Genomic DNA, 57,671 nt, shown 5'->3' with positions numbered 1-57,671 from the left:
TGGACCACCACCCCCGCGGAGTGGAGCGAGGGCTTCTTCAAGAACCTCTTCGAGTTCGAGTACGAGCTCACCAAGAGCCCGGCCGGCGCCAACCAGTGGGTCGCCAAGGACGCCGAGGAGATCATCCCCGACGCCCACGTCCCCGGCAAGAAGCACAAGCCGACCATGCTCACCACCGACCTGTCGCTGCGCGTCGACCCGGTCTACGAGCAGATCTCGCGCCGCTTCTACGAGGACCACCAGGCCTTCAAGGACGCCTTCGCCCGCGCCTGGTTCAAGCTGACCCACCGCGACATGGGCCCGAAGGTCCGCTACCTCGGCTCCGAGGTCCCGGCCGAGGACCTCATCTGGCAGGACCCGCTGCCCGCCCGGGAGGGCGAGGTCATCGGTGACGCGGAGATCGCCGCCCTGAAGGCGCGGATCGCCGGGTCCGACCTGTCCGTCGCCCAGTTGGTGTCCACCGCCTGGGCCTCGGCCTCGACCTACCGCGACAGCGACAAGCGCGGCGGCGCCAACGGTGCGCGCATCCGCCTCGCCCCGCAGATCGACTGGGAGGTCAACAACCCGGCCGAGCTGCGCGGCGTGCTCGCCGAGCTGGAGGGCATCGCCAAGGAGTTCAACGCCTCCTCGGAGAAGAAGGTCTCCCTCGCCGACCTGATCGTCCTCGCCGGCGGTGTCGGTGTGGAGCAGGCGGCCAAGGCCGCCGGCCAGGACGTCACCGTCCCGTTCACCCCGGGCCGCGTGGACGCCACCGAGGAGCACACCGACGTCGACCAGTTCGCCTACCTGGAGCCGGTCGCCGACGGTTTCCGCAACTACTACGGCAAGGCCAACCGCCTTCCCGCCGAGTACCTGCTGCTGGACCGCGCGAACCTGATCGGCCTCAGCGCCCCGGAGACCACCGTCCTGGTGGGCGGCCTGCGCGTGCTGGGCGCCAACTTCGACAACTCGGACCTGGGCGTCTTCACCGACAAGCCGGGCGCGCTGACGAACGACTTCTTCGTCAACCTGCTCGACCTGGGCACCAACTGGTTCCCGACCGGTGAGACCTCCGAGACCTCGGAGACCTTCGTGGCCAAGGACGACTCCGGCGCGGTCAAGTGGACCGGCAGCCGCGTCGACCTGGTGTTCGGCTCCAACTCCGAGCTGCGCGCCGTGGCCGAGGTGTACGCCTCCGACGACGCCAAGGAGAAGTTCGTCCAGGACTTCGTCGCCGCGTGGAACAAGGTCATGAACGCCGACCGGTTCGACCTGGTCTAGTTCACGGACCGGGTTCCGCCCCGGGCTCCCGGAGCTCCCAGGGCGTCGACCCCCGGTTTCCCGTCACCCGGAACCGGCCCGACCTGCACAGGTCGGGCCGGTTCTGTTGTGTCCGGTGCCGCGGACGCCAGTCGACACGCACCCACCGCTCCGGTCCGGTGAGCTGTGCGCGCAGACTCTCCACGGTGGCTTCGGGCAGGTTGACCAGGACGGCGGTGCGGGCCAGGTCCAGCATCGGGCCGTCGGAGGCGCTGTCGCTGTAGGCTGCGGCGATCTCACCGCCCACACCGGACCGGAGGAGCATCTCGACCTTGCGGGCGCCGTAGCAGTGGCGGTCCGCGACCAGGCCGCCCCCGCGCCGCTTCAGGGTGGAGGCGACCACCCGGATCCGCGGGTCGATCGCGCGGCACAGCGGAACAGCGAGCTGTTCTGCGCAGGCGGTCACGACCGCGACGCCGTCTTCCGCCGCGAAGTGTCGGGCCAAGGCCGCCTCGCCGTCCGGTACGAGTCGTCCGCGTACGTCGAGCCGGCGCAGGTAGTCCCGGACGATCCGGTCCAGCCGGGTGTCGCTCACCCCGACCGTGCCCAGCCACAGCAGAACCGACCCCGCGTGCACACGCCAGGCGCGGCGGGTGAACACGGCTGCGACCAGGGGCGAGAGCAGCACGGCCGCCGTGGCCCGAACGGGGTTGCGTTGCAGCAGGTGAAGGGTGAACCGCGCGAACGAGTCGTGGTCGAGCAGGGTGTCGTCGAGGTCGAACAGCGCCCAGGACACGGTCGTCCCCTCGTCAGGACGGGGCGGTCGGGCCCGGGCGGTCTCAGGACTGGTCGGTCGGGAGCGCGAACCCGGTGGCGGTCTCCAGGTCCCCGTCCAGGAGGGTGAGCGAGTCCGGTCCCCCTCCGGCGAGCGGGTGCGCCGCGACCAGGACGCCCCCGCCGGAGGGCGGTGCCTGTGCGGCCCGGTACTGGACCGTGTCGGTCCACTGCTCGTCCAGCGTCTCCCCGTTCCGGTCCCACCTGTGCAGGAAACCGTGGAACCTGCTGACGTGGCCCGCGGCGACGATCGTGTCGCCGTCGTCGGCGACGGACAGCGACGTGATCCAGGGGTTGGCCTCCGGGTCCAGCTCGGGGTGGCCCCCGGAGTCGTCGAACGTCACCTCGAAGCTCTCCGGTCCCGCCTGGGACCAGGGGTCCCACAGCAGGAGGTGCTCGTAGGAGGCGGTGGCGACGAGACCGTCGGTGATCGCCATCGGGCCGGAGAGGCTGCCCGACCACTCCCGTAGTTCGGGGACGCCGGGCACGGGCTCCCCCGTCGCCGCGTTCCACACCGCGAGCCCGGAGGTCAGCGCCGCGATCAGCAACTCCCCGTCCGGGGATGTGCCCAGGTCCTGCACGCTGTCCTGGAGGCCCTCCCCGTCCTCCGGAATCTCCCTGCTGTAGAGCTGCTCCCCGGTGTGTGTCTCGTAGGCGGTCACCCGGTTCCTCCCCGGCCCGGACACCAGGCCGCTCCCCACGAACAGCGTCTCCGCGTCGGGGGAGAGAGCCAGGGGCGCACCGCTGCGGAACGCCTCGGGAAGCCTGACGTGGTGCTCCTCGTCCTCCTCGAGGTCCCAGACCACGACCGTGGACTCGGCGCCGGAGGAGTGGCCTCCGTCCTGGACGGCCAGCGCGGTTCCGTCCCGGTCCGTCACGAGCTTCGAACGGCCCAGAGAACGGGAGTCCGCGTCGACCAACTGCTCGGTCGGTCCGGACCCGTCCGTCTCGTACAGGTGCACGCCCACGCTGGACAGGACGGCGAAGCGGTCCCCGTCCAGGAAGGCGACCTCCTGGATCTCGGCGGGCTCGGCCAGTTCGGGGGCCGTTGAGGTGTCCGGGTCGCGGGCGGGTGCCGGTGAACCCTCCTCGGCGGCCCGCCCGTCGGCTCCGGTGGCGCCGGGTGCGTCCTCGGCGTCCCCCAGGTTCAGGACGACGACCAGAGCCACCAGCAGGGACAGTACGGAGACCGCGGCGCCCCAGGCCGCCCCGGCGGAGGAACGGCGCGGTTCCGGGGCCCGTTTGACGACACGGTGGGCGTCGGGCACCGCCCAGGGGGCGTTACGGGCCGGAGACGGGGCGCCCCGCCCTTCGGGCGCCGACGGGACCGACCGTTCGGCCGCCTGCGGGCCGTCGGTTCCCCGCCGGTCGCGGGGCCTTCCGCCCGCGCCTGACCGTTCGGGTTCCGGGTCTCCCGCGGACGGCTTCGCGGTCTCCCCGGAAGAGCGGTGCCCTCCCGCCTCCTCGGCTCCGTCAGGCCTCCGGGAGCCGCCGCGTCCTCCGGTCCGCCTGGCCCAGGCGGGGAGCTCGGACCGTTCGCCGCCCTCGCCTCCCCGGGCCCCTGTGGGTTTCGCGGCTGCGGGGGACTCCTCGCTTCCCCGGATCTCCTCGGCTCCGGGACTCCCCTCGTCCCTCCTGGACTCCTCATCTTCCCGGGGGCTCTCAGACCCGCGCGACCCCTCAGGGCCCTCGGTCCCGGGTCCGGCCGGTTTCCCGTTCCGAGCGGGTTCTTCCGCAGCTCCGGGAGCCCGGGACTCCGGCTCCTCTCCGGTGTCCTCCTCCGCGAGGGCCCGCGTGGGCAGCATCCGGGTCGCCGCGACCGTGTCCAGGACCCTGGTGGCGACGGCCTCGGGCAGCCACTCGGTGGGGTCGTCGTCGCCTCGCGGCAGTGCGGTACCGGCCAGTTCGGCCAGTACCGCTCCCAGTTCGGGGCGGTCCCCGGGGTCCTTGGCCAGGCAGGCGGTGACCAGGGGGCGGATCTCCTCCGGTACCCCGTCCAGGTCGGGTTCCTCGTTGACCACCCGGTAGAGCAGCGCCGCGGGGTCGCCGGTGCCGAAGGGCTGGCGGCCGGTTGCGGCGAACAGCAGCACGCCGCCGAAGGCGAACAGGTCGCTGCGCGGGCCCACGACCGATCCCACGGCCTGTTCGGGCGACATGTAGGCGGGGGTGCCCAGGGTCTGCCCGGTGCGGGTCAGGGCGGTGGCGTCGGTGGCGCGGGCGATGCCGAAGTCGATGACCTGGGGCCCGCGCGGGGAGAGCAGGACGTTGGCGGGTTTGAGGTCGCGGTGGACCAGCCCGACCGAGTGGATGGCCGCCAGCGCCTCGGCCAGGCCGGCGGCCAGGGCGCGCAGCGAGTCCTCGGGGAAGGGTCCGCTCTCGCGTACCGCCTCGTGCAGGGCCGGTCCGGCGATGTACTCGGTGGCCAGCCACGGGCGCGGGCCGTCGGTGTCGGCGGCCAGGACCCGGGCGGTGTAGGGGCCCCGCACCCGTCGGGCGAGGTCGACCTCACCGGTGAACCGGGCGCGGAACTCCCGGTCCTCGGCGTACTCGGTCCGGATGGCCTTGACCGCGGCCAGGTCGTCCCCGTCGGCGCCGTCGACGGCGACCGCGAGGAAGACGACGCCCATACCGCCCGAACCGATCCGGCGCAGCAGCCGGTAGGGCCCGAGTTCTCGGGGATCGTCAGGGCGCAGGGGTTTCATGGGCCGTTTCCGCTTACGAAGGGATCAAAGGGGAGGGTAGCGGATGTGCCGCTTCCGGTGTCTGTCGGCCTCGCCCCGAGCGCGGCCGACAGGGCGCGCGGGTAACGGATGACGTCCACCTCGGGGTTGGCACCCGGCGGCAGATGAACTTAGTATCTGCGTATGAGTGCAGGTACGCATGAATGCAGTCTTGATGAGAACAGCCCCTACGTCGAGTACGCCGTGGAGATCCTCACCCTGCTGGCCGACGCCACCCGGGTGCGGATCATCCTGGCCCTGCGCGGGGGCGAGCTGTCGGTGAACGAGCTGGCCGAACGCCTGGACAGGCCCGGCCCGGCGATCTCCCAGCACCTGGCCAAGCTCCGCATGGGCCGCGTCGTGGCCTACCGCCGCGAGGGCAACCGGATGTACTACAGCCTGGCCAACGAACACGCCCGCAAGCTGGTCGCCGACGCCGTCTTCCAGGCCGAACACGCCCTGGAGGTCGAGCCCGCCCACCACCGCGCCCGGACCGCGAACCCGGAGCGCACAGACCGTGACCACACCGGCCGGACACAGGGCGGCCGCCCGTGACCACAGTCCCGACCGCGCCCACCGCCCGAACCCGGGACCACCTGGTCCGACCGCCCTCGCTGCTGGCCACCGGCGTCCGGCTCGCCGAGGTGCGCTGGGCCGCCGCCGCACTGGCCCTGTTCCTGGCCGGCTGGGCCGCCCAACTCCTGGACGCCCCCGCCTGGCTGTGGTGGAGCCTGTACCTGACCTGCTACGCCACCGGCGGCTGGGAGTCGGCCCTGTCCGGGCTGCGCGCACTCAGGGAGCGCACCCTGGACGTGGACCTGCTGATGATCGTGGCCGCCGTCGCCGCCGCCTCCATCGGCCAGGTCTTCGACGGGGCCCTGCTCATCGTCATCTTCGCCACCTCCGGCGCCCTGGAGGCCGTGGTCACCCAACGCACGGCCGACTCCGTGAACGCCCTGCTGAACCTGGCACCCGAGCGCGCCGTACGACTCCACCGGACCCCGGACGGCGAACACGAGGAGGTCGTGGAGACCTCCCGGCTCCGGGTGGGCGACACCGTCCTGGTCCGCCCGGGCGAACGCGTGGGCGCCGACGGCACCGTCACCGAGGGCTTCAGCGAGGTCGACCAGCAGGCGATCACCGGTGAGTCGGTGCCCGTTCCGCGCCGGGTCGGGGAGGGGGTGCTCTCGGGCACGATCAACGGCACCGGAGCCCTGCGCGTGCGTGTGGACAGGCCGGCGGGGGAGTCGGTCATCGCACGGATCGTGACCCTGGTCGAGGAGGCCTCGGCCACCAAGGCCCGCACCCAGCTGTTCATCGAGAGGATCGAGCAGCGCTACTCAGCCCTGGTGGTGGCGGCCACCCTGCTGGTGCTCGGTATCCCCCTGCTCTTCCTGGGGCACGACTTCGAGGCCGCGCTGCTCCGCGCGATCGTGTTCATGATCGTGGCCTCCCCGTGCGCGGTGGTGCTGTCCACGATGCCGCCGCTGCTGGCCTCGATCGCCAATGCCGGACGCCACGGCGTCCTGGTCAAGTCCGCCACCGTGATGGAACAGATCGGCCGCGTCGACCTGGTGGCCTTCGACAAGACCGGTACGCTCACCCGGGGCGAACCCCGGGTCACCGGGGTGGAGCCCGAACCGGGGCACACCGCCGACCAGGTCCTGGCCCCGGCCGCGGCGGCCGAGTGCAACAGCGAACACCCCCTGGCACGCGCCATCCGGGCCCACGCCGAACACCAGGGGGTGGCCGCGCCGTCCCGGGTGGAGGACTTCGAGTCCCAGCCGGGCACCGGGGTGAGTGCGACGGTGGACGGCTCCCGGGTCCGGGTCGAACGCGCCCCCGCCGACGCCGAGGGCCCGGCGAGCACCCGGGTCCTGGTCTCCGTCGACGGGCGGGTACGGGGCCGGATCACCCTGGCCGACGCCCTGCGCCCCGAGACCGCCCGGACGGTGGCCGAGGTGGGCGCGCTCACCGCCCAGCCGGTACACCTGCTCACCGGGGACAACGCCGCCACCGCCGCACACGTGGCCCGGGCCGCCGGTGTCGACCGCGTGCACGCCGGCCTCCTCCCCCAGGACAAGGCCGCGCTGGTCAAGGAGAAGGAGGACGCGGGCACCCGGGTGCTCCTGGTGGGCGACGGCGTCAACGACGCCCCCGCGATGGCCGCGGCCACCACCGGTGTGGCCATGGGGCGGCGCGGCTCCGACCTGGCGCTGGACACCGCCGACGCCGTCGTGGTGCGCGACGACCTGTCGACCCTGCCCCGGCTGATCACCCTGTCCCGCCGGGCCCGCCGGTTCGTGGTCGCGAACCTGTGCATCGCGGGCACCTTCATCGTGGTTCTGGTGACCTGGGACCTGGTGGGAACACTGCCGCTCGCGCTGGCCGTGGCCGGACACGAGGGGTCCACCGTCGTCGTCGCCCTCAACGGCCTACGGCTGCTACGCGAACGCGCCTGGACAAGGTGAACCGGGGCGGTGGTCCCGGAGCCGGACCGGTGCCGGGGCCGCCGCCGTCGGGAAACCGGTAACGCTGGAGGTCGTCCGTGCCGCTGGAGACCGGCCCCGGTCGGAGCGGACGCCGGGCGTCAGAGCTCGCCCGGGGGCACGTCCAGCCCGGCGCCCAGTTCGAGTGCGGCCAGGGTCAGCTCGACCAGTTCCTCCTCCAACGGCTCCAGGGAGACGGCGTCCACGAAGACGCGCAGCGCCCCGGGGACGTGGGTGTACAGGGCCCGCCGCACCAGGGGCAGACCCGCCCGGTCCCGGAGGGTGGCGACGCTGCCCGGGTCGGTGTGCTCCTGCACCGCGCCCAGGGCCACCGCCGTGTTCCACGCGTCCAGCAGCAGGTCGGGGCGCACGGTTCCGGCCAGGGCTGCCGCGCCGGAGGTGGCGGCCAGGGCCCGCCGGGAGGTGTCCTGGCCCAGACCCCAGCCGGTCAGGACCTCTTCGGTGGGCCGGTGCGCGGCGGGCACGTCCTCGGCGGTGTCGATGACGACCGCGTCGCCGGTGTTCCAGGCGTAGAAGGGCAGCAGGCGGGGCAGGTCGAGCACGGAGGCGTCGAAGGGCACCCCCGGCTCGGCGGTGAAGCAGGCCGAGCGCCGTACCCCCTGGCCGGTGTTGCCGGTCAGGCTCGGCAGGTCGTCGTGTTCGACCAGGTTGGGGACCATCGTCAGGGTGCGCACACCGCGTTCGCGCAGCAGGCGCAGCAGCGCCCGGTCGTCGGGCTCACCGTCGTCGGCTCCGCCGTCGCTTCCCCGGCCCATCCGCTCGGCGATCCCGGTGGTCAGGGCGCTGGGCATCGCCAGGGCCAGTGAGGGCATGTAGGGGTTGATCACCGGTACCGCGCTGATTCCGGAGAAGACCGCCATCCGGGCGAGAACGGCGGTGCGTGAGCCCCATTCGACGAAGAAGGACAGGGCCGCGTCCGGGTGCAGGCGGCAGCACTCCAGCACGGAGGCGGGCAGGTCCTCGGCCGGGAGGACGTCGTCCTGGAGGAGGAGGTGGTGGGTGCTTTTTTCGGGGGTGGCGCGGGAGAGCGCGGCGGCCGCGGTCCGCAGCGAACCCGGCGGCGCGTCGGGGCGGGGGTCGAAGACCGCCTCGGCGCCGGGGAGGGAGAGCTCGGCCAGGACGCGTTCGGCCCCGAAGGAACGGGAGGGGTGCGCCATGACCGTGGCGCTGAGGGAGAGGGGTAGTTTTTCCGAGCCGGATTCTTCGGAATTCTGCTCAAAATCCATTACCTGATTTTATCGGGCTGGACCGCCGGAGGGACAGCGGTTCCGCCGGACCGGACCGGGCCGTTCAGACACCACGATCGCCCCGCCCCGGCGGAACCGGGCTCGGCGGAAGGAAATACCCGACCGGCGAGAAACACCTTTACCACCTGCGTTCAGAACGGCCGCTTCCGTTTTCCCGAACCACCCTTGGAACGGAGGGCGGGCCCGGGGCGCTCACCTCGGCCCGCCTCCGGGCGCCTGCGGACGTTCCCCGGTCAGCTGCGGGGCGCGCGTACCACCACGACCGGGCACGGGCTGTGCGAGATCACGTTTCGGCTCACCGAACCCAGCAGCATTCCGGCGAAACCGCCCCGCCCGTGGGACCCCACGACCATCAGGTCGCAGTCCCGGGCCTCGGCGCACAGGACCTCCACCGGATGGCCGACCCTCACCACCTCCTCCACCCGTACCTGCGGGTGCCGGGCGCGCGCGTCCGCGACCGACTCCGCCAGCGCCTGGCGGGCGGAGCCCTCGGCCGCGGACTCCTCTGTCTCCCCGTCATCGTCGGGCCTGGTCCAGGTCGGCTCCTCGAGTGCTCCGAAACGCCACCAGGGGGCCTCCCTGCGCACCGTCACCGCGCGCAGCGCCGCTCCGCGCAGTTCGGCCTCGGAGAACGCCCACTCGGCGGCGGTCCTCGCGGTAGCCGACCCGTCGGCACCGACGATGACCCGGCCGGTGGCGGGGCCCGGTTCCCGGTCGGGAACGACGACCACGGGACACGAGGCCGAGACGAGCAGTTCCAGGGCCGTGGAATCCGGAAGGACCGCGTCCATCGCGGTCATGCGGTGGGCACCGAGGACCAGGGTGTGCGCCTTCTGGCTCTCGCTCAGCAGAACCGGTTCGGGGTCCGCCGTGACGTGCACCGCTTCGACTGACAGCCCCGGAACCTGTTCCAGCGCCCGTTCGCGCGCCTCGTCCACCACGCGCCGCGCGAATTCGTGCACGTCGAACCCGGGCAGGCCGCGCGGGACGGAGTGGTAGTTCGGCCAGTCGAAGGCGTACACGACGCGCAGCCGCAGCCCCCGCCTCCGAGCGTCCTCCGCAGCCCAGTCGAGAGCCCGTCCGCTCTCCGGTGATCCGTTGACCGCCACCACGACTGGTGCGGTCGACTTCTGGTCCATGGTTTCTCCCCACCGGTTGTTCTCACCCGTGTGTCACCTGTGTAAGGGCCCGGGTACGTGCTCCGGGAGCGGACGCCACGGGTGCGCGGTACCGGCCCCGGCAGACCTCCACTGGACCGGGCCCCTTCCGTGCTCATACCCGCTGACGGTCCGCCACGCGCCACCGGCGCAGGAACTCTGACCTGCGACCACGCGCCCGTCACCCGGTCACCCGGAGGTCCGGCCGCTCACCTCGCGCCCGCTGACCCTGTCCGGGGTGACCCGTACGAAGAGGTCGCGGTCGCCTCCCGCCCACGGCCGGACACGGGCGCCGGCGCGGAGCGCGGCCGCCTCGGCCTCGTCGGTGACCGCTGCGGCACGACCGACCAGAAGGACGCTCCACCCCTCACTCGTCGCACCGTCGACCCGGTCGACCTCGAAGGCGGCGTCCCCCGGTAGGTACTCGGCGATCACCCCGTGGTCCCCGGTGCGAAACACCACGGCGCCGTCACGGACGAGGTAGTTCACCGGGAGGATGGTCGGCGCCGATTCGCCCTCGGGGACGAAGCCGATCCGCCCTACACCTCCCGGGCCGATGAGTTCCATGCACCTGTCGGGGGAGAGCGCGTGCGTCTCCGGGAGCGGCGCCGCCGTGGTCGCCGCACCCGGAGGCAGATCGGTGTCCGTGCCCAGCAGGTAGTCCTGGCTGGTGTTCAGCGCACGGGCGAGCCGGTACAGCGACTCCCTGGGCATCCGTGGCGCGTGCTCCTCCAGATAGGCCACGTATCCCGGATCCATGCCGGCCGAATCCGCGACCTCCTCCCGGGTCAGCCCGAGTTCCTCCCTGCGCGCCGCGGCCCTGCGTCCGAGGTCGCTTCCTCCGTGCCCGACACCGCTCTCGCGTCCCACGGAACGCCTCCCTTCCTGGTCAGGAGGGGTTTCCGCCCCCCGTACTGTCCGTATCCGAACCCCTACCCGTATCCGTGCGCGGTGGCACGGGCCGTCGGGGGAGGAGAGGAGGCCGCCCGCATGGCGCCCTCGTCTCCTTCCACCCGGTAACGGCTCCTCGGCCGGGGCCCGCCCGTTCTCAGGAGGCGACGGGAGCCCCGCGGGGGCGCCTGTCGCGGTGGACGAGGGCGCGCAGCAGCCGTTCCGCTGGGCCGGGCCTGCCCGCGTGGTCCAGGACTGCCGCGAGGACCAGGGTGAACAGCCATACGGCCACCGCCACGAGTACGGCCTGCCACTGCGCCAGGACACCGCCGAGTCCGAGTCCCCACGCGCACAGCAGCGGCGCGAAGAGCACCGACTGCAGCAGGTAGCCGGACAGGGACCGCCTGCCCAGGGCGCTGAGGGCCCGCACGGGGCCCCGGTGGGCCCGCGCCGCCGACAGGCGCGCCGCGAGGAGGGCGATCAGCGCCACGTAGCCGAACGCCGCGAACAGCCCGGTGAGGCCGTTGAACATGAGCGGCGTCCACACCGGGACGTCCCACGATCCCTGCTGCACGAGCACGGAGGGGACCGCGCCGAGCCACCCCGCGGTGACGCCGGCGACCGCCACGGCCGACAGCAACGGCCGGTGCCGCTCGGGGGACTCCAGGATCCGGTGCCGGGCGCAGAGGATCGCGGTGAGGACGGCCACCGGCACGACGAGTCCGAGCACGCCCTGGCCGACCGTCAGGAGCGGCCACATACGGAGCCGGACCAGGATCGAGTCGGCGTACGGGGTGACGGCGGCGAACTGCGGTACCGCCCCCTCGGACACCGCGGCCCCGGTCGCCGGGGCGGCCGCCCCGGCGACCAGTGTGAGCACGGAGAGGAGCCCGAGCAGACCGCCGAGCACCAGGGCCCACACGGCCAGGGTCCGGTTCGACCGGCGCAGGAACAGCCCGGTCACGATGAGGCCGATCAGCCCGTAGGCGCCGAGTACGTCCCCCTGCCACAGCAGCGCGGCGTGCACCGCGCCGAAGGCGAGCAGCCACAGGTGCCGCGACTGGAGGGACCGGCGTGCGTCCGCCTCGTCCTGGCCGGCCGTGCGCCGTCTGGTGTAGGCCTGCCAGATGCCGTAGCCGAAGAGGAAGGCGAACAGGGGGTAGCTCCGCCCGTCCACGGCGACGATCGAGACGCTCTGCCAGAGGGCGTCGGGCCCCGTGGCGTCGGCACGGTGGGCGGAGGCCGCTGAGGTGGGTGCGCCGTAGAGGTACCAGGACACGTTGGCCAGCGCGATGAACAGGAGCATGATCCCGCGGGCGAGGTCGGGCGCGAGGGCGCGTTCCCCCGGGCGGGGGGAGTGGTCGTGGCCGGTCATGGTCCGGTCGCTCCCCGCTCCGCTTCGGCGGCGTGGGCCAGGGCACTGGGGGAGCGGCGGCCGACGATCGCCGGCGCCTCGTGCACGAGTGTGTCGTCGGTGAGCGCCTCGACCATGAACAGCGCGAAGTCCACCCGCCGGGTCAGGTTGCTGGCCAGGACCGGGTCCCCGACGTGGCGGCTCCACACGGGCAGCCCCTGGCTGTCGCCCTCCTCGAGGTCGCTGCCCCGGACGACGGTCCACCGCCGGTCGCTGGCGAAGATCCGTCGGCACGCCTCCACCTGGTCGTTCACGTCGACGGCGCGCACCAGACGGGCCAGCGGGGTGATGATCCGCATCGCCAGCCTGAGCTTCCAGGAGTACCGGTCCCCGCCGTCCCGGCTGATGTGCCAGCCGCAGGAGAAGACCAGGCGCGCGTCGGGTTCGGCGTGGTCGAGTACCGCCTGGGCGGTACCGGACGAGTACTGCTGCACCCCCCAGGGCACGAGCACGGTCAGCACCCCGTCGCATCCGGCCACGGCCCGCCGGATCACCTCCGGATCGTTGGTGGCGCCGGGGACGACGGTGATCCGGTCGGCGAACTCGGAGAGTTTGGGGACGCTGCGTTCGCGGCAGACGCCGACGACCTCCAGACCCCGGTCGAGCGCGTGGCGCACCATGTACCGCCCGAGTTTGCCCGAGGCCCCGATGACGCAGATCCTTCGCACCGGTGTCGTACCCATGTTCCGGCCCTCCCTCTCACCCTGCTGAACTTACGGTGTAAGTAACGATAGACTTACCTTGTAAGTAAGGCAAGTGCCAGAGGAGGACGCATCATGGGCGGGCGCGGCACCGGACGGCGCACGCGGGCGGGGCGGGAGCCCCTGAGCAGGGCACGCGTGATTCGCGCCGCGATGGAACTGGCGGACGAGAAAGGGGGACCGGGGGTCACGATGCGGGCGGTCGCCGCCCGGTTGGGCGTCGAGGCGATGTCGCTCTACAACCACGTGGCCGACCGGGGGGACCTCCTGGACGGGATGGTCGACGCGGTGTTCGCCGAGATCGACCTGCCGGTGCCGGGGGCGGACTGGAGGCAGGACATGCGCGACCGCGCCGCCTCGGCGCGCACGGCCCTTCGCCGCCACCCCTGGGCGGTCGGCCTGATGGACTCCCGGAAGCAACCCGGCCCGGCGACCCTGCGCCACCACGACGCCGTCCTGGGAGCCCTGAGGTCCGGGGGATTCTCCGCCACCGCGGCGGCCCGGGCCGTCTCGGTGATCGACAGCTACCTCTACGGGTTCGTCCTGCAGGAGCTGAGCCTGCCCTTCACCGAGCAGGAGGGGCCGAACGAGCTCGCGGACGGCATCCTGGGCGGCCTGCCCGCCGACACCTATCCGCACCTGGCGGCGGTCATCAGCGAGCACGCCTTCGGCCAGGGCTACGACTACGACGGGGAGTTCGGGTTCGGGCTCGCTCTGATCCTCGACGCGCTGCACCCCGACGGGGGACGGGCGCACTCCCGGCCCGGAGCGCAGGGCAGCCGGCCGTCATAGTCGCCGGACGCGGGCTGGGCGCCCCCCCGGGTGCCCCGCCCGCCCTCCGGGGCGCGGTGCCGGGAGGGCGGGGGGATCACCGCTGGTCAGCCGTGCTGTCCCCAGTCCAGAAGGTCGGCCAGGCCAGCTGCGGTGAAGGCGGCGGTCAGTTCCCCGGCGCCCTCGGTGAAGTGGGTCCAGCTGTCGTGGTGGACGGGGACCACGCGGCGGGCTCCCAGAATCCGGGCGGCCTCGGCGGCCTGGGCGCTGTCGAGGACGAGGGGCCGACCTCCGAAGAGGACGGAGAACCGCGGGGCTCCCGCGAACAACAGGGCCGTGTCCACCGGGGCGAAGCGCTCGGCGATCTGTTCGACCAGTTCGAGCGAGGCGTTGTCGCCGCTGACGTAGACCGTGGGAAGGCCCTCGCCGGTCAGGACGAAGCCCACGACCTGGCCGGTGAACGGTTCGACGTCCTCACGCGCGCCGGGCCCGTGCAGGGCCGGGACCGCGGTGACGGTGACCGTGCCACCGTCGGGCCGCTCCAACTCGGCGGCCTCCCAGTCGGCCAGTCCTCTGGCGCCGTCGCCGAGGCGCCGCCCGCCGCCGGTGGTCGTCAGGGTGAGGGGGACCTCGGCGAGCAGGGCGCGTCCTGCGTTGTCGAGGTTGTCGGCGTGCTCGTCGTGGGAGAGCAGGACCGCGTCGACGCGGCCGAGGTCGGCGGGGGCGCCGGCGGAGGGCGCGGTCTTGGTCAGTGTCGGGCCGCCGGGCGTCTCGTAGTCTCCCGGGCCGTCGAAGGTCGGGTCGGTCAGGAAACGCAGCCCGCCGTACTCGAAGAGGGCGGTGGGGCCGCCGAAGACGCGGACGGGGAACTGCTCGGTTGCGACGGACATGCATACACCTCACGGATGGAAGTAAATCAACCGTGATGAACGGTAGCCGCCTCTCACGGATGGCGCAAGTTGTACCATGAGATGCATGGACGAGACCGTGACCGAAGAACTAGACCTGCCGCCTGCGCCGGGCGCGGAGCAGTACCACTCCCTCGCCCTCGCCAACAGCGTCGTCGCACTGCCCGGCGGACGTCTCGTGGACCTCCTCGCGACCCCCGCCGAGACCAACCGGTGGATGACCGAGCGCGGTCTGGCCCCGGTGGACGCCGGAATGCAGGAGATGTGCGCCGCACAACTGCACGTGCTGCGCGAACACCTCAGATCCCTGTTCGCCTCACACGTCGCCGGACTCCCCGCCCGCCCCACCGCCCTGACGGCCGTCAACGACGCGCTCACCAAGGTGCCCACCGCCCCCCTGCTGCAGTGGGACGAGCGGAACGGCCCCTACCGGGCGACGCCGCACCCCACCGGTGAGATCGTCGACCACGCCCTGGCAAGCCTCGCCGCCGACGCCGCCGACCTGTTGGCCGGTTCCGACGCCGTGCGCCTGACCGCCTGCGGCTCCGCCCCCTGCAACCGCTACCTGCTGCGCCACGGCCGCCGTCACTGGTGTTCCACCCGCTGCGGAGACCGGGCCCGTGCCGCGCGCGCCTACGCCCGTCGCGCCCGTACCGACGAGGCCTGACCGGCCCCGTGGCACTGCCCGCGCGTTCACCCGAGGGAGACCAGCATGGCCACCCCGGCCGCGTAGAAGCCGAGCAGGGCGATGCCCTCGAAGCCGATGCCGGACTCCTGCCGGCGTATCAGCCCCGCCGCGACCAGCAGGTTGAGAACGATGCCCAGGCCGATGAGCAGCACCACCCGGGCGTCCATCGCGCTGTAGAGGGATCCCTCCCGGTAGGCGACGTCGGAGGCGGACAGGAAGAGCATGTCGAAGCCGTTGCCGCCGATGATGTCCCCGAGCGCCAGGTGCAGCGCGCGGATGCGGATGGCGTACAGCACCGTCACCAGCTCGGGCAGGGAGGTGACCACGCTGGTGATCAGCGCGCCGACCAGGCCGCTCGACATCCCCGTCCGCTCGGCCAACGACAGTCCGGCCTCACCCACGACGTAGCCGGTGACGGCCACCAGGCAGGCGAGCGCCGCGAACTTCACCCACATCCCCCCGAGCGACTCGTCGCTGTCGAGGGAGGCCGGGTCCGGTTCGTCGGCCTGGGTGTAACGGGTGTGCTCCACCTGCCACATGGGTTTGGAGCGGACCTTCTGGGAGAGCCACAGCCAGTACAGGTAACAGGCCACGAGGACCAGCGAGGCGGGGTGGATGCCCAGGAGGCTGAACTGCGGCCCCATCCCGGCCACCAGCACCACGCCGAACATGATGGAGAGCCCGATCGGGGCGAGCAGGTTGGGCAGGGAGGCGGCGGCGTGCTCCAGGTTCGCGCGCCGGTAGAACATGTCCGCCAACGCGATGAACACCGTCTGTGCGGCGATTCCGCCCAGGGCGTTGTTCATGGCGAAGGAGGCGTCACCGTGGGCCGCCCCGACGAGGCTGGTGATCAGTCCTGGCAGTGAGGTCACCGCGCCGACCAGGACGATGCCCGCCAGGGTCTCGCCCATGCCGGTGCGGTCGGCGAGCCGGTCGACCAGCCGGGTGAACGGGCCGCCGCCGATGACGAGGATCAGCGCCGCGGCCGAGATCGCTGCCACGTCCCACAACAACGGTCGCCCTCCTGGCTTCGCCGGTCCGGACCACGCCCTCGCAGGGCCCTGCCTCCGGCCACCCTATGCACACCGCGCCCGCCCGGTTCTTCGACGCACCAGGGGAAGTGGGCACCCCGGGAGGGTCGCACGCCCGGTTCGGGGGAGTGGAGCCCACGGGCCCGGGGCCTTCCTGGAGGGAGGCGGGGAAGACGGTCCACCCCACCGCGCGCGGCCCGGAACCGCTGCAGCCGGGCCGCGCCGGGGCTGAGCAGGCAGGGGCGTCTCGACGAGGCCGGTGAGTACCCGGCGCACCATCCGCTCGAACAGGGTGTGCGTGTCCTGGGGTGCACCGTCGACGCGCAGATACGCGCGCTCGCGGACGACGCCACGGATTCGGCCGAGCGGTGACACTTGGGCCGTGCCCGTCAACGGTCAGCCGGTACGGCCGGGGTCAGTGGGCCCGGCCCGTGAAGGTGACGGTGCGGGAGCCGACACCGCCTGTTTCGTCCTCCAGGGTGAGGGTGTAGACCCACCACGAGCCCGACCTCGGTGACGGACAGGAGTCCGCGACGTCCGTGGCCAGCCCCGCCGACAGTGAGACCTCCTCCCCGTTCCGCTCGGCCAGGTCGGAGGGGCCGGACTCGAGGGGCGGTACGGCGTGACGGCAGGTCGAGGACAGGCTCAGGTCCAGCGGCCCGTCTGTCCCGTTGATGACCTCCACCCCCCACGTGACCCTCTCCTGTCCGTCGACGTCCTCGTGGGAGATGCTCAGGAGTTGGAGCCTGATCCCGTCGCCGTACTCGAAGGACCGGTTCGCCGGTACGAGCAGGTGTCTGGCGGCCAGGACGAGGACGACGAAGAGGATCACGAGCGTGAGCGCGATCCTCGGCGCGAATCTTCGCACGGTGGTGCCCTCCATGGGGTCGGGAGAAGGGTGTGCCGGGGGAAGGCGGAGCGTGCCGGATGCGATTACCGGAAGCCGACTACGCCTCGGTCCGGGCGGACAGCGGGATCTCCAACTTCTGGCAGGCGCGGACGTACTCGTATTCCGAGCTCAACTCCCACTGGACCCATGCCGAGGACTCCGGGACGGTCGTTCCGGCCAGTCGCAGGGCACGGGCCGCGAGCTCCTTCTCGTCCGCGAAGTAGAGCGCTGAGCCGAACTCGTGCGCGGTCTCCTGTCTGGTGGGGTGGTCGTTGTCCCCGGACAGCCACAGGTCCGCGGCGTCGGCGATCTCCGACCGTACCCCGGGGTCGGTGAGGTACTCCCGGCGCAGGGAGTTGAAGTCGCCGACGGTCACCACGTCGTCCTCCCGTTCCCGCTACAGCATTATGAACCGTTCCACGTGCGCCCGCGGTACCAGTTCCAGCAATGGGTCGCCCTTGCGGGCGAGTGCGGCTGCCTGCCGGGCGAAGGCGAACATCTCCTCGTGGGATCCCTCCCATTTCTGGCACAGGACCTGGAGGCGGGACTGGTGGCTCATGGGGTGCCACGGATCGCGCTCGATGATCCGGTCCCACAGGAAGTCGAGGTCCTCCCGGGACATCCCCGCTCCCAGGCCGAACCACTGCAGGTGGTTCAACGCGTCCGGCCGGTCCGGGGCCGCGTTGGCCGCGTGGACCAGGTGCTCGTATGCCGGGGGAAGCATGGCGTGGAACTCCTCGAAGCGTTCCCGGCTCACGTCCTTGGCCCACGCGCTCCGCAACTTCCGCGCTGACGCGACCGCTGACCGCCGTCCTCTGGCCCCGTGCGCTCTTCGCACCCGAGGTGCTCGACAGCTACCGTTCCTTCGTCGAACAGCGGTGACTTCGGAGAACCCGGCTTCAGGACTGTCACCCGCACGGCCGGGCACCCTCAGGCGGCGGTCTCGCACCTGATGACCCATTCGAGGTACCAGTCCGCGAATCCGACTCTCTCGTGCGGCGTGCCGAGGGGGCGGAAGCCGCCCTCGGCCGAGAAGCCGTCGACCCACATACTGCCGCGTTCGGGGCCCGTCACGACGAGCCAGAGGAAGTGGCCGCAGCCCTCGTGGCTCAGGCACACCGCTCCGTCGGAAGAGGTCTCGAAGAGTTCGTCGTCGGCGTCCCGCCACACGCGGTACGCGGCCTCGAACGCCTCCCGGGTCGCGAAGCCGGACCGCCTCGGCTCCCGGTCCTCGTGCTCGGCCAGGCGCCGCGCTCGTTCCTCGGAGGTGGGAAAGGCGACCGTCAGGGCTTCGTGCCGCGTCTCGCCGCCCACGTCGGTCCACTCCCACCCCGTGCCTGTTCGGTGCAGGGTGCTGAGCCCGTATCCCGGCCCGGCGCCGCCGGCGCCGACATCGAGGAGGAAGCCGCGGTAGTCCTCGGGCAGCGAGACGCCCCACTGCGTCTCCGCCTCGGTGACCTCCGGTTCCGACAGCGGAGCGGCGAGCCGGAAGTGGTGGCCCGTCCCCCCGTACCGGTCCCAGGCCCCGAGGACATCCCACGTCCGGTCCCTGTGGGCCAGGGCCTCGACCCGTTCACGGACACCGCTCCAGATAGTTGCTTTCACGAGCCGAAGCGTAGGCCAGGGGACGGCCCCGGTCGAAGTCCGGGCTCCGCACGGTTCCGAACGCGGTGCCGGCCCCGGCACACTCAGCCGGACGCGTTCCAGTGCCCCGTCAGGTCCCGGTAGAGCGGGGAGTCGCGCAGCAGGGACTCGTGCGTGCCGAACGCCGTACCCGTGCCGTCCAGGACGAGGATCCGGTCGGCCCGCAGAGCCGAGGACAGCCGGTGAGCGATGACGAACAGCGTCGTGCCCGGACGGTTCGCCAGCACGTTCTCCGCGTGCGCCTCGGCGGCCGGGTCCAGGTGGCAGGTCGACTCGTCCAGGATGAGCAGCGGCGCCGGGGACACATAGGCCCGGCCCAGGCAGAGCGCCTGCCGCTCCCCGGCGGAGAGCGCCCCGGGGTCCACGTCGGCCCCCAGCCCGCCGAGGCGGTCCACCAGCGGCCCGAGGCGCAACGCCGACACCGCCCGGGAGAGGCGGTCGTCCCCGGCACCGGGCTCCAACTGGGCGAGGTTCTCCCGGACCGACCCGGCGAAGACGTAGCCCTCCTGGGGGAGGAGAACCCGCATCCGGGCCAGCTCCCGAGGGGAGCGCCCGGCGATCGGCTCGCCCGCCAACCGTACGGAGCCCTCGTCCGGGGTGTGCAGCCCGGACAGCACATGCGCCAGCGTGGACTTGCCGATTCCGCTCGGGCCGACGATCGCGATGCGCTCCCCGGCCTCGACCGAGAGTCCGAAGTCCTCCACCAGGGGCCGTGTGCCCGCGCCGTAGGACACCCGCAACCCCCGACACCACACCGCTGGCGCCGTTCCCGGAACCGGGGAGGCGAACGCCCCCTGGTCACCGCTCTCCGTTTCCCGGGGCTCTCCCGTGTCGGTGCCGTCCGCCTCTGCGGACACGAATCGGTCGAGGACCACCACGAGGCGGCTGCCCGCAGCGCCCACGGCGGTCATCATCGCCTGTAGCGCCGGCAGCAGGGACTGCACGAGGTAGGCCAGGGCGCCCATGAGCGCCCCCGTGGTGACACCCTGGTCGCGAAGCCACGGTGTGGCGGCGAGCAGCAGGAGGACGGGGAGCTGCCCGGCCGTGCCGAGTGCGAGCGTTCGCACAGCCGTCCACCGGGCCAGGGAACGCGTCGACGCGGCGGCCTCGTCGATCAGGCCCCCGGTCCTGTCGGCCGCCGTGCCCGTGGCTCCGCAGGCCACCAGGTCACGCAGCTGGCCCCGCAGACCTCCCGCACGGTTGGTGAAAACCTCGTCGGCGTCGAGGAACCGGCCTTGTGCCGCGGCCATGGGAGCGAGCGTCAGGAGGAAGAGCAGCAGCCCGAGCAGCATGGGCGGCACCACGACCAGCAGCAGCTCGGGGGCGAGGGTGAGCATCCCCACGAGCGCTCCCACGGCGGTGAACAGGAAGGAACGCACCGTCAGGACCAGTCCGGCGAAGCTGTCCCGTGCGATCTCCGTCTGCTGGGTGAGCCGCGAGACCGCAGCTCGCTCAGCCCCCGCCGCCCGCGCCGGATCGGCCACGGCCCGGCGCAGGGCCTCCCTGACCGCGCGCCGCACCAGCCCGTCCCGCAACGGTTCCACCAGTCCCGAGAGCTGACCGAACACACCGCGCAGTACGGGCCCGGCCAGGAGGATCGAGACCGCGGCCACGGCCAGCCACGCCAGGCCTACGGTGGGCTGTCCCACCAGGAACCCCTGGTCCAGGGCGCGCGCCAGACAGATCCCGACGAGGAAGGTCTGCGCGGACTCCATCAGCGACCAGGCGCCCAGGCGCAGCAGCACCCGCCTGTGACGCCACAGGAAAGGCCGGGCGTGCGGCATCAGCCCGCGCAGCGTGCCACGGCGGCGGCCGGGCCGAGTCGGGCGCCGGGCAGTCGACGCGGCCTCCTCCACCACCGTCCCGGACCTCACCGGTCCCCCCGGGCGCCGGAGGTGTCGCCGTGGCCGAAGACCGCACGGTAGCCGGGGTCCCGCCACAGCTCGGCGTGTGTGCGGACGGCCCGGACACGGCCGCCTTCCAGCCACACCACCAGGTCCGCGCGCGCCGCGGTGGAGAGCCGGTGCGCGATGACGACGCGGGTGCCGGCACGGACCTCGTGCGCCAGAGCCCGGTCCACCCTCCGTTCGGTGGCCGTGTCGAGGCTGGAGGTGGCGTCGTCCAGGATCATCAGGCGTCCAGCGTGGGCGAACGCCCGAGCCAGACCCAGCCGTTGCAGCTCCCCACCGGAGAACGGCGCCTCCTCCAGCGGTGTGGCGTACCCCAGGGGAAGCGCCCGGACGAAGTCGTCGGCTCCGGCCGCCCGTGCTGCCGCCCGTACGCTTTCGGCCGGAGCGGTCTCGGCCCCCGACGCGATCGCGTCCCCGACGGTGGCGCCCTGGAGATGCGGCCGCTCGAACGCGTACCCGACCTCCCGGCGCAGCACGTCGGCCGCCACGGTGCCGAGGGGCACGCCGTCCAGGCGGACCTCGCCCTCGTCGGGGTCGGTGAGCCGTCCGGCGACGGCCCCCAGAGTCGACTTGCCGGAGCCGGAACGTCCCACGACGGCCACCGTTTGGCCGCCTGGCACGCACAGGTCGACGCCGCGCAGCACCCACGCCCCGTCGATCGCCACCCCGACACCGCGCAGTTCCAGTGCTCCGGGGCCGTCGGGAGGCAGTTCCGCCCGCCCGTGGGTCAGCGGAGGGACCGTGAGGAGCGCGTTCACGCGTCGGGCCGCCGTTCGGCCGCGGACCAGTGCTCCGAGCGGACCGGCCACCGATCCCAGCCCCGCGGCCAGCGCGGCGTACCGGGACACCGCCAGCAGGTCGCCGACACTGATCCTCCCGTCCGCCAGGCCGAACCCGCCGACCGCGAGCACGGCGGTGATGAGCAGGGGCATCAGTACTCCGCTGCGCGCCATCGCGGAGCCGTGCACCGACCACATGCGCCGCCCCTCGGTGCCGAGTTCGCCCAGGGGCAGCAGGACACGGGCGCGTTCCTCGTCCACCGTTCCGGCGGCGGCGATGGAGCGTGCGCCGCCCAGGGCGTCCGTCAGCCGCGTCGCGAGCAGGGACTGCACCCTCTGGTAGCGGGAGACACTGTCCGAGGAGTGGCGGGCGAAGGACCGCAGCAGCAGGCCCAGGGCAGGTAGTCCCAGGACGAAGGCCAGCCCGGTCCACGGGTCGATCACGAACAGTGCGACCAGGGCCCCGACGGGAGCGAGGACCGCCGCGATGATCTGGGCGGCACCGGCCGGCGCCGCCCCGGCCTCGGTTGCGTGCACCGAGAGGCGGGTCGCCACGTCGCCGGGGGAGAACCGGCTCACGTCTCGGGGCGCGGCGGCCAGCAACCGCCGGACCGTCCGCAGCCGCAGCCAGGCGGTGGAACGTGCACCGACCGTTCCCGACAGCAGGGCGACGGCCGCGCCCAGTGCGACCTCGGCAGCGGTCAGGGCCACGGTCACCGCCAGTGCGCGTCCTGCGTCAGGGTGGCTTTCCAGGAGCAGGTCGAGGGTGCGGCCGAGCATGGCGGGCAGGGCGAGCGAGGCGGCCGCCGCGGCGGCGGCGCACAGCAGGATTCCCGCGGTGCGTCCGGCGCTCGCCCGGGTGACACGGACGAGCAGGGCGTCCGCGGACCGTGCGACGCTTTCGTCGGTCGTACCGTCCGGCGGGCGGGTGGACACCATCCGGTCGCCTTCCTGCATGGCTCGTGGCGGAGCCCGGCAGCGCACGCGGGCGCCGCCGGGCCGGAGGGAGGGCCCGTTCACCGGACCCGACGCCGTGGGGCCGACGATCCGGCCCCACGGCTCGGTCACGCCGCGTCATCCGCGGCGCGCCCCTAGCAGGTGGTGACGCTCAGGCTGCTGTCGCCGCACAGCAGGAGGCTGGCGGTGCTGGTGCCCGCGACCTCGCCGTGGGCCTCGTTCGTGGCGGTCTCCAGGGACTGCAGGTCGAGCAGGGTCATAACTGATATCCTTCCGTTCGGTAATTTCTTCTCTTCTATTCATTTGTTCCGGACCATGGCAGTGGCCGGTTCTGGGTCCGCCGCAGCGGAGGAAGGAAGGGCAGCCGGGCGGGCTGTTCGCTCTGCGCTGCGGCGAGCGCGAGGAGACATCCCGCGGTGCCCGTGGAAAGGTCCATGGAGAGCCGCATCAACTGCTCTCCGGGAAAGGCCAGGTGGCCCTGGTAACGCATGGCGTACCGGGACAGGGCGTCGATCTGGCGGCGCACTTCCGCGGGTCCGGTGCCGGGCCCGGGGGCGGTCGTCCGGCTCAGGTACAGCACCATGCCGGCCAGTCCGCGGAAGAGGCCGGGCTGGGCGTAGAACCCGGATCGCGCGGCCCCGACGATCTCCGGGCGGACCCGCTCGAACACATCGTCGGAACGGTGCTCAAGGTAGTCGTCGAGCACGATCCCCACGCCGACGCTGCCCGCACCGAGGTAGGGCATGGTCCGCCACCCCTCGTCCACCTGAAGCGTGCCGAAGGCGCTGGTGACGCAGCGGTCGAGGTCGGCCCGGAGTGTCCGCTCCGCCAGGTCGAGCAGCGCTGTGTCGCCGGTCCGCTCATACAGGCGCAGGCAGAGCAGGGCGACGCCCGCGCCCCCGTGCAGCAGCCCGGTGCGGCGCCGCTCGGGCGGGGCGTTCAGGAAGCCGTGCGCGGCCAGCTCCGCGCAGCGAAGCGCGCCCGAGCGCAGCTCCGCCTCTCCGGTGTCGGCGGCCAGGGAGTCCAGGGCCAGGCCGATGCCGGCCGTCCCACCGTGCAGTCCGGGGCCGAGACCCTCCCACGGCTGAGCCAGGACCAGTTCGGCCAGTGCCTGGGAAGGCTCCTCGTACCCGAGCCGGTGCAGGGTCCAGGACAGGCCCGAGAGTCCGTCGAAGAAACCCAGCGGGGTCCCTGACACGGGCTCCTTGCTGTGCCGCACCAGCCATTCCTCGGCCTCGGGGCTCCGTGCGGCACCGCTCTCGGCAAGGGCGTAGAGCACCCCGGCGGCGCCGTAGCCGAAGGAGAGCCCGCCGCCCGCCGTCGTGAACTGGGCGATGTCGCCGGGAAAGTAGCGGTCGTCCCGGTCGGGGGTGGCCGAAGCGAGGATGGCGCGGACCATCGAGTCCCGGCTGTGCGGCCAGTCTCCCGGCTCGGCCGGCGGGTAGGGGCCGTGCGTGCCGGTGAACGCGGGGCCCGCCCCCTCCGGGGATGTGCCCGCGACCGTTCCACCGTCCGGGTCGCGCAGGATCTCCGCCACGCCGAGCTCCAGGAACTCCCGGGCCTCGGGGAAGACACGCGCGGCCTCCTCGGCCAGGTGCCGGACCTTGCTCCGGTCCACGGCCAGCACACTGGTCAGGGGCAGGAACAGGGCGATGCGCAGGCAGGCCAGCGCGTACAGGTCCACGTCGAAGCCCCGGCGACTCCGCGGGGCGACGAACCCCGGGTTGGCGACCGTCTGGCGACCGCCCTCCTCGACGTCTCGGGCGACCTCGAAGTCGAGCAGCACCACCGAGGACTCGTCCTCGGAAACCATGATGTTGAACAGGTGCAGGTCGTTGAAGACGATGCCGCGCTCGTGCACCGCCTCGATGGCCTCCTCCACCAGGCCGTGCAGGCGCATCGCCCACCGGCCGTACTCCCTCAGCCTCTCCGGTTCGGGGGCGGCCTCGACCAGAGGGTGGCGGTGGGCGAAGTAGGAGTTCAACGGCTTGCCCTGGATGTACTCCATCACCAGGAAGCGGTGGTCGCCGAGGTCGAAGGCGTCCTTGACCTCGGGGGTGCAGCCCAGCCCCGAGAGGCGTTCCAGGGCGGTGCGCTCCTGCTCCAGGCGGCGCACCGCGTCGGCGCCGTCGGCGGCCAGTCCGGCGTGCGGACGGGCCTCCTTGAGCACTACGGGCTCACCGGTGCGCCGGTCCCGCCCGGCGTAGACACCGCCGCCGTTGGAGAAGTGCAGGGCCCGCTCGATGTCGTACGGAAGTCCGGTGACGTCGACGGCGCTGCGCGCCTCCAGGTGCGGACGGAGGAAGTCGGGGACGGTCACCCACTCAGGAGTTCGGAAGACCGGACCGCGCTGGTCGGGTACGAGCACGCCGTCGGCGTTCTCCAGGGCGGGCACCGGCTCGCCGTGCTCGTCGTAGCAGTGCCGTCTGGTGAAGCTTCCGTAGCGCAGGTGGACCGGTCCCGCGTTCCAGCGCACGTCACTGAGGATGTACGGGCCGGGTTCGCCGCCCACGAGTGCGTCCAGACCGGCGGCGACCGAGGCGCACTCGTCCTCGTCGGCCGGGTAGACGGTGATGAACTTCCCGCTGCCCCCGCGATCGGCGTACTTGGCGTTCCGGTTGTGCAGCAGGTACCTGGTGGGAACGAACTTGAAGGAGACGCCCCGCGGCACGCAGTAGTCCCAGACCCGGGCCAGGATCGCTTCCGCGTTGTCCAGGCAGGCGGAGACGTGGATCTTCCATCCCTGGTCCGGCAGATGGTGCTCCACGGGGCGTAGCGCCAGCCAGTCGCCGGCGCGGTGGCTCTGCCACCCTTCGGGTACCGGACGCTCGGCCGTTCCGAAAACCCGGTCGCGTTCGCCGACCGTCCCGGAGGCGCCGGATCCCGACCAGAGGCGGTGGGGCGTGTCGTAGAAGTAGTGGTCGGCGTCGCAGAACACACCGTACCCCTTGATCATACGAACTCCCTCACGGTCGTCTCGGTCAGTGGCATTCCAGATAGTGGCATGGGGTTTATCCCTGTGTCTATACCTTTCAATGTGATTTTTCAGGTCATTGCTTACTCGCGATTAACTTATGTGGCTGGCGTGGGAGTGTCCTTCTCGGTCTTATCTGCGCGGATTTACCGCTCCTGCCAGCGGATTCGTTGGAGGTTCGTCCCCTGGTGGCGCCTGAACGGTCCTCCTCGCCGCATCTCGGGTTGGCGAGTTTCAATATTCGGAAGAAACGAATAACGGCAGGTTGGAGAGGTGTGTGCGCTGTCTGGCGTGGTTTTTCGGTTACTGAAGTTTTGTCGGAAATCTATGGATTTAAGAAGATTTGAGAGGTCTGTAACGGTTGCGTTTGGGGAGGTCAGAGTGGATCAAGGGTGTTCGGTGTCCTGGTCATGGGGTTCTCGGGTGGGCAGTGGTGACGAACTGGGTGTCTCAAAAACCATCGCGCTCCTGGGCGTCACCGGCGCGGCGGGATTCGGTCGTAGATGTGCGCACAACAGATCAACAGAGGAAGGAGTGCTCTTCCAAAGAGGTGGCCGGTTCTGTTATGGGCACGGATGGCAGGATCCCCTTGCCCGGTGCGAGGCGAGCCGTTCGTGCGAGGTGAACTGTTCGCGCTGAGTCCTGGTCCGTGCTTTCCGAACTCACTGGAGAGACCGCTGGGGGCGGCTTGACAAACTTCTCATCCGTTGCTGACCCTCGCAGGGGGACTTCTTCGCCTCCGTGAGGGATTGTCCGTGAGGACTTCAGCCTGACCCTGCGCGGAGCCCCGGGCGTTGTACCGGGCGTTCACGCCCGGGAGGAAGCACTGGCCCGGGGCCGTTTGCGGGGCCGGGGTGGTCACCCCCGGGTGAGTACCGAACGTGTACGTACGGGCTGTTCCCGTGCCCTCGTCCGGCCATGCGTCCGTGATCGTTCCGCCTTCCGGGGCGCTCTCGATCGGCGGCGCAGGCGTACGCGCCCCGGACGACGTCGGACCTTGGAATTCCACAAGGACGAAGGAGCCCCGTTCCACCAGTCACCACGTGAAACGGGGCCCCTGTCCGCGGGCGGCCGGAAGTCAGCTGGGAAGGACTTCTGACCGTCCGGCGGATCCCCGCGTCGCTGGGAAAACTAGCAGTGCCTGGTTATGGTGTGGACGGATTCGCCTGCCCCCTTGGAGAACAGCTTGCTGCTCTTCCCCGTGGGCACACGCCAGCAGACAGTGCGCTCTCCACCGTTGACCTGGTGAATTTGAACGGTGACGTACCGAACGTCGCTGCAGTGGTTGTTGTAGTAAATCCGGGTACTGGTGATTCCGTTGTCCCAGGAAAAGTTGAGGTTGCCCGACTCCCATTCGCAGGAGAAGGACCTTCTCTCCACTGCGGCCGTCTCCACCGAGGTCGTCCCGCTTGTCGCCGAGGAGGTGCTGGCGAATGCGGTTCCTGATCCGAAGAACCCGGACAGCACCAGCGCCCCGGCAGCCCCGGCGACCGACAATCCCTTGATGATCTTCATTTTCTCTCCGCCGGTCCGTGCGTCCCCTGTGGCGAGCCCTGCCGACACATCCCCTGGAAACGAACCAGTGACGGCAATGCCTGGGAGGCTTCGTGTCCGCCCCCACGCTTTTGGACCTGTCGGCAGGCAACCACATTGATCAATTCGATTCAATGGTTAATCATTGGCGGGGCGATGGAGTTCAGCGAGTGTTTGCTGTCAGGAAAGATGCAAGCCATTGTCGATTGTGTCATCAAAGCGGATCAGGGTTGCGGATCTTGGGTGCTTCCATAAACTTGATTCGTAGCAGGCCATAATGCGCGGCATCACCGAGTGGTCCGGCGCAGCCGAACGCATGCCCTGCTCCCACCCTGTTTCGTGGCGGGTTCGGCGCGAGCTCCGGAGTGTGCCGGAATCGCCTCCCCGCACCCGGCTCCGGCCCCCGGCCCGGTCCTCGAGAAGCGGCGGTTCGCCTCCGTGGCGCGCCCTCGCGGGTCGATCCAGGCGGAGCGGACGGCCCCCACCACGGACGCCCGGCCCTGCCCGCCGACCTCCGCCCCGGAAACCCCTGCACGGACCCTGTGTCCCACTACCTCGACGGACGACGGGCCGTGCCCGGTACCGGACGGCGAGACCCCGGCGGCCCGCCTCGTACACCGCTCCCTCACGGCACCGGAACGGCGTTGCCCCGCCGCGTGACCAGGGGCGACACGCCACGCCGCCGCGCGCGGGTTACGGGCCCCGTGACGGACGGTCGGTGAAGATGGCGCCGTGGACTACCCGAGTCCCATGGTTCGCTTCCCGCCGGCCTCACGGCGCCGGGACGGCACCTAGGCGGGCGCCGGACGGGGCTGTGCGGTCCGCGCCGAGGCCGCGTGCTCCCGAGCGCGGTGCCCGGCCGCGGTCGCGGAAGGCCCCCGGCCCCCTCCTCGTCGTCCCCGGCACCGCCGCCCGCGGGAAGCCACTACCGGCACCGCAGGAACGAGAGGTGAGATCGGTGGCCACCGATGACGGAGGACAGGATCGTCAGGACGGCGCGGCGAATCCGGAGACGCCGGCGGATCTGGAGAGGGAGGAACCCGGGCGGAGCCAGCTCAAACCGGCCGTGTTCTTCGGCTCGGCGATCCTGATCCTCGCGCTCTCGATCTGGGCGATCATCACTCCGACGGGCGCCGAGTACGTCATCGGCACCGTCGTGGGATGGATCAGCCGGGTGTTCGGCTGGTACTACTTCCTCGCCGCCACCCTGTACCTGGGGTTCGTGGTGTTCGTCGCGGCCTCCCGGTACGGTGCCATCAAGCTCGGCCCCCAGCACTCCCGGCCGGACTACGGGGTGTTCGCGTGGGCCGCCATGCTGTTCGCGGCGGGCATCGGCATCGATCTGATGTTCTTCTCCGTGGCCGGACCGGTCACCCACTACCTGGCCCCTCCCGAGGGCGACGCGCAGACCGTCGAGGCGGCGCGGCAGAGCGTGGTCTGGACGCTCTTCCACTACGGCATCACCGGGTGGGCGATGTACGCGCTGATGGGCATGGCCCTCGGCTACTTCTCGTTCCGCTACCACCTTCCCCTGGCCATCCGCTCGGCCCTGTACCCGCTGATCGGCAGGCGCATCCACGGCCGCATCGGTGACGCGGTCGACCTGGCTGCCATCATCGGCACGATCTTCGGCATCTCCGTGTCGCTGGGCATCGGCGTCGTCCAGCTCAACTACGGACTGAACTTCCTCTTCGGCATCCCCGAGGGGACGGCGGCGCAGATCGGCCTGATCCTCGTCGCCGTGCTGGTGGCCACGGTCTCGGCCGTGGCTGGCGTCGACCGGGGCATCCGGCGGCTGTCGGAGCTCAACGTCGTGCTCGCCATCGTCCTGATGCTCTACGTGCTGGTCTTCGAGAACCCCGTCCAGCTGCTCAACGCCCTCGTGCTGAACATCGGCGACTACGTCAGCCGGTTCCCCTCGATGACGCTGAACACCTTCGCCTACGATCCGCCGATCGACTGGCTCAACGACTGGACGCTGTTCTTCTGGGCCTGGTGGGTCGCCTGGGCGCCCTTCGTCGGGCTCTTCCTGGCCAGGATCTCGCGCGGTCGCACCATCCGACAGTTCGTGACGGCGACCCTGGTGGTCCCGCTGCTGTACACGCTGACGTTCCTCTCGGTCTTCGGCAACAGCGCCCTGAGTGTCGTGCGCCAGGGCAACGTGGCGTTCGGAGAGCTCGCCATGAACGAACCCGAACGGGGGTTCTACACACTGCTCACGCAGTATCCGGGCGTGCTGTTCAGCGCCGGACTCGCGACGGTCGTCGGGCTGCTCCTCTACGTCACCTCGGCCGACTCCGGTGCGCTGGTGATGGGCAACCTCAGCTCCTACCTGCCGACACCGACCACCGACGCGCCGGCGTGGCTGCGTGTCTTCTGGGCGGCGGCGACCGGCCTGCTCACCCTCGCCATGCTCCTGGTCGGCGGGTTGGATGCGCTGACCAGCGCGACCATCATCATGGGGCTACCGTTCTCGTTCGTGATGCTCCTGATCATCTGGGGGCTGTACAAGGCGCTGAGGGTCGAGAGGTTCCGGCAGGACGCGTTCCGGACGACCCTGTCGTCCTCGCTGTCGGACCGGACCGCGGTCGACCGCCGGGGTGCGGAGCGCAACTGGCGCCAGCGGATCGCGAGGGCGGTGAACTTCCCCGGCAAGCGTGCGGCCACCAGGTTCGTCCGGGAGGTGTGCCGCCCCGCCTTCGAGGACGTCGCCGAAGGGCTGCGAGACCAGGGCGCGGAGGCGTCGGTGACCGAGGGGGTCGACAAGGAGGTCGGGATCCCGCACCTGGACCTGCGGGTGCCGATGGGCTCCGAGGAGGAGTTCACCTACCGGGTGTGGCCGATCGTGGTCCCCACCCCGGCGTTCGCCATACGCTCGCTCGCCGAGCACGACAACTACGTGCGCTTCGAGGTCTACCTCACCGAGGGCAGCCAGGGCTACGACGTGATGGGCTACACCAAGGAGCAGCTCATCGGGAACATCCTCGACGAGTACGAGCGGCACCTGGAGTTCCTGCGCCTGCACCGGGAGGCGCAGGCCCGCTCGGCCATGCCCGACCACGGGCCCGGTACGGCCGACGTCCAGGCCGAGGAGGGGATGTGAGGCCGTTTCCGCTTCCCGTGCGACCGGTCGCGCCGTGGCGGGAGCAGGACGAGAGCCCGTCTCCGGGGGGCGGCCCGCGGTAGCGGATCGGTGTGCGGGCGATGCCGGCGAGGGCCGGGGAGCGGCCGGAGGGTCTGATGGGTCGGGCCTCCGGCCGCTCGTCTCGTCACGGCCCCGGGGCCGTGCGCTGGTCCGTGCGTCCTGGTACCCGGGTGTTCGGGACCGGGCACCCGCGAAATGCTTTTCGCCGTCACCGAACGGGACGGGGTCCTCGCTCCGCACGGCACCACCCGAAGTCGGCCGGTATGGATCCGAACCACGATAATTCAGCCTCATCGCTGTTGGGTGCGGGCTCGCGGTTTCGGAAACCACGTAAGGTCCGCATCTTTTATTTAAAATTCAATAATCAAAAAGACAAGAACTCCTGTGCCTCCTCCCTGTCCGCCCCGTCGTCCGTGTGGCATTCCGTCTTTGCTCCACGTGCCACATCTCCCCTGGGTTCGGGGGTGGCCCCGCGCCGCCGCCCCTGGAAAAGAACACGTGACAAGGCAAATCGAAACACATGTCCACTACTTCCCTTGTGTTCGTGTTTAGTGTCCCTTGGTGCTGAAGTTTTCTGCTGATTATCGCCGCGGGTGTCCTGTGCCTTGTTTTCGGTCTGTGTGTAATTTAATTCCCCCTTCTTTCGGCCGCCTCCCCGTGCCCCCCGCTGTTACGGTTCTGTTGATCGCTGGTTCGCCCTCGGGGTCGGCTGGTTTATCCGTTTTTCATTCAAAGGTGCCCCCTTTATTTCGTGGACGGTGTCCTCCTTGTCCGAAGAAAACCTTGTCATCGTCCTCTCCGACCCCGACCAGCGCCGCCTGGAGACACTCCGGGGAACGCTCGAGGACTGGCCCGGAGACGACGCCCGCCTCATCACGGCCCCGGACCTGGGCCGGACCCGCGATGCGCTCGGCTCACCGGCCGCGGAACCCTCCGCCTCATTCGGGAACTCCTGCCCGAACACGAATCCGAACACCTGGTGCGGGTCGTCGGGAACCAGTCCAGCCCGCACGCGCACCGGACCAGGCGATTCCCGGCACTCAACTGGGTCAACCGCGTCCCCGTCCCGGTCAACATCTCCACCGACTGGATTCTGGTGATCGTGCAGTGGGGTTCGGGGCCCTTCGTGCTGCTGGACGACCCTTCGCTGACAGCCCTGGCGCAGGAGCTGGGCCTCTTCCAGAAGGGCGGAGAGAACCAGCTCTTCGACCTGTTCATCGTGGGTGGCGGCCCCGCGGGCCTGGCGGGGGCCAGCATCAACCACTTCGTCGCCAGGGGCGGGGGAGACAGGGGTTTCTCCCACGTGGACCAGGGCACCCGGCGAATCCCCGCGGACTTCGTCTTCGCGCTCACCGGCGGTGTGCCCGACACCGAATGGCTGCGTCAGCCCGAAGCCCCGGACAAGCATGCGGCCCGGGTGGCCCGCGACAGGGCCGGCTTCGTTCTGACGGAACAGATCCCCCGGCCCTACCCCCGCAAGTACAAACCGAACGGCGAGGAGGACCCCGACACCGAGAACCAGCGACCGAAGATCCTGGCCTTCCAGACCAGCGAGGAAGGGCTGTTCGCGGCCGGCGACGTGCGCGCCGCATCGGTCCAGCGCATCGCACAGGCCGCCGGTGAGGGAACCGCGTCCACGGTGAGCACGGACGCCCGCCTCAGGCGCGGGGACAACGTCGGCCTGGTTCTCGGCGACCCCGTCAGCAGGGCCTACAAGTACTACCAGCCCGCCGGAAAGTGACAACGGAGCACCGGGAGGAACACACAGTGGTGGAGAATGCCGCCTCAGCGGAGAAGATCACCCCAGACGTCCTCGTCGTGGGATCGGGGCCCATCGGGTCGCTGTTCGCCCGCGACCTGCACGCCAAGGGCAAGAACGTGCTGATGGTGGACGCCGGGCCGCAGACGGCCGGGCGCTACGGCGAGCACCAGAAGAACTCCTTCCTCTACCAGCGCAACATCGACGAGTTCGTCAACGTCATCAAGGGGCACCTGCACCCGCTGTCGGTGTCCACCCGAAGCGACATCCCGACGACGCTGGACCCCTCCTCCTACCACTACGACGCGGAGGAGTACGCGGGTTTCGTACTCAACAACCAGAACCCGCACCAGAAGGAGGAGGACAACCTCGGCGCCTGTGCCGCCACCTACGCGGTCGGCGGGATGGCCACCCACTGGACCTGCGCGATGCCCGAGTTCAACGAGGCGCTGGAACGCACCTGGGTGGACGCGAACGGTGAGAAGGCCGAGTATCCGCTCAGCGCAGGGGAGCTCAAGCCCGGTTACGCTCGCTCGACCGAAGCGCTCAAGCGCACCACCGAGGCCTACCGGCACTCGGCCCGGCACCAACTGGTGAAGAAGGTCCTCAACCAGGACGCGGGCTTCCAGGTCTCGGAGCTGCCCCTCGCGGTGGAGCGGCGCAAGGACCAGAACGAGCACGGCCACCGGGAGTTCGTCACCTGGAGCGCGGCCGACACGGTGCTGGGCGAGCTCGCCGAACCTGCCTGGAAGAAGGGGAACGGTGAGGCGGGCTTCACGCTCCGGGCCGAGTGGCAGGCCACCCGGATCGAGCTGGAAGGGGGGTCCTCGACCACGGCGGCGAGCGTCAAGCGTGTCCACCTGCGCAACCTGCGCGACCTCGGCAAGACCGCGGTGGTCGAGGCCAGGGCCTACGTGATCGCCTGCGGCCCGATCCTCACCGCCCAGTTGCTCTACGCCTCCGAACTGGACGAGAAGCTCAACCTGCCCGTCGGCAAGTACATGACCGAACAGCCCATGGCCTTCTGCCAGGTGGTGCTCAGGCAGGAACACCTGGATGACCTGGAGAAGCACCTGGACGGGGTCGCCGGAAAGGATGACAAGCCGATTGCCGAGGAAGCGAAGAAGCGGGTCGAGGCCTACCGCGCCGCCCAGCGCGAGATCCTCAGGGAGAACCAGAAGAACTTCCGCAAGGACCCGGCCGACCCCATTCCGTTCCCCAAGGACGAGCCTGAGCCCAACCTGTACATCCCGGCCTCGACCGCGCGCCCCTGGCACTGCCAGATCCACCGTGACGCGTTCAGCTACGGGGCGGTCCCGCCCAACATCGACACCCGCCTCATCGTGGACCTGCGCTGGTTCGGTCTGTCCCGGCCCCGGGCGAGCAACCGTGTCGAGTTCAGCGAGCGCTACCGGGACCATCAGGGAAAGCTCAGGTTCCGTAACGTCGACTCCTTCGACATGCCCCAGCCGACCTTCCACTTCCAGCTCACCGAGGAGGAGCGGCGCACGGCCGGGGAGATGATGGCCGACATGGTCAAGGTCGCCTCCCACCTGGGCGGTTTCATGCCCGGTTCGGAACCCCAGTTCCTCGTTCCGGGGCTGCCCCTGCACGTGGCGGGGACCACGCGGATGGGCAACGATCCCGTCAACGACGGCAAGGCCCAGGTGGTGGAGGAACGGGACCACGTGGTCACGCCCAAGTCGAGGGTGTGCGGGACCTCGAACCTCTGGCTCGGCGGCAACGGCCTGCACCCGTTCGGCAACGCGAGCAACCCGACGCACACGAGCATGGCCATGGCGCACGTGGCCGTCCAGGACGTGCTCAGCGTCCTCAACGCGAACACGCATCACTGAAGGGGGTCTCATGGCTGGGAACACGACGGGCAAGCAGATTCTCACGGGTGTGCGGCTCGGGATCACGCCCACCGGGTGGCGCAACGCCGACTTCCCGGACCTGACCGCAGATTCGAAAGGAAAACAGTACTACCCGGCCGATAAGTGCCTGAAGGAGATCATCGAAGCCAAGTTCACCGGGTGCAGTGACGACCGGGAGTTCCCCAAGGACGCCGCTGCCTGGAAGAGCTTCCTGACGGCGGCGGGGCTGCCGAACGGCCGGGAGTTCCATGTCACGGAGCCCTGGATCAGCACCTGGTTCACCACCGCCGGAGGCTACGAGCGCACGCTGGACTTCTACGAGAAGAGCAAGAAGCAGTGGTCGGACCGCGGGGTGCAGAACATCGGGGCCGCGGAATTCGGCAACGCCGTACACCTGAAGCCGCACGTCCCCCTCGAACAGCGCAACCGCTTCTCCGACCAGCAGTGGAACACCCTCGTGGAAGGCCTCAACGAACTGGGCAGGCGAGCCGCCGCGGACGGGTTCCGCCTGTGCTACCACCCGCACATGGGGACCGGCGTGCAGACCCAGCCCGAGACGGACCGGCTGATGGCGGGCACCGACGCCGCGCACGTCCACCTGCTCCTGGACACCGGCCACCTCACCTGGGCGGGCGGGGACCCGGTGGCCGCCGTGTACCGGCACGGTGACCGGATCAAGCACATACACCTGAAGGACCTGAGGCCGGACAAGCTCAGGAGCCTGGACCTGGCCAGGACCTCCTTCAAGGACGGGGTGAAGGCCGGGATCTTCAACGTTCCGGTTGCGGACCACGGCAAGTGGACGGTGCCCTTCGACAAGGTGCTCAAGGCCCTGGACGACGTCGACTACGCGCGGGAGGACCGCTGGAGGAAGACGGGGGAGGCGCCGCACCCCACCGTGAAATGGCGCAAGTGGCTCGTGGTGGAGGCCGAACAGCCCTACGAGGGTGACTTCCACGGGCCCGGGAAGCCCCTGGACTACGCGAAGGAAGCCCACACGACCGTCAGCGCCCTGCTCGGATCGACCGGGGGAGGCGGCAGCCGATGACGGCTCACGCACGACCGGTCTTCAAGAAGGAGAGCATCGCCGCCGACACCGGGGACGGTTACTGGGTCCACCGGACCGAGGCGGGACTGGTGACCTCGGGGCTGACCAAACAGAAGGTGGAGGGGTACCGGCACTCGGGCGCCTCCTGGATCAGGAGCGACGTCTTCGACTTCACCGCCACCGGTCTGAACAAGCCGGTGGCGCTGGACCACGCCTCCTTCAGCGGCGCCCCTCACCCGGACCTCGTGGTCTGCCACAACTACGGCCAGTGCATGTTCGGCTGCGGGAGCGACGACGGGAAGATCTCCTGGCTCAAGCCGGACGCGAACGGTAAGTACACCCGGAAGGAGGTGGCCTCACTCGTGGCCACCCACCGGGTACGCCTGGGCAACTTCACCAGGACCCAGGGCCCCCAGCTGGCGGCGTTCCCCGTCGTCGGCAAGGCCGACGCGGACGTCGCGGAGCACAAGAGGGGCCAAGAGGGGTTCCTCAAGCCCTACAGTCCCGTCCTCTACGACATCCCGACCGACCCCGCACAGGAGTGGAAGCGAACGCCAGCGCCCGGCCTGGACTCCCTGAAGTTCCGGCTCATCCACGCGGTCGTCGCCGGGTACTTCCCCGGAACGCCGCGGCCGGACCTCCAGTCGTTCATCGTCGCCTCCCACCGCGACTCGTCCCTGTGCGGCGGCCTGGACTGGATCGGTCCGGACGGAAACGGTAACTGGATCCGCAGGCACATCGGCGACGGTGTTCCTCCGCGCGTGTCCAAGGAGATCGGCACGCCGGAGAACTACGAGAAGCCCCCCGAGTTCGGCGGCAGCGGCAACGTCGCCATCGGGCGGGTCGGAGGCCAGGCCGCCTCCTGCATCGTCGCGGTGGAGCCCTTCCACGGCAACACCGTCGCGGTCTACACCCGGCCCTGGGGAACGAGGAGTCCGTTCGAGCGCCCCTGGGAGCGCCGGGTGGTGACGGTCTTCCCGCAGCCGATCGTCTCCGAGGAGGAGGGCACGAGGAAGGAGTACGACGCGGTCGGGCACCACGTCGTGGCCGCGGACTTCGACGGGGACGGCGACGACGAGTTCCTCATCGCCCTGCGCGGGCCGCAGAACAGCGACGCCGCCCACCCCACCCAGGGGGTCCTCTACCTCAAGCTGGACTCCACCGGCCGTGTGGTCGTGCGCGAGTGGGTGAGCAAGGACTCCACCGCCCACATCGCGGTCCTGGACGTGGACGGCGACGGCAGACTGGACTTCGTCACCACCTCGTACCACACGGTCAAGTACTACGAGAGCAAGGAGACCAAGGTCCAGCTCTTCCGCAACACCTTCGCCCGCCCGGTACGGAAACCGGTCGTCCCGTCCAGCGCCGACGGCTGACACACCGGTCACCGCGCGGCCTCCGGTGGGGAGAACCGGAGGCCGCGTGCGTTGTGGGGGAACGATGGCCGCGGTCTTCCCGCCCGGAGGGGCCCGCCCGTGGCCGGACCAGAGCGGCGGACAGCGACGGTGCGGACACGGGTTCGCCCGTCGGGTGGCGTTGACACCACGCCACCCGACGTCGCCTGGTGGAACGTGAGACCGGGCTGTCCCCCAAGACCGTCCAGCAGGTCGGGCGCCTGCAGCGAGCCCTGCGTCTGATCCGCGCGGGCGGGTCGCGGACTCTCGCCGATGTGGCCTTCTCGGCGGGATACGCCGATCAGGCCCACCTCACACACGAGGCGCGCCGGTTCACCGGGCGGACACCGCGTGCGTGCCTCGCCTGCTGACCGGCGGGCCGAAGGCACGGCGGTCCGCCCCGCTGTTCCTGTGATCGCTACGATCGTTTCGTGGCAAGGGATTCCGCCTGGGCTTGTGCCGGCCCGGAGCTGCGGAGCACACACCGACCCTCGGCGGCGTCCGATGGCACCTCGCGAGGTTCTCAACACCGGTGTCCTCTCAGGGATCGTGGTGTCGGCCCGAGGCTGTGACGCCACCGGGCTGGGGTGATCGGAAGGGGAGGCGCCGTGTCGTGGGTCAGTCGGATCGCTGACACCGTCGAGTGGCGGTCGATAGACGTCGACATCGCGTGGGACGTGATCGAGGCGCGCCTGGGTACTGCGCTTCCCGACGACTACAAGGAGCTCTGCCGGTGTTTCGGCGTGGGGGAGTTCAGCGAGTATCTGCATGTGTACGGTGCGCCGGGGGGAGCCGACTCGCAGATAGTGAATGAGCTGGCGTCGTTGCGACGGACACTGGAGAAATATCCGTTCACGCGGGACAGCTTCGATCCGTACGGTCTCTACGGTCCGGGTGGGGCGGGCCTGATCCCCTGGGCCATGTCGGTGACGGCGGTCGAGTTCTACTGGGCCGCTGACGCCGAGGTTCCGCCGCAGGACTGGCCGGTGGTGGCGCGGACCGAGGTCGACCCCTGGCGGTGCTTGCCGATGTCTGCCTCGGAGTGCCTCTTCCGCGTCCTGACCGACGTCACCTTCGAGGAGTTCACCATCGCCGACCTGGTAGAGCGTCCGTCCTTCACGCCGTACGCGGCGTAGTTACGGGCATCGACCAGGCCGCGCACCTTGGCCGGTCATCTGGTCCTCGAGCGCCGCAACGGAGGGTCGGGGGTGCTTTTTGGCTGGATTCCCTTATGAGTGGTGAGCGCCGGTACACGGCGGGCGGCGCTCCTGCGGAGTCTGTCATCTGCGAGATGAACACCCCCGACCTGTTGCTGATCGGCGTTTGGGGATGCCAGAAGGCGCCTCCCGGTACTCATATTATGATGCGGGAGGGAATACGACCAGAGGAAGACTTCCTGCTTCAACTTCGGTTTGGCTGATCTCCAGCTTGCAGTAGTTGCCAACTGCGGTGAAGATCCTCGGTAGAAGATCATCCATATGCTCTTCCCAGTACGTCTCCACTACTTCTTCGGAGGAGTCCGGCAGGGAAGGGTAGATCGCCCCAGCGGAGCGAAGCGCCTCATCAAAATCTGGATGCCCCGTAGGGGCGCCCCACTCTGCGTGGGACGCGTGGCCTTCGGGTGTGACGTGTGAAACGTAAGGCGGCGGGTCATCTTCCCGCTGGGTTACGCAAACAATTTCTGCACCAGTCAGTACCTGTGATTCTTGGTGAGCTAGGCTCTTCGTGTACCAGGTGGCATCGGGGGAGTTCTCCAGGACATACACCCAGCCCCCGCAGGTCCCGTACATGGCGAGAGAGTGGAAGGTTGCGGTGCTTTTCTTCTTTTGATCTTTGAAGAGGGTCCCTTTGTTGAGGTCTTCCGCGTGTGCTCCGAGGCTGATGAGGAACTCTCTTGCACTGATGTCACGGGCAACCGTGAGGGAAACGGCCTCCCGCATCCCCGGGAGGCCAGGAGTCCGGGCCGCCAGATTGTGCTCTCCGATCCAACGGATTCCATCGCTCATACGGCCACGCTAGCGATGGAGGGCCAGTGCAGGCCAGTGCTGTGGCCGGAAACGCTCACCAGTCTGGGTGACCGGTGCCATGGTTGATCGCAACAGCATTCAAGCCTGGGGCCACGGTGCCCGCACCCCTCAAAGCCCACAGGCTCACCGGTCCTGAGGGCCGAAAACCCAACGAAGCATCCGTCGGGCAGCACCGACACAGTGCACTGCCCAGGGCTGTTGGAAAGTCGGGTGAGGGACGTTTCTGCCCTGTTCAGGGGATGTGGAGTAGCTCGAGAGGGCGGGTGGAGGTCTCCTGGTACACCCGGAGCACCGCTTCGGAGGTGCTGATCATCCTCAGCTCACTCAACAGCGGGATCGCCGGGTTGCGCAGCATCGACACATCCCTGCGGTCCGCGCCCTGGATGCGCCCTCTGTGAAGCCCGCATCCCGCATGCGGTGCAGTACCCCGATCCGCCAGTTGAGACCCCGCGCCAGGCCAGCCGACCCGGGCAGGCTCGTGATGGCCTGGGCGTAGGCGCGCTACACCCGGCCGGTGGAGACCTCCTTGACCCACTGGTGTACCCGCAACACCCGCCTGGTGCGGGGGAAGGAGATTCGGGGTGCGGTGAGTACCTCGACCGTGCGCCTTCCGTGCTTGCCGTCGACGATGAGCACGGCCAGGTCTGCAGTGGTGGTCAGGCGGGCGAGCGCGGCGGGGCCGGGCTGGTCTGCACTCGGCGGATGGTGTCGGGCTCGTAGGTCGGCGGACCCCGAGGGCGGGACAGGCGGTGCGGGCTCCCAGCCGGGCCAGGGTGTTGGGATGCGTTGGTCGCCCACTAGCTGATCACGGTCAGGGAGTGGGCCCCGGCCAGCGCCGCGCACAGACAGGTCGGGTGGTCTGGTTCCGGTGCGGTAGCCGGTTCAGGGGAGTGCACCAGGAGTCCCAAAGGGTCTTCTGCCCCAGGTGAGGATGCGGGTTCACCCGTCCTGGACTGGGGTGTCCTCGTGGTCAGGGACGGCTGGCCACTGGACCAGAGGTCCCCTGGTTGAAGTTGTGGAGTGCTCATTCTGTTTCGTGTGCAGCGGATACGGCGCTCGCACCGAATATAACGTTCTCATATAGCTTACGTTCGGCTTTTGTCGGCGTTTTCGGGTGCGCCCGATGTGCTCTCCCTGGGCGGCTCCCCGGGGCTGTTCGTGTGCTTCCTCTGCCGCCTCCGCACTGATGAGGGCGTTGGCGGGCCCGTGCACTCCTTCCTCTGCTCGCTTTCGGTGGGGCCTTGGAAAAGGGGAATCGTGCTTCCCGCTTCATGTCCCCTGCAGGGGTATCGCAGAGGACAAGGAAACCTTTCCCGTGATGTGCGCGTTTTGTCGGATACTTAGCGTCACGCACCGTTCGTTTCCGTGCTCACCGCTAGGACTTCCTCCACATGGCATCCCCCTGCCTGCCCCCCAGGCGGACGGCCGCTGCGCTGGCCGCCTGCGCCGTGGCCGCCGCGACGCTGGGGACACCCTCAGCCGCCTTCGCGGACGGGTGCTCCGGAGGCACTGATACCGACTTCGACGGCGACGGTGTTCGCGACCTGGTGGTCGGGGACCCGGACGCGACAGTCGACGGAAACCAGCGCGCCGGACGGATCACCGTGGTCTACGGAGGAGACGCCGAACCGACCACCTTGGACCGGAGTACCGAAGCGGTCCCCGGAGACCCCGGGCGAGGCGACCGCTTCGGCGAGGTCCTGGACACCTTCGACCACGACGGTGACGGTTGTGCCGACCTGCTCGTGGGGCTGCCCTTCGAGGAGGTCGACGGCAGGGAGGAGGCCGGGGCGGCCCTGGTGGTCCCCGGTTCTCCGGAAGGTCTGGGCCAAGGGGAGGCGCCCGAGGTATGGGATCAGAACACCGCGGGCTTCGGAGGCGGACCGGAGGCCGGTGACTGGTTCGGCCACGCGGTAGCCGCAGGCAACGCCCCCGACGGGGAGCCCTACGCGGTCATCGGGATTCCGGGTGAGTCCATCGGAGACGTCCGCGACGCCGGTTTCGTCCAGTACGTGCGAGGGGATGACACCTCCGCCTTCCACCAGGACACCGACGGTGTGGCCGGCACCGCCGAGATCAACGACCGCTACGGGTTCGACGTGGCGGCCGACGACACGCTCATCGCGGTGGGCGCTCCGGGCGAGTCCATCGGAGACGAGGAGTTCGCCGGGGGAGTGCACCTGTTCAACCACGAGCAATCCGGTAGCCGACCCGACTACGTGGGCGACCTCCACCAGGACTCGGAACTTCCCGGAGGGGTGAACGGGGGTGCCGAGACCGGTGACCGCACCGGTACCTCCGTCGACGTGATCGACTACCGCACCTCCGACGGCGCCGCTGAGACCATGGTCGCCGTCGGTTCCCCCGGCGAGGACCTCGCCGACGACGAGACCGACGTCGGCGGCGTCCACGTCTTCAGCTCCGAACCCGACGGCACCCGGCGCCAGATCTTCGCCGTGGGCCGCAACACCGACGGCATGGACCTGGCGCAGAGCTCGGACTTCCTCGGCCAACACGTCCGTCTGATCGACACCGATCCCGGCGAGAACGCCTCCGACACCTCCGTCAAACTCGTCGCCGGCACCCCCGGGCACACGGTCGGCGACGAGCGCGCGGCCGGACTCCTCCAGGTCTTCCATCCCCTGAGCGGTTCCGTGGACGACCGCATCGACCTGGACCGTTCCGGGCACGACGCGCTGGGCGCTCCGGTCGCCGGCGGCCACTTCGGTATGTCCCTCCACGTGACCGCCGACGATCTCTACGCCGCCACCCCCTTCGACACCGGCGACCCCGGGGCGGTGCACGCCGTGTCCTGGGACGAGCTGCGAAGCGACGGTGAACCCGCCTGGCGCACGTGGCGCCCAGGAGAGGGCGGCGTTCCCGACGACGGCCGAGCGTTCGGGGCAGCGGTGGGCTGATACCCCCCGCAGCCCACGCATCATCCCCCTCCACATCCGGAAGGATTCTCCGTGCCCTCACACGGCGCCCCCGAATCGTCGCGCCCACGAACTCCCGGACCCGCCCACCGCGTCGCGGCCGCCCTGGCGGTCACCGTCCTCGTCACGGCCCTGACCGTGGCGCTGCCCGTGGCCGGTAACCCCGAGGACACCGCTTCGGCCGAGGAGGACCCCACCGCGCCCACCGAGGCGGGAGCCGTTGAACTCGCCGCCGAACTCGACGAACCCGTCGAGGTCACCGGTCTGCGCGAGGAGCGGCGCACCGTCCACGCCGAACCGGACGGCAGCTTCACCGCCAAGGAGTACGCCGATCCCGTCCGGGTCCTGAAGGGCGATGCGTGGGTCGAGCCGGACGCCACCCTGGTCCGCCACGACGACGGGACCATCGCACCCGAGGCCGTCACCGTCGGACTCACCCTCTCCCCGGGCGGGGACGGCCCGCTGGCCGTACTCAACCGCGCAGGCAAGGAGATGGCCCTGGAGTGGCCCACCCCCCTCCCCGAACCCGAACTGGAGGGGGACGAGGCCCGCTACCCCTCGGTGGCCGAGGACGTCGACCTGGTGGTGCGCGCCGATGTGGACGGCTTCTCCCATGTGCTCGTGGTCCACACCCCCGAGGCCGCCACCAGCGAGGAACTGTCCGAGCTGCGTTTGGGGACCACCGCGGACGGAGTCGAGCTGACCGAGGACGGTGACGGCCTCTCAGCCGTCGACAGCGGTGTCGGCGGTGCCGTGTTCGAGGCCGCCGAGCCCCTCATGTGGGACTCCGGCGGCACCGGGGACGGGGAGGAGGCGATCACGCCCCGGAGCGAGCCCGCCGAGGAACCGCCCGGGAGCGCGGACACCGAGGGCGATCGGTTGGCGCAGGGGCCCTCGGAGTCCTCACGTATCGCACCCGTCGGTGTCGACCTCGAAGGCGAGGACCTGGTGCTGCGCCCCGACCAGGAGATGGCCGCCGACGCGGAGACCTCCTACCCGCTCTACATCGACCCGGTGTGGAAGACCTCCACGCGTTCGGCCTGGACGATGGTCTCCTCCGGCTACTCCACGACTTCTTTCTGGAAGTTCTCCGGAGAGGACAACGAGGGCGTGGGCCGATGCCCGCAACTGGCCGGGGACCCCTACTACTGCAACAGCTCAGGGGTCAAACGACTCCTGTACCGCATCCCCACCGGTGCCTACGCCGACAAGCAGATCCTGTCGGCCGAACTGGCGGTCACGCTGCGCCACACCTACGACTCCGGCTCCCACCCGGTGAAGGCCTACCGCACCGGTGGTTTCAACAGCTCCACGAATTGGAACAACCAGCCCTCGTGGGTCCAGCACCAGGACACCAAGAGCCCCTCCAACCCCACCAGTTCCTGCACCCGGACCAACCAGAACGTACGTTTCGACGTTTCCGACGCCGTGGACAGCGCCGCATCCAACGGCTGGTCGACCACCTCCTTCGGGCTGCGCACGGGAGATGAGTCCACCTACACCCAGTGGAAGCGCTTCTGCGACAACGCCCACCTGGAAGTGCGCTACAACACGGTTCCCGACACACCGGACCAGGCCTGGATGGGGATGTCTCCGGGCGGGGCCTGCGTCTACGGCGCCGAGCGCCCCTACGTGGACGAGCCGCCGCGGGTGTCGGCGTACCTGTCCGACGCCGAGGAGTTCACCGACGCCGGGGAGAAGCTCAAGGCCCAGTTCCGGGTGTTCTGGACCGATGAGGACGGTGCGGACCAGGAACACACCTACACCACGTCGGAGAAGGCGGCAGGTTCCTTCTTCCACTACCAGGTCCCCGACGACATTCCCGAGAACACGACCATCGCCTGGACCGTGCGGGCCTCCGACGGACACGCCTGGGGTCCTTGGAGCTGGGCGGGTTCCCAGACCCGGTGCCAGTTCGTCTACGACTCCACCGCGCCGGAGGCGCCGGAGATCTCCTCGACCGACTTCCCGGCCGACAATGACTGGCACGACGGCGTGGGCGTCTACGGGGACTTCACCATCGACTCGCACTCCGACGACGTCGTCGAGTACCGCTACGGCATCAACGAGGACCCCTCCGCCGAGAACACGCTGACCCCCGACAGCGACGGCACGGCGGTCCTCACCACGAGCCCGTGGTTCGAGGGCCCGCACAGCCTCTATGTCGAGGCTGTGGACCAGGCGGGCAAGACCAGTTCCCGCGCCAGCCACCTCTTCCTCGTCGACGGGGGTAGGCCCGCGGTGGGGCAGTGGTCCATGGCCGACGACGCCGGGTCCGACGGGGCCGCTGACACCTCGGATGCGGGTCACACCGCCCTTGCTGGAGACGGGGTCGCCTTCGGAGGGGAAGGCCCCGGAGGCGATGCGAGTTCCGCGGTCGTACTCGAGGGTTCGGAAGAGGACTACCTCACCCCCGCCGCGCATCTGGTCGACACCACCGGCCTGTTCTCGGCTGCCGCCTGGGTCCGCCTGGACGACCTGGACAGGGACCAGGTCGTCCTCTCCCAGGACGGCACCGGAGAGCCCGGATTCACCCTCGGTTACGACGCCTCCGACCAGGCCTGGCGCCTGGCCTTCCCCGACTCGGACATGTACGCCCTCACGGAGTGGGGGGTATCCGCCGACGGCGGGGTCGTGGAGGGGGAGTGGGCCCACGTGGCGATGACTCACGACGGCCACGCGAACACGGCCCGCCTCTACGTCAACGGTGCCCTGGAGGGGACCGTTGAGCGGGACACGGTCTGGCATGCACCGGGCGATGTGCAGATCGGACGTGCGGTCACCCGCAGCGGTTACGACCGCCACCTGAACGGCGCCCTGGCCGACGTGCGCGTCTTCGACCGGCTCGTGCACGGCTACGAGTTCGACCGGCTCCGCATGCTGCCGGTGGACCGGCAGGGTTACTGGCCCTTCAACGAAGCCGCCGAGGACGGCACCAGCCCGGATGCCGAGGGCCTGAGCCCGATGTTCCTGGAAGGCGACGCGAGCATCCACACCGCCGACCCCTGGCAAGGCGACAGCGCCCTGGTGGGTCAGGGGCACCTGGAACTCGACGGTGACGGCGACTTCGCGGGTGCCCTCGTGGACGAGCCCTTGAAGGGCAGTTTCACGCTCAGCCTTCGGACCCGCCTGGCGGCGGCCGAGCCCACGGAGACGATGACGGTGCTCTCCCAGAACGCCTACAACTCCCTCGTCGACATCCGCTACAACGCTGACAGCCAACGCTGGGAGGCGGTCCTGTCCAACACGGACGAGGCCGACGCCGACACCACCGTGCTGGAGGCGGACAACGTCTCTCCGAGCTCCGAGATGCGCGGTGACCACCTGTCGTTGGTCTTCGACGTCTTCGCCCAAGAGGTTCGCTTCTACGTCAACGGCACGCACGCCTCCACCCGGACCTTCCTCCCCCTGTGGCCCTCCCCGGAGGCCCTGGACGAGGACGAGTACTCCCCGTGGCCGATGCTGAACGTCGGTCGCGCCAAGGACGGCGGCGACTGGCACCAGCACTACTCCGGTGCCGTGGACGACGTCCGCGTCTACTCCGGAGCCGCCGACGGCGTCCTGATCTCCGCGCTCAACCGGACCACCGAGAACCCGGAGCTGTAACCGGTATGCCCTCCACATCCGACGCCCCCGCCCAGAACGGTGAACAGGCCCGTACCGGCCGGTTCCGGCCCCGTCCCGCGCTCCTGGCCGCCGGATCCGCCCTCATGGCCGTAGCGGTGACCGCAACCCTGATCGAAACCCTTCCGGCCCTGCCGGACTGGCTGCGCGACGACTCGGTTCCCGAGACCCAGGAGATACCCGACCCGGTCGCCGGCAGCACCGGAGAGGTGGAGCCCCGCGAGCGGGGCGAGGAGCTGGCCGAGGCCGCCGAAGGCGACCCCGAGGCTTCCTGGCCCGCAGCTGCCCGGGAGACCCTCACCGTCTCCGAAGCGGTCGACCCCGAGGCCATGGTGTCGGTGGGCGGCCTGCCCGTCCAGGCGGTCGCTGACGGGGGCGGCAGCGCCCAGGCGGAGGTCCTCGGCCGCGAGGCGGCTGCCGAGGCCGGTGTCGACGGGCTCCTGCTGCGGATCGAGGCCGACGAAGAGGTCGAGGTGCACGTGGACCCCTCCGACTTCGCCGACGCCTACGGCGGCTCCTACGGCGACCGGTTGACGCTCACCCGGCTGCCCGACTGCTTCACCTCCACCCCGGAGGTTCCGGAGTGCCGCACCCCGGTGCGGAGCGAGCCGGTGACGGGCACCTCCGGTACCGTGGCCGCCCGGTTCGACCCGGAACAGGGCGCACCGGCCCCCGCGGACGAGGCCCGCGCACCCTCGGCGACCGGTGCCGCCGCACCCACCGAGCCGACCGGTTCGTCCACCGGGGTCTTCGCCCTGGCTGCCTCCGAGTCCGGTTCCGGGGGCGACTACTCGGCGACCCCCCTGGAGCCCTCCTCCGAGTGGAGCGTGTCCCCCTCCTCCGGTGTCTTCTCCTGGTCCTACCCCCTGGACCCGGTACCGGTGCCCTCCAGCCTCATGCCGCAGCTGGCGCTGGACTACTCCTCGCAGACCGTGGACGGGCGCACCAGCGCCACCAACAACCAGGGCTCGTGGATCGGCGAGGGCTTCTCCTACGAGCCCGGCTACATCGAGCGCTCCTACAAGGCCTGCGCCGACGACGGCCACGAGTACAAGGGCGACCAGTGCTGGGGCACCGACAACGCCACCCTGATGCTCAACGGCGCCTCCGGCCGACTGGTCAAGGACGACGACACCGGCGAGTGGCGGCTGGAGTCCGACGACGGCTCCAAGATCGAACACCTCACCGGTGCCGAGAACGGCGACGACGACGGTGAGTACTGGCGGGTCACCACCACTGACGGCACCCGCTACCACTTCGGCCGCCACCGCCTGCCCGGCTGGGAGAGCGGTGACGAGACCACCGACTCGACCTGGACCGTGCCCGTCTTCGGCGACGACGACGGCGAGCCCTGCCACGACGACTCCTTCTCCGACTCCTGGTGTCAGCAGGGCTGGCGCTGGAACCTCGACTACGTCGAGGACTCGCGCGGCAACGTGATGACCTACTTCTACGGCAAGGAGACCAACCACTACGCCCTGGACGCCGACACCGACACCGAGGGCACCGCCTACACCCGGGGCGGCTACCTCAAGCGCGTCGACTACGGCCAGCGCGAGGGCGAGGTCTACGACGGGGACGCCCCAGCACGCGTGGTCTTCGACACCGCCGAGCGCTGCCTGCCCGACGACGACTTCGACTGCGACGCGGACGACCTGGACGAGGACACGGCCAAGCACTGGCCGGACGTCCCCCACGACCGGGCCTGCGACGCGGGCGACGAATGCTCCTTCTCCCAGACCGCACCCTCGTTCTGGACCCGCAAGCGCTTGGAGGAGGTCCGCACCCAGTACGACACCGGCGACGGCTACCAGACGGTGGACTCCTGGAAGCTGGACCACCTGTTCACCGACAACGGTGACGGTTCACGCACGCTGTGGCTGTCGGAGATCACCCGCACCGGACATGACGGCGACGAGACCGAGAGCCTGCCGCCGGTGCAGCTGGACGGCATCCAACTGCCCAACCGTGTCGACGACCCCGGCGACAACATCCAGCCCCTGGTGCGGTTCCGCCTCTCCACCGTCTACACCGAGACCGGTGGGCAGATCGACGTCAACTACTCCGGCGGCGACTGCGACCCCGACGACCTGCCGGAGGAGGGGGAGCAGACCGGACGCTGCTACCCGGTCAAGTGGAACCCGCCCGGTGCGGAGGACCCCGTCACCGACTGGTTCCACAAGTACGTGGTTGAAGAGATCATCGAGTCCGACCGCACTGGCGGCTCACCGGACCAGGTCACCCGGTACGAGTACGTCGGCGACGCGGGCTGGCGCCACGCCGACCCCGACGGGATCACCGACGAGGAGTACCAGACCTGGGGCCAGTGGCGCGGCTACGAGACCGTCCGGGTGCGTACCGGTGACGGCCAGGACATGCCCACCCGTACCGACTACACCTTCCTGCGCGGTCTGCACGGAGGAAAGGACCCCGGTGGCGGCACCGTCTCCGCGGAGGTCGCCGACTCCACCGGTACCGAGCACACCGATCACGACGAACTCGCCGGCCACCAGCTGGAGGAGATCACCTACGACGGCGACGAGGTCGTCGAAAAGACGATCTCCGAACCCTGGCGCCATGTCACCGCCGTACGTGACGAGGACTGGGGCACCACCAGGGCCGCCTTCACCAACACCGGCGTCAAGCGCGCCCTGACCGCCCTGGCCGACGGTGAATGGCGCGAGACGAAGACCACCACCACTTTCGACACCGACACCGGCCGTTCCGAACGGGTCGAGGACCTCGGCGACACCTCCACCGACGCCGACGACATGTGCACGCGCACCACCTACGCGGACAACACCGACGCGCACATCCTCACCCACATCTCCCGCGCGGAGAGCGTCTCCGTGGCCTGTTCCGAGGACGCGGGGTCCGGTGACGTGGTCTCCGACGTGCGCCGCCACTACGACGGCGGCGGCTACGGCGACGCACCCGACAGGGGCGACATCACCCTCACCGAGGAGTTCGACGGCCGCGACGACGACGGCGACCCGGTCTACACGACGGTCAAGGAGACCGCCTACGACGAGTACGGCCAGGAGACCGAGGTCACCGACGCCGAGGGCCTGGTCAACGAGACCACCGAGTACTCCTACGACAACGGTCTGGTCACCGGCTTCACCGTGACCAACGCGCTCGGCCACACCGTGGAGAACCGCGTCGACCCCGCCCGCGGGATCGTGCACGCCGAGATCGACGCCAACGGTCGGCGCACCGACACCGCCTACGACCCCCTGGGGCGGCTCACCGGCGTCTGGCTGCCCGACCGGCCCAAGGGCAGGGACATGACTCCGAACATGAAGTTCGGGTACAGCATCACCGAGAACGAGCCGGCCTCCGTCTCCACGAGCACCATCCGCAACGACGGTGACTACGACACCTCGTACGAGATCTACGACGGCTTCCTGCGACCCCGCCAGACCCAGGTGCCCGGCCCCGACGGCGGCCGCCTGGTCTCCGACACCTTCCACAACGGCATCGGCAGGGTCGCCAGGACCAACGACACCTACTACGCCGAGGACGAACCCGGCGGGGACCTGCTCGTGGTCCGCAACGGCGACGTCCAAGGCCAGACCGTCTACACCTACGACGGCGCCGAGCGGCTCACCGCCACGGTCCAGCGGGTCGCCGGGGACGAGGTGTGGCGCACCAGCGCCGTCCACGAGGGCGACCGCGTCCACGTCACACCCCCCGAGGGCGGCGTGCCCACCACGGTCATCACCGACGCCCGCGGCCAGAAGGTGGAACAGCGCCAGTACACCGGGGACACCCCCGAGGGCGACCACGTCTCGACCAGCTACACCCACACCCCCAGCGGCGAGATCGCCTCGATGACCACTCCCAGCGGCAGCGAGTGGAGTTACGAGTACGACCACCGGGGCCGTCAGACGGCCGTGCACGACCCCGACACCGGTACCACCACCAACGTCTACGACGACCTCGACCAGCTGGTCTCGACCACCGACGCCAACGGCACGACCCTCTCCCACGTCTACGACGACCTGGGACGGAACGTGGAGACCTGGGAGGGCGAGCCCGACGAGGGCACCAAGCTCACCAGCCACGAGTACGACACCGCCCTCAAGGGACAGCTGTTCATCCAGACCCGGCACACCCCCGATGGGGACTACCGGATCGGGATCGTGGGCCAGGACGAACTCGACCGGCCCACCAACATCCTCTACGGGATCCCCGAGTCCCAGGGGGTGCTGGCGGGTGACTACGAGTTCTCCATCAGCTACAACATCGACGGCACCGTCCAGGGCATGGGGCTGCCCGCCGCCGGAGGGCTGCCCGCCGAGTCGACCACGATCGGCTACGACGACATCGGCCGTCCCACCAGCCTGTCCGGTGAGAGCTCCTACGTCACCCGCACCGAGTACAACCAGCTCGGCCAGGTGCTCCAGACGGAGCTCTCCGGGGGCTCCGGTCCCAAGGCGTGGATCACCAACGAGTACGAGAAGGGCACCAAGCGCCTGCTCGGAACCCGGGTGGACCGCCAGGGCGGCGAGGCTCCGCTGATGGACACCGGTTACGACTACGACGACGCCGGCAACGTCCTGTCCGTCACCGACGCCCCCGAGGGCGGCCAGACCGAAACGCAGTGCTTCGGCTACGATCCCCTCCTCCAGCTCACCGAGGCCTGGAGCCTGCCGCACGAGGACTCCGGGGAGTGCGCCGCCGAGCCCACCGCCGACGAGGTGGGCGGACCCGCCGCCTACTGGCACTCCTACGACTACGACGACGCGGGCAACCGGGTCAGCGAGACCCTGCACGACACCACCGGTTCCGGTGAGGACGCCGTGCGCGACTACACCTACCCGGACTCCGGGCAGGGCCAGCCCAACACGGTGCGCGAGGTGGTCGAACAGACCCCGCAGGGCGACACCCTGTCCTCCTTCGACTACGACGACGCGGGCAACACCGTGGTCCGCGAGCTGGCGGGCGAGCGCCAGGAACTGGAGTGGACGCCCGAGGGCGACCTCGACACCGTCTCCACCGACGAGGGGGAAACCTCCTTCGTCTACTCCGCCGACGGCGAGCGCCTGGTGCACTCCACCCCCTTCGAGGACATCCTCTATCTGCCGGGGATGGAGCTGAGGGCGAACAAGTTCACCGGTGAGGTGGAGGGAGTCCGCTACTACGAGCACGCCGGGCAGAGGGTGGCCGTACGCACCCCCGACCGGGTGGACCTGCTGGCCGCCGATCACCACGGCACCGGTCAGGTAGCCATGAACGCCGACTCCGAGGAGTCGGTGCGCCGCTACCTGACACCCTTCGGCGAGGAGCGCGGCGGCGCCAGTTGGGCCTGGCCCGACGACAAGGGCTTCCTCGGTAAGACCGTGGACCACTTCACCGGGCTGACGCTGGTGGGCGCGCGCGAGTACGACGCGGCGCTGGGGCGGTTCATCTCGGCGGATCCCATCGTGGACCCGTCGGACCCGTTGCAGATGAACGGCTACTCCTACGCCAACAACAGCCCGATGACCTACTCCGACCCCACGGGCGAGTTCCTGGACAAGATCGGCAGTGCGATCTCGTCCGGGGCCAGCAAGGTCGGTAACGCCGTCAAGTCCGGCTACAACTCGACCAAGAAATGGGTCAGCAACAACAAGAGCACCATCACCTCAGTGGGTGTGGGCATCGGAGTCGGTGTGGGCTGCACCGCCCTGAGCTTCGGCCTGGGCGCGGTGGGCTGTGCCGCGTTGGGCGGTGCGGCCAGCGGCCTGGTGCAGTACGGAATGGACACCCCGCGCGACGACTGGTCCTTCACCGGAGCTGCGACCTCCACCGTGGTCGGCGGAGCACTGGGTGCGGCTGGTGGTGCGATCGGTGGTCGTATCGCGGGTGCGGTGGGTAGCCGGGTGTCGTCCTGGGTGGGTGGTGCCGGTTCCAGCGGGACCCGGTCGGGGGTGACCAACGCCGCTCGCTCGGCGGCGGTCAAGCCGCGCACGCCGCAGCCGCCTCCGCCGCCGAAGCCGCCGCGGCCCGCGCCGGCGGCGAGTGCGCCCAGGCCGGCGCCGAGCACGGCGGCTCCCGCCAACGCTGGCCGCTCGGGGTGTAACAGTTTCGTGCCCGGCACCGGTGTGGTGATGGCCGACGGTTCCACGAAGGCGATCGAGGCTGTTGAGGTCGGCGATGCGGTGTTGGCCACCGACCCCGGGACCGGTGAGCAGAGCGCGCGTACGGTCGCGGCGACCATCGACGGTGAGGGGTTCAAGACCCTGGTTGAGATCCGGGTGGATGGAACCACTGAGCGTGAGGCTCCGCCGGAGGGGGAGTCGGCGGGTGCGGAGAGTGCGTCGGAGGTTCCGGGTCCGGTGGTGGCCGGGGATGTGGTGACGGCGACCGATGAACATCCGTTCTGGGTTCCGGAGCTGGACGCCTGGGTGGACGCCATCGATCTGGCGCCGGGGATGTGGTTGCAGACCTCGTCCGGTACGTGGGTGCAGATCTCCGCGGTCGAGGTGGACACGCAACCCGCGCAGGTGCACAACCTGACAGTGGAGGGGGTGCACACCTACCATGTGGTGGCAGGTACCACTTCGGTGCTCGCCCATAACACGAATTGCTCTGGGAACGCTGGCCGTGACCTTATTGATGGCCAGGCTCAGTTCCATATCGTCCGTGGCGACCGGACCGGCGGTGGGCACAAGTGGCCTGGGCAGCCAGGTAAAAGCGTATTCCCCTCCCATTGGGGTACTGAAAAGATCTTGAACAGCGTGGCAGATGTGGCTACGAATCCAGCTAGCGTTTGGACTCAGCAAACCGGAAGGCGTGGTGCATTGTTCACAAGGAATGATCATCCATCTCGGTGGAAGATTGAAGGGGTTGTGGACGGAGTCAATATCCGCACGATCTACGAGCCAGCCTATGACAGAATCATTACTGCGTTTCCATTTCGGTAGCATGGGGAGGTGTTTCGATCATGGATTCGGTGTGGTATCGAAGTGAAATCGAGCGCCTGTTGCTGGAGTCGCCCCTGGCTGATTCTGGCATAGTCGAGGATGTGGAAGACTTCTTAGTTGCCGGTGAATATTCCCTTGCCTTTGACACAATGTGCTCATGGATATACGAGGATGGTCTCCCCGTGAGCTCGCCCTACTATAGAAGGCTTGTGATTATGTCAAAGGAGATGGGATCTGAGAGGCTTGTGGAGAAGATCGGAACTCTGGTTGTTCAGTAGAAAATCTGCACTGCTCAGAGCGTTCGTGACGATTCTGCAAGGAAGCAGATGAGTCTTGATTGAGCATTGGACGCCTCCACGGGGCTGACGCTGGTGGGCGCGCGCGAGTACGACGCGGCGCTGGGGCGGTTCATCTCGGCGGATCCCGTCGTGGACCCGTCGGACCCGTTGCAGATGAACGGTTACGCCTACGCCAACAACAGCCCGATGACCTACTCCGACCCCACGGGCGAGTTCCTGGACAAGATCGGCAGTGCGATCTCGTCCGGGGCCAGCAAGGTCGGTAACGCCGTCAAGTCCGGCTACAACTCGACCAAGAACTGGGTCAGTGAGAACAAGAGCACCATCGCTTCCGTGGGTGTGGGTGTCGCGGTCGGTGTGGGCTGCACGGCCCTGACCGGCGGTGCGGGCGCGGTGGGCTGTGCCGCGTTGGGCGGCGCGGCCAGCGGCCTGGTGCAGTACGGGATGGACACCCCGCGCGATGACTGGTCCTTCACCGGGGCTGCGACCTCGACGGTGGTCGGTGGTGCGCTGGGCGCGGCCGGCGGTGCGATCGGTGGCCGTATCGCGGGTGCGGTGGGTAGCCGTGTGTCCTCCTGGGTGGGTAGTGCCGGCTCCAGCGGGACCCGTTCGGGGGTGACCAATGCGGCGCGTTCGTCGGCGGTCAAGCCGCGCACGCCGCAGCCGCCTCCGCCGCCGAAGCCGCCGCGGCCCGCGCCGGCGGCGAGTGCGCCCAAGCCGGCGCCGACCTCGTCGGCTCCCACCAGCGCGGGGCGCAGTTCGTGTAACAGTTTCGTGCCCGGCACCGGTGTGGTGATGGCCGACGGGTCGACCAAGGCGATCGAGGCTGTTGAGGTCGGCGATGCGGTGTTGGCCACCGATCCTGAGACCGGTGAGCAGGGTGCGCGTACGGTCGCGGCGACCATCGACGGTGAGGGGTTCAAGACCCTGGTTGAGATCCGGGTGGATGGAACCACTGAGCGCGAGGCCCCTGAGGTGGGGGAGTCGGCGGGTGCGGAGAGTGCGTCTATTCGATTCACGCCGGCTGTGAGTACGAGCAACCGCAGGTTCATGCAGCAGAAGCCAGTCTGCCTCTTCTGTGAGGCCCGGTTCGGGAGGGATTCGTTCTTCTCCCCGGGACCAAATATGAATCCGATGTTTTGAGGCTTTGGGACTAGTGGTGAAATGAAACTACTGGAGCGCGAACTTGCGAGTCATGACTGGGAGAACTGAAGACTTTTTCTGCGAATCCTGACCTTCTTCCGACCGTGATTCGATCGCTTGTTACTGGGAGATCACACGAGGAGGTGGAGTCTGCGTACATGGCTATTACTGGCGGGCTGGCCCTTTCTCAAGGGAGGTTGGCTCAGTCTGCGGAAGCGCTTTCTTCTGTCCTGTCCGAGGCCCTGGGTGTGTGCTCTGGTGTCTCCAGGGACGCGGTAATAGATATCCTTTCAGAGGTTTCTGGGGGACACGATGATCACGTGGATTCGCGGATGGTCGGACCTGTTTCCTGGTCTCGCTGCATGGAATATATCAAATAATTTTCCCTTTACTGTGAAATCCTCGAAAGCGAAGGAAATGTCTCATGTGTCGACCTGGTTCTGATGTGCGAAGTCTATAATTCGGATTTCAGGAAAAGGGCTGTTGAGGTGTATCGAGGCATGCTTGATTCAGGGAGATGTGAAGATCTACATGTCTTGATAAAAAACTCTCTGGACGACCTTGAATGATCTTTTCGGGCGTCAGTTCGTGGTTGGGTGTGCAATTGACCTCGATTCTTCGCCGAGGTTGATCGCTGAAGGGCTCGGAGGTTCGCCCGTTGTATCCTCCGTCTGTGAATGGCGGTCCCTCGCGTGAGGCTGTGGTGCTCGACGGGATCCCTCAAGGTGCTTTCGCGCAGAACCTCTCGAACAAGCTCGGCGTCAACGTCCTGGCTCCTGTGGATACCCTGTGGGCAGGACGCCATGGCACGCTCTTCGTCGGGCCGAGTAGCACCAGTAAGAGCTTTTCATCCGATCTATGGAGAATGTTCAGGCCGGGAGGGTGAATTGATGCCGGTGGAGAAGATAGGTTTCTTTCAGGGTCTTGCGCACGGTGATGACAATGGGGGAAGGCCTGAAGGCCCATGTGTCGCAAAGAGAAGAAGCGCTGAAGGAGCGAATTGCGGGATACTTGGACCGAGGTTCGGTCGTCGCGGCAGCCATCCAGGCGTTGTTTGACGCACCGGCTCAGCAAGCCCCCGAACTGCACGAGTTCCTCGTCAACGCCCGCGCGGTCCCCAACGAGCGCCTGGCCTTGGACGGTAACCCTTCCCGTGCGATCGCTGCGTGGAACTGAGCTCCAACGGTGGGACAGACGCGTGGTGCAGCGATCACAAACACCGCCGTGGTGGCAACATCCAGTTCCTGTTCGAGACCAGAGGAGAACCGCCACCTGGGGTTAGAGCTCATCTCATTTGGTGAGTCTGCGGAAGCAGATCAACGTGCAGGCGATGCCGGCGAACGCGAGGAAGTGCTCAGCCGGTAGCGGCGGTGTAGGCGGCGGCATCCGGCCAGCCGGGCCATGGCCCGCTCGACCTGCCAGCGGTGGCGCCCCGACCGCTTCGAGGACTCCACGCCCCTGCGGGCCAGGCGATGGACGATCCCGCGTTCACGGAGCCATCGGCGCAGGTGGGTGTCGTCGTATCCCTTGTCTCCGTGAAGCTTGCCCGGCTTGCGTCGCCTGCGGCCCCGCCTGGATCTGATGGGCGGTATCGCACGCACCAGCGGTTGCAGAGCTTGGCTGCCGTGCAGGTTCGCATCCGAGATCGCCATCGAGATCGGAAGTCCGGTTCGATCGGTGCCTCGGGCACCACTCGCTGGAACAGTTCCCACAGCTCATCCGGCACAAGGCGTTCAACCATCGACACGCGGCCAGGTTGCCGAGAATCCACATGAGATGAGCTCCAAGAGGACCTCCCTCGGTGTCACGGTCCCGAGGCCGTTCAGGACATCGCCCAGGTGGTCGCTGCTGGCCCGATGCTGGTAGTGGGCAGCCTGTTCGGGGATGAGCCGATCCGCACGGGCCAGTTCACTTCATGGGCCGCGAGGTCCTCGCTCGCTCTGTTTGACCTGGGATTCTGTGGCGCACCCGGCAGGGTTCGAACCTGCGGGCCATCGGATGAGAAGGTTTGGGTCCGGGTTTCGGTCATCTGCATGACGACGTAGAACGAGTCCACGAGTTCACGCGTGAGAGCGTTTGCAAAGGTCACTGACGGTTCTCCTTTATAAGGTTGTCTTTTAAGTAGATTATGTTGCTCTATCACACTTGCTGTGCCCCCTTGTCTGTACCATGCTGCTGGTGTTGCTTATGTGAACTATAGGGGGGATTCGCGATGCGCTGCTGTCAGCCGGGGCAAGTCACAGCGTTTCGAACGGGGGATGACTGTTTTCACTGGGAGAACGCGATGAGAGTCAGGGTCCTAGGCCCGCTCGAAGTGGATATCAATGGAAGAACGGTCGTCCCCACCGCTGGCAAGCCACGGAAGGTGCTGTCGCTGCTCGCGCTGTACCCGGATCAAGTGATCCCTGTGCCCATGCTCATCGAGGAGTTGTGGAGGTCCGCCCCTCCGCGTAGTGCGCTGGCCACGCTGCAGACCTACATACTCCAGCTCCGGCGCCGCATCGGCGCCGCTCTCGGCCCCGAGTCGCCTGTTGACCCAAAGAGCATCCTGATCAAACAGTACGGCGGTTACCGGTTGCGAGTTCCGGACGGCTGCGTCGACGTTGAGTTGTACCAGCAACTGATAGCGGCCGCGAGGCGCTCCGTTGAGGGCGGTGACGACGAGACGGCGTCCCGAATCTTCCGGGAGGCCCTGGATCTGTGGCGTGGTTCGATGTTGGTCGACGTCCCTGCCGGGCCATTTCTGGAAATCGAGTCCAAGTGGCTTGAGGAAAGCCGACTGAACGCCCTTGAACAGGGAATTGAATGCGACCTCCGCTTGGGTCGACACACGGAAATCCTGGCCGAACTCATCGCCCTGATCGCCCGTTATCCCTTCCACGAGGGACTGCATGCGCAGTGCATCATCGCCCTGTGCCGCTCGGGGCGCCAGTCCCAGGCTCTGCAGGTCTATCAGACTTTACGGGCCCGTTCCGTCGAGAAATTCGGGCTGGAACTGTCACCCCAGATGCGCAAGCTCCATCAGGCGATGCTGACCGCTGACCCCTCGCTGGACATGATGCCGCGACCGCGTCCGGGCGGGCCCGTGGAGCGGTCCGCCATGTGAGGCCGCGCCCGACCGAAGACGTGGCATCGCCCCCGCCGCTCGCACCGAGCCGATCCCCTCGGGTGATCCAGCCGGGGCCCGCTGTCACGCCGTGTCCGGGGCCAGGTCAGTCGACCGGGCAGAAGAGCCCGGCGATGGAGGCCTCGGTGGCGACGCGCGCGGCGAGCTCGACGTCCGCGTCGGTGACCGGTTCTCGGCTGACGAACAGGCGGTAGTAGATCGGTGCGACGGCCGACCGCACGACCTCGCGTCCGTCCGTCCCGGCGGGAACCTCGCCCCGTGCGATCGCCGCCTCGACCACCACGGCCGACCGCCCGTGTTGGTCGACGAAGAAGTCGTGCAGTGCGGAGGCGGCCCGCGCGGACTCGAACGCCGCGGCGATCGCCGCGGTGGCGACGGGGCCTTCCCGCTCCGACGTGAAGTTCTCGGTCACCCGATGCAGGAGGGCGAGGAGGTCAGTGTGCAGAGCCCCTGTCTGGGGCGGCCGCCACGAGCCCGTTCCGCTACGGGCGAGCGCGGTGCTGAGAAGGCCGTCGACGCCGCCCCAACGTCGGTAGATCGTGCTCTTGTGCACACCCGACCGGGTTGCGATCCGCTCGACCGTGAGTCCGGCGTAGCCGCGTGTTCCTAGTTCGGTGAGGGTCGCCTCGAGTACCGCCTCTGTGTTGCGCGCGGTCCGGCCTCCGGGCCGCACCGTCCTGTCCTGGGATGCGGAAGCTGTGCTCCGGTCGTTGGTGGAAGCCATAATGCGACTATAGTTGCAGTAGCGGAGTTCGGCATGTCATGCTCCTACGGTGGCGAAGGCCGCCTGAAGCAGATTTGGAACCTTTGAGATCTCCGCGCGAAGGGTGTGATTCTCCATGGGCCTCCTGGTCGAGACCGCCGACAGTTCGAGCCAGCGCTCGCCGTCCATCCAGTCTTGGAAGGTTCCATGTCCAAAGCCATCGTCTGCACTGATCTGTTCTTCGAGTGGCCTGACGGCACGGTCGTCTTCGACGGCCTCGACGTAGCGTTCGACCAGGGCCGTACCGGGCTGATCGGTCTCAACGGCTCGGGTAAGTCCACTCTTTTCAAGCTGATCACCGGCCAGCTGTCGCCGGTCTCGGGCCACATCGCGGTGGAGGGCGCGCTCGGCTATCTCGACCAGGAGCTCACCCTGGATACGGATCAGACGGTCGCCGAGCTGCTCGGTATCGCACGGAAGCGGGACGCGCTTCGGGCCATCGAGGGCGGAGACGCTTCCGAGGCAAACTTCTCCCTGGTCGGTGATGACTGGGACATCGAAGAACAGGCACTGGCCAAACTGGAGCGCTTCGGTATCGCCCTGGAAGGCGCGGAGCCGCTGGACCGTACTGTCGGTTGTCTGTCCGGTGGTGAGGCGGTCCTGATCGCTCTGGCCGGGCTGGCCCTGTCCAAGCCCGGGGTCACCCTGCTTGACGAGCCCACGAACAATCTCGACCGCGACGCGCGCACGCGACTGTACGAAGCCGTCGAATCCTGGCCCGGTGTCCTCGTGGTCGTGAGTCACGACCGGGAACTGCTGGAGAGGATGGACCAGATCGCCGAGCTGCGCCAGGGGGGCGTCTCCATCTGGGGCGGTAACTA

General features: G+C 69.3%; 42 protein-coding genes and 1 pseudogene (2 of these 43 cut by a window edge). 20 read left to right on the top strand and 23 right to left on the bottom strand.

The features are described from left to right. Positions 1 to 1,260, top strand: partial view of a catalase/peroxidase HPI gene (gene katG, locus IE195_RS04580; protein WP_191268134.1) — the 3' portion only. The gene continues 963 nt to the left of window position 1, outside the view; 1,260 of the gene's 2,223 nt are visible here — the last part of the coding sequence; its start codon lies off the left edge, out of view; it ends in the stop codon at positions 1,258 to 1,260. 1 nt (position 1,261) lies between these two features. Here katG and IE195_RS04575 read toward each other — a convergent pair whose 3' ends face one another. Further along, complete coding sequence (locus IE195_RS04575; RefSeq protein WP_191268133.1) at positions 1,262 to 2,035, bottom strand: haloacid dehalogenase-like hydrolase; 774 nt, start codon at positions 2,033 to 2,035, stop codon at positions 1,262 to 1,264. A gap of 43 nt (positions 2,036 to 2,078) precedes the next feature. After that, entirely contained in the window at positions 2,079 to 4,775 is a 2,697-nt protein-coding gene (locus IE195_RS26080; protein WP_225942342.1) for a protein kinase domain-containing protein, read from the bottom strand. Between the two features lie 162 nt (positions 4,776 to 4,937). On the opposite strand from IE195_RS26080, the gene IE195_RS04565 reads away from it, so the two are divergent. Further along, positions 4,938 to 5,348 carry an ArsR/SmtB family transcription factor gene (locus IE195_RS04565; RefSeq protein ID WP_191268132.1) on the top strand — a complete coding sequence of 137 codons (411 nt, stop codon included), beginning with the start codon at positions 4,938 to 4,940 and terminating at the stop codon, positions 5,346 to 5,348. After that, complete coding sequence (locus tag IE195_RS04560; protein WP_308428395.1) at positions 5,345 to 7,264, top strand: heavy metal translocating P-type ATPase; 1,920 nt, start codon at positions 5,345 to 5,347, stop codon at positions 7,262 to 7,264. The genes IE195_RS04565 and IE195_RS04560 overlap by 4 nt, the downstream gene beginning before the upstream one ends. Positions 7,265 to 7,383: 119 nt before the next feature. Here the strand turns inward: IE195_RS04560 and IE195_RS04555 are convergent, their stop codons facing one another. The 5 genes from IE195_RS04555 to IE195_RS04535 all read right to left on the bottom strand — a co-directional run bounded on the left by IE195_RS04555 (position 7,384) and on the right by IE195_RS04535 (position 12,695). Beyond that, on the bottom strand, positions 7,384 to 8,529 hold the full coding sequence (locus tag IE195_RS04555; protein ID WP_191268131.1) for a hypothetical protein: 1,146 nt from the start codon (positions 8,527 to 8,529) through the stop codon (positions 7,384 to 7,386). 254 nt (positions 8,530 to 8,783) lie between these two features. Further along, positions 8,784 to 9,689, bottom strand: a complete 906-nt coding sequence (locus IE195_RS04550) for a universal stress protein (RefSeq protein WP_191268130.1) — start codon at positions 9,687 to 9,689, stop codon at positions 8,784 to 8,786. Between the two features lie 207 nt (positions 9,690 to 9,896). Beyond that, the gene (locus tag IE195_RS04545) at positions 9,897 to 10,577 is read right to left on the bottom strand and encodes a helix-turn-helix domain-containing protein (RefSeq protein ID WP_229826084.1); all 681 of its coding nucleotides are present in this window, start codon (positions 10,575 to 10,577) and stop codon (positions 9,897 to 9,899) included. Between the two features lie 178 nt (positions 10,578 to 10,755). Then, positions 10,756 to 11,973: a DUF418 domain-containing protein gene (locus IE195_RS04540; RefSeq protein ID WP_191268129.1), complete on the bottom strand. Its 1,218-nt coding sequence runs from the start codon at positions 11,971 to 11,973 to the stop codon at positions 10,756 to 10,758. Next, the gene (locus IE195_RS04535) at positions 11,970 to 12,695 is read right to left on the bottom strand and encodes an NAD(P)-dependent oxidoreductase (protein ID WP_191268128.1); all 726 of its coding nucleotides are present in this window, start codon (positions 12,693 to 12,695) and stop codon (positions 11,970 to 11,972) included. The genes IE195_RS04540 and IE195_RS04535 overlap by 4 nt, the downstream gene beginning before the upstream one ends. Before the next feature lie 93 nt (positions 12,696 to 12,788). Here IE195_RS04535 and IE195_RS04530 point away from each other — a divergent pair, with 93 nt between their 5' ends. Beyond that, positions 12,789 to 13,505 (top strand): TetR/AcrR family transcriptional regulator, encoded by a 717-nt coding sequence (locus IE195_RS04530; protein ID WP_191268127.1) that lies wholly within the window; start codon positions 12,789 to 12,791, stop codon positions 13,503 to 13,505. An 86-nt stretch (positions 13,506 to 13,591) separates the two neighbouring features. Here IE195_RS04530 and IE195_RS04525 read toward each other — a convergent pair whose 3' ends face one another. Continuing rightward, positions 13,592 to 14,374, bottom strand: a complete 783-nt coding sequence (locus IE195_RS04525; protein ID WP_191268126.1) for an MBL fold metallo-hydrolase — start codon at positions 14,372 to 14,374, stop codon at positions 13,592 to 13,594. 85 nt (positions 14,375 to 14,459) lie between these two features. Between IE195_RS04525 and IE195_RS04520 the strand changes: the two genes are divergently transcribed. After that, positions 14,460 to 15,059, top strand: coding sequence for an ABATE domain-containing protein (locus IE195_RS04520; RefSeq protein WP_191268125.1), 600 nt, complete (start codon positions 14,460 to 14,462; stop codon positions 15,057 to 15,059). Positions 15,060 to 15,085: 26 nt separating this feature from the next. Here the strand turns inward: IE195_RS04520 and IE195_RS04515 are convergent, their stop codons facing one another. The 10 genes from IE195_RS04515 to IE195_RS04470 all read right to left on the bottom strand — a co-directional run bounded on the left by IE195_RS04515 (position 15,086) and on the right by IE195_RS04470 (position 26,779). Then, the gene (locus IE195_RS04515) at positions 15,086 to 16,081 is read right to left on the bottom strand and encodes a sodium:calcium antiporter (RefSeq protein WP_229826083.1); all 996 of its coding nucleotides are present in this window, start codon (positions 16,079 to 16,081) and stop codon (positions 15,086 to 15,088) included. 445 nt (positions 16,082 to 16,526) lie between these two features. Further along, the gene (locus tag IE195_RS04510) at positions 16,527 to 16,979 is read right to left on the bottom strand and encodes a hypothetical protein (RefSeq protein WP_191268123.1); all 453 of its coding nucleotides are present in this window, start codon (positions 16,977 to 16,979) and stop codon (positions 16,527 to 16,529) included. 79 nt (positions 16,980 to 17,058) lie between these two features. Continuing rightward, entirely contained in the window at positions 17,059 to 17,379 is a 321-nt protein-coding gene (locus IE195_RS04505) for a hypothetical protein (protein WP_191268122.1), read from the bottom strand. An 18-nt stretch (positions 17,380 to 17,397) separates the two neighbouring features. Then, positions 17,398 to 17,724: a hypothetical protein gene (locus IE195_RS04500; RefSeq protein ID WP_229826082.1), complete on the bottom strand. Its 327-nt coding sequence runs from the start codon at positions 17,722 to 17,724 to the stop codon at positions 17,398 to 17,400. A gap of 206 nt (positions 17,725 to 17,930) precedes the next feature. Next, a complete protein-coding gene (locus IE195_RS04495) occupies positions 17,931 to 18,605 on the bottom strand; it encodes an SMI1/KNR4 family protein (protein WP_191268120.1) in 675 nt (224 codons plus the stop codon). 83 nt (positions 18,606 to 18,688) lie between these two features. Then, on the bottom strand, positions 18,689 to 20,428 hold the full coding sequence (locus IE195_RS04490; RefSeq protein ID WP_191268939.1) for an ATP-binding cassette domain-containing protein: 1,740 nt from the start codon (positions 20,426 to 20,428) through the stop codon (positions 18,689 to 18,691). A gap of 86 nt (positions 20,429 to 20,514) precedes the next feature. Then, positions 20,515 to 22,272 carry an ABC transporter ATP-binding protein gene (locus IE195_RS04485; RefSeq protein ID WP_191268119.1) on the bottom strand — a complete coding sequence of 586 codons (1,758 nt, stop codon included), beginning with the start codon at positions 22,270 to 22,272 and terminating at the stop codon, positions 20,515 to 20,517. Positions 22,273 to 22,424: 152 nt separating this feature from the next. Continuing rightward, positions 22,425 to 22,550: a SapB/AmfS family lanthipeptide gene (locus IE195_RS04480; RefSeq protein ID WP_191268118.1), complete on the bottom strand. Its 126-nt coding sequence runs from the start codon at positions 22,548 to 22,550 to the stop codon at positions 22,425 to 22,427. A gap of 35 nt (positions 22,551 to 22,585) precedes the next feature. Then, the gene (gene lanKC / locus IE195_RS04475; protein WP_191268117.1) at positions 22,586 to 25,246 is read right to left on the bottom strand and encodes a class III lanthionine synthetase LanKC; all 2,661 of its coding nucleotides are present in this window, start codon (positions 25,244 to 25,246) and stop codon (positions 22,586 to 22,588) included. A 1,149-nt stretch (positions 25,247 to 26,395) separates the two neighbouring features. Next, positions 26,396 to 26,779: a hypothetical protein gene (locus IE195_RS04470; protein WP_191268116.1), complete on the bottom strand. Its 384-nt coding sequence runs from the start codon at positions 26,777 to 26,779 to the stop codon at positions 26,396 to 26,398. Positions 26,780 to 27,755: 976 nt separating this feature from the next. Here IE195_RS04470 and betT point away from each other — a divergent pair. The 7 genes from betT to IE195_RS04435 all read left to right on the top strand — a co-directional run bounded on the left by betT (position 27,756) and on the right by IE195_RS04435 (position 37,156). Continuing rightward, entirely contained in the window at positions 27,756 to 29,900 is a 2,145-nt protein-coding gene (betT, locus tag IE195_RS04465) for a choline BCCT transporter BetT (protein WP_308428394.1), read from the top strand. Between the two features lie 1,021 nt (positions 29,901 to 30,921). Next, positions 30,922 to 31,683 carry an NAD(P)/FAD-dependent oxidoreductase gene (locus IE195_RS04460; RefSeq protein ID WP_191268115.1) on the top strand — a complete coding sequence of 254 codons (762 nt, stop codon included), beginning with the start codon at positions 30,922 to 30,924 and terminating at the stop codon, positions 31,681 to 31,683. 26 nt (positions 31,684 to 31,709) lie between these two features. Continuing rightward, a complete protein-coding gene (locus IE195_RS04455; RefSeq protein WP_229826081.1) occupies positions 31,710 to 33,557 on the top strand; it encodes a GMC oxidoreductase in 1,848 nt (615 codons plus the stop codon). Positions 33,558 to 33,567: 10 nt separating this feature from the next. Then, entirely contained in the window at positions 33,568 to 34,626 is a 1,059-nt protein-coding gene (locus IE195_RS04450; RefSeq protein WP_191268114.1) for a TIM barrel protein, read from the top strand. Further along, positions 34,623 to 36,002, top strand: a complete 1,380-nt coding sequence (locus tag IE195_RS04445) for a hypothetical protein (RefSeq protein WP_191268113.1) — start codon at positions 34,623 to 34,625, stop codon at positions 36,000 to 36,002. The genes IE195_RS04450 and IE195_RS04445 overlap by 4 nt, the downstream gene beginning before the upstream one ends. Positions 36,003 to 36,187: 185 nt before the next feature. After that, a complete protein-coding gene (locus IE195_RS04440) occupies positions 36,188 to 36,391 on the top strand; it encodes a helix-turn-helix domain-containing protein (protein ID WP_225942865.1) in 204 nt (67 codons plus the stop codon). A 237-nt stretch (positions 36,392 to 36,628) separates the two neighbouring features. Further along, a complete protein-coding gene (locus tag IE195_RS04435) occupies positions 36,629 to 37,156 on the top strand; it encodes an SMI1/KNR4 family protein (protein ID WP_191268111.1) in 528 nt (175 codons plus the stop codon). 222 nt (positions 37,157 to 37,378) lie between these two features. On the opposite strand, the gene IE195_RS04430 is transcribed toward IE195_RS04435, so the two are convergent. From IE195_RS04430 to IE195_RS26440, 3 genes are all read right to left on the bottom strand, one after another. Then, complete coding sequence (locus tag IE195_RS04430; RefSeq protein WP_191268110.1) at positions 37,379 to 38,026, bottom strand: hypothetical protein; 648 nt, start codon at positions 38,024 to 38,026, stop codon at positions 37,379 to 37,381. A gap of 253 nt (positions 38,027 to 38,279) precedes the next feature. Further along, the gene (locus IE195_RS26445) at positions 38,280 to 38,402 is read right to left on the bottom strand and encodes a hypothetical protein (RefSeq protein WP_264081816.1); all 123 of its coding nucleotides are present in this window, start codon (positions 38,400 to 38,402) and stop codon (positions 38,280 to 38,282) included. A gap of 146 nt (positions 38,403 to 38,548) precedes the next feature. After that, a complete protein-coding gene (locus IE195_RS26440; protein WP_264081817.1) occupies positions 38,549 to 38,683 on the bottom strand; it encodes a hypothetical protein in 135 nt (44 codons plus the stop codon). A 755-nt stretch (positions 38,684 to 39,438) separates the two neighbouring features. Here IE195_RS26440 and IE195_RS04425 point away from each other — a divergent pair. From IE195_RS04425 to IE195_RS04390, 6 genes are all read left to right on the top strand, one after another. Then, positions 39,439 to 40,965: a hypothetical protein gene (locus tag IE195_RS04425; protein WP_191268109.1), complete on the top strand. Its 1,527-nt coding sequence runs from the start codon at positions 39,439 to 39,441 to the stop codon at positions 40,963 to 40,965. Between the two features lie 51 nt (positions 40,966 to 41,016). After that, positions 41,017 to 44,589: a LamG-like jellyroll fold domain-containing protein gene (locus tag IE195_RS04420; RefSeq protein WP_191268108.1), complete on the top strand. Its 3,573-nt coding sequence runs from the start codon at positions 41,017 to 41,019 to the stop codon at positions 44,587 to 44,589. 5 nt (positions 44,590 to 44,594) lie between these two features. Then, positions 44,595 to 51,518, top strand: coding sequence for an RHS repeat-associated core domain-containing protein (locus tag IE195_RS26435; RefSeq protein WP_192733298.1), 6,924 nt, complete (start codon positions 44,595 to 44,597; stop codon positions 51,516 to 51,518). A 20-nt stretch (positions 51,519 to 51,538) separates the two neighbouring features. Beyond that, the gene (locus IE195_RS04400) at positions 51,539 to 51,796 is read left to right on the top strand and encodes a MafI family immunity protein (protein ID WP_191268107.1); all 258 of its coding nucleotides are present in this window, start codon (positions 51,539 to 51,541) and stop codon (positions 51,794 to 51,796) included. 66 nt (positions 51,797 to 51,862) lie between these two features. After that, positions 51,863 to 52,960 (top strand): RHS repeat-associated core domain-containing protein, encoded by a 1,098-nt coding sequence (locus tag IE195_RS04395; RefSeq protein WP_191268106.1) that lies wholly within the window; start codon positions 51,863 to 51,865, stop codon positions 52,958 to 52,960. Between the two features lie 924 nt (positions 52,961 to 53,884). Next, a complete protein-coding gene (locus tag IE195_RS04390) occupies positions 53,885 to 54,136 on the top strand; it encodes a hypothetical protein (protein ID WP_191268105.1) in 252 nt (83 codons plus the stop codon). A gap of 114 nt (positions 54,137 to 54,250) precedes the next feature. On the opposite strand, the pseudogene IE195_RS04385 reads toward IE195_RS04390, so the two are convergent. Beyond that, positions 54,251 to 54,639 (bottom strand): annotated as a pseudogene (locus IE195_RS04385) (transposase); the annotation flags it as partial. 533 nt (positions 54,640 to 55,172) lie between these two features. Between IE195_RS04385 and IE195_RS04380 the strand changes: the two are divergent. Further along, positions 55,173 to 56,066, top strand: a complete 894-nt coding sequence (locus IE195_RS04380) for an AfsR/SARP family transcriptional regulator (protein ID WP_308428392.1) — start codon at positions 55,173 to 55,175, stop codon at positions 56,064 to 56,066. A gap of 106 nt (positions 56,067 to 56,172) precedes the next feature. Here IE195_RS04380 and IE195_RS04375 read toward each other — a convergent pair whose 3' ends face one another. After that, a complete protein-coding gene (locus IE195_RS04375) occupies positions 56,173 to 56,811 on the bottom strand; it encodes a TetR/AcrR family transcriptional regulator (RefSeq protein WP_191268103.1) in 639 nt (212 codons plus the stop codon). A 186-nt stretch (positions 56,812 to 56,997) separates the two neighbouring features. Between IE195_RS04375 and IE195_RS04370 the strand changes: the two genes are divergently transcribed. After that, positions 56,998 to 57,671, top strand: partial view of an ABC-F family ATP-binding cassette domain-containing protein gene (locus tag IE195_RS04370; protein ID WP_191268102.1) — the beginning only. The gene runs 931 nt beyond the window's last position; the window shows 674 of its 1,605 coding nt (coding positions 1-674); its start codon is at positions 56,998 to 57,000; its stop codon lies beyond the right edge, outside the window.

Source organism: Nocardiopsis terrae (genome assembly GCF_014651695.1).
Taxonomy (GTDB): Bacteria; Actinomycetota; Actinomycetes; order Streptosporangiales; family Streptosporangiaceae; genus Nocardiopsis; species Nocardiopsis terrae.
The sequence above is the reverse complement of the archived record's forward strand: the minus strand, read 5'-3'. Positions and strand labels throughout refer to the sequence as shown.

What these genes read in the sequence shown, in the direction of transcription:
- IE195_RS04530 (WP_191268127.1), top strand. Translation starts at nt 12,789, where the DNA reads ATGGGCGGGCGCGGCACCGGACGGCGCACGCGGGCGGGGCGGGAGCCC.
- IE195_RS04535 (WP_191268128.1), bottom strand. Translation starts at nt 12,695, where the DNA reads ATGGGTACGACACCGGTGCGAAGGATCTGCGTCATCGGGGCCTCGGGC.
- IE195_RS26445 (WP_264081816.1), bottom strand. Translation starts at nt 38,402, where the DNA reads ATGCTGCGCAACCCGGCGATCCCGCTGTTGAGTGAGCTGAGGATGATC.
- lanKC (WP_191268117.1), bottom strand. Translation starts at nt 25,246, where the DNA reads ATGATCAAGGGGTACGGTGTGTTCTGCGACGCCGACCACTACTTCTAC.
- IE195_RS04525 (WP_191268126.1), bottom strand. Translation starts at nt 14,374, where the DNA reads ATGTCCGTCGCAACCGAGCAGTTCCCCGTCCGCGTCTTCGGCGGCCCC.
- IE195_RS04430 (WP_191268110.1), bottom strand. Translation starts at nt 38,026, where the DNA reads ATGAGCGATGGAATCCGTTGGATCGGAGAGCACAATCTGGCGGCCCGG.
- IE195_RS04470 (WP_191268116.1), bottom strand. Translation starts at nt 26,779, where the DNA reads ATGAAGATCATCAAGGGATTGTCGGTCGCCGGGGCTGCCGGGGCGCTG.
- IE195_RS04425 (WP_191268109.1), top strand. Translation starts at nt 39,439, where the DNA reads ATGGCATCCCCCTGCCTGCCCCCCAGGCGGACGGCCGCTGCGCTGGCC.
- IE195_RS04550 (WP_191268130.1), bottom strand. Translation starts at nt 9,689, where the DNA reads ATGGACCAGAAGTCGACCGCACCAGTCGTGGTGGCGGTCAACGGATCA.
- IE195_RS04520 (WP_191268125.1), top strand. Translation starts at nt 14,460, where the DNA reads ATGGACGAGACCGTGACCGAAGAACTAGACCTGCCGCCTGCGCCGGGC.
- IE195_RS26080 (WP_225942342.1), bottom strand. Translation starts at nt 4,775, where the DNA reads ATGAAACCCCTGCGCCCTGACGATCCCCGAGAACTCGGGCCCTACCGG.
- IE195_RS04485 (WP_191268119.1), bottom strand. Translation starts at nt 22,272, where the DNA reads ATGGTGTCCACCCGCCCGCCGGACGGTACGACCGACGAAAGCGTCGCA.
- IE195_RS04565 (WP_191268132.1), top strand. Translation starts at nt 4,938, where the DNA reads ATGAGTGCAGGTACGCATGAATGCAGTCTTGATGAGAACAGCCCCTAC.
- IE195_RS04445 (WP_191268113.1), top strand. Translation starts at nt 34,623, where the DNA reads ATGACGGCTCACGCACGACCGGTCTTCAAGAAGGAGAGCATCGCCGCC.
- IE195_RS04490 (WP_191268939.1), bottom strand. Translation starts at nt 20,428, where the DNA reads ATGCCGCACGCCCGGCCTTTCCTGTGGCGTCACAGGCGGGTGCTGCTG.
- IE195_RS04450 (WP_191268114.1), top strand. Translation starts at nt 33,568, where the DNA reads ATGGCTGGGAACACGACGGGCAAGCAGATTCTCACGGGTGTGCGGCTC.
- IE195_RS04500 (WP_229826082.1), bottom strand. Translation starts at nt 17,724, where the DNA reads ATGCTTCCCCCGGCATACGAGCACCTGGTCCACGCGGCCAACGCGGCC.
- IE195_RS04555 (WP_191268131.1), bottom strand. Translation starts at nt 8,529, where the DNA reads ATGGATTTTGAGCAGAATTCCGAAGAATCCGGCTCGGAAAAACTACCC.
- IE195_RS26435 (WP_192733298.1), top strand. Translation starts at nt 44,595, where the DNA reads ATGCCCTCCACATCCGACGCCCCCGCCCAGAACGGTGAACAGGCCCGT.
- IE195_RS04540 (WP_191268129.1), bottom strand. Translation starts at nt 11,973, where the DNA reads ATGACCGGCCACGACCACTCCCCCCGCCCGGGGGAACGCGCCCTCGCG.
- IE195_RS04375 (WP_191268103.1), bottom strand. Translation starts at nt 56,811, where the DNA reads ATGGCTTCCACCAACGACCGGAGCACAGCTTCCGCATCCCAGGACAGG.
- IE195_RS04400 (WP_191268107.1), top strand. Translation starts at nt 51,539, where the DNA reads ATGGATTCGGTGTGGTATCGAAGTGAAATCGAGCGCCTGTTGCTGGAG.
- IE195_RS04380 (WP_308428392.1), top strand. Translation starts at nt 55,173, where the DNA reads ATGCGCTGCTGTCAGCCGGGGCAAGTCACAGCGTTTCGAACGGGGGAT.
- IE195_RS04480 (WP_191268118.1), bottom strand. Translation starts at nt 22,550, where the DNA reads ATGACCCTGCTCGACCTGCAGTCCCTGGAGACCGCCACGAACGAGGCC.